Below are 57671 nucleotides of genomic sequence, written 5' to 3'. Positions count from 1 at the left end.
AGCTGAACCTAATGAAGACTGGATATTGTCACGCATACTATGGTTGAGCGGCTGCGAGCCAGGCTTCAACCGTCTAGGAGAGGTTGATAGCAAGAATCGTTATATTTATATCCACGGTACTCCTGATCAAGAGCCAATTGATCAGCCGTTGTCACATGGGTGCATTCGGATGCGTTGTGATGATGTAATTACATTGTTTGATCAGACTCCAATTTATACACAAGTACAGATACAGAATTAATACGACTATGAATCAGACCCCACTCGGCCCAGTGATGTTAGACATCGAAGGCTTGCAACTCTCCGATCGCGAAACTCAGTTGATACAAAATACGCAAGTAGGCGGATTAATTCTATTTACACGTAACTTTGATTCTAAGTCGCAGCTTGTCACGCTCGTTAACGAAATCCGTGACGCGCGCCCGAATATCTTAATTGCTGTGGATCATGAAGGTGGACGAGTACAGCGATTTCGTGATGGGTTTACGCATATACCGCCAATGGCGAGACTAGGTGAACTTTATTCTGTTGAACCAGAACGTGGACTTTCATATGCTCGTGAACTTGGCTGGTTAATGGCAAGCGAATTAATAGACATAGATATTGATATAAGTTTTGCGCCAGTACTAGATATCGACGATGGCATCTCGGCAGTCATAGGTGATCGTTCTTTTTCGTCAGATCCTCATGTTTTGTCTGTTCTTGCCAAAGCATTTATGGAGGGGATGCACGATGCAGGTATGGCTACGACGGGTAAACATTTTCCTGGGCATGGAGCGGTCGCTGCTGACTCCCATGTTGCAATACCAATCGATGAGCGTTCGAAAGATGATGTTTTTGCGCGTGACTTAAAAGTCTTTGCTGATCTAGCGCAGGACGGAATGGATGCAGTTATGCCTGCGCACGTAATTTATCCGTCAGTCTCCCCCGAACCAGCTGGTTTCTCAAAAACATGGATACAGCAAATTTTGAGACAGGAGCTACACTTTGATGGTGTTGTCTTTAGCGATGATCTTACGATGGAAGGCGCTAGTGTTGCAGGCTCATTTTTAGATCGTGCTAAGGCAGCTCTTCAGGCAGGGTGCGATATGATCTTAGTGTGTAATAACTCAGAAGCGGCTGAGCAGATTGTGTTAGAAGCTGATTTGTCAGATTACTCTGATGTTTCACGCACGCGTATTAATAAGATGCGTAAGCGTATTGTTGAAAATCGATCCACTCTAATAGGGTCTGTGCGTTGGCAGAATGCTCAAGAAATCGTCAAGAATATAAATAATAAGGTGTAAGCTAAATGGATTTTCTGGAGTCTAGTAATCAGTTTCTAGCCGACCTTGGATATACGAATTCCGGTGTGCGTAGTGTCATTGAAATTTTCGCTGTTGTCGTACTCACAGCATTAGCAAGTTATATTTCAAAACGGATATTCAAACGAGTCGAAATCCAGTTCACCAAGACGGAGAATTTATGGGACGATGCATTACTACACGCAGCAAGACGTCCTGTGTCCCTTGGTATCTGGATCGTCGGCCTTTCCATGGCGGCATATACTGCCGATCAATACTCAAACGTAGTTGTTTTCGATTTTGTTGAGCCAATTCAGCGTATCGGGGTTATCTTCTGTCTAACTTGGTTCGTAGTAGGGTTTATTGCGCAAACAGAAACCTTGCTTATCGATCCAGATAGAGTTGAGGAGCCTATCGATGAAACTACTGTGCACGCATTGGGTAAACTTCTTCGGGCTTCGATTATTATCACTGCAGTTCTCGTTGTTTTACAGACATTAGGTTTCAGTATTAGTGGTGTATTAGCCTTTGGTGGTATTGGCGGCATTGCTGTTGGTTTTGCGGCGAAAGACTTGCTAGCGAACTTCTTCGGCGGGCTGATGATCTATTTGGACAGACCGTTCAAAGTTGGCGAATGGATTCGCTCTCCTGATCAAGAAATTGAAGGTACCGTAGAGAAAATCGGTTGGCGTTTAACGACAATTCGAACCTTTGATAAGCGACCGCTATACGTACCAAACCAGGCATTCGCAAATATTTCAGTACAAAACCCATCACGTATGAGTCACCGTCGAATCTATGAAAAAATTGGCGTCCGTTATGACGACTCTGATCAGCTCGAGAACATTGTTGCTAAGGTTAAGGCGATGCTTAAGAAGCATCCTGATATCGATACTAAGCAAACATTAATTGTAAATTTTGACTCGTTTGGCGCGTCATCTCTCGACTTCTTTATCTATACGTTTACGAAGACGACTGACTGGATTGAGTATCATTCAGTGAAGCAAGATGTTCTTGTTCAAGTTATAAACATTATTGAAGGTGAGGGCGCCGAGTTCGCATTCCCTACATCGACAGTCCACCTTCCAGAACTTACTTCAAGCGGTTTGCAGTTGATGCCGTCTCAGCGTACAAACGAAGGTTAATATGCACGCAATTATTGGTGGAACCGGCTTAAACCAACTTGGTAACTTTGAGCTAAAAGAAGACTGCAATCTTGATACTCCATACGGTGCGCCGAGTGGAATATTTCAAAAAGGAACCCTCGCAGGAAAAGATATTGTTTTTTTAGCTCGTCACGGGCAACCACATAACATTCCTCCACATAAGATTAACTATCGTGCAAACATGCATGCTTTAATGCAGCTAGGCGTTAAAGATGTTATAGCCATCAACGCGGTTGGCGGGATACATAGTCATATGCCACCCAAGGCGCTGGCAGTGCCAGATCAAATTATTGATTACACATGGGGAAGGGAACATACGATATATGATGGTAGTGACGGTAAACTTGGTCATATCGACTTTACTGAACCTTACACACAGTCGATCAGAAAGGGTTTAATCACCGCTGCTCGCGATCAGAACATCGATATCTTACCTTGCGGGGTGTATGCCGCTACTAACGGCCCTCGTCTCGAAAGTGCAGCAGAGGTGATGCGAATCAAGCAAGATGGTGGTGACATGATCGGCATGACTGGTATGCCTGAAGCGTCGCTCGCGATTGAGCTTGAATTAAATTACGCCTGCCTTGCTGTGAGTGTAAATTGGGCTGCTGGGTTACATGGCTTAGAAGCCATAACGATGGAAGAAATCAGGGAGGCTTTAGAGTCAGGTATAAAATCTGTTGAGGCTATTTTAAGTCAGTACCTATCTACAACCTAATGCCTGTTTAATCGACTGTAGATGGCCGCTCCCTTACTTTGGGATCTTCGCTAGCCATCTATCTAAGACATTAGCGAAATCCTGTATTTCTCGAGGACATAGCGCTTTTGGACCTCCCGTTTGAACTCCGCTTGAACGCATCATCTCTAGAAAATCTCTCATATTTAAGCGCTGCTTAATATTTTCCTTGGTCAGGCTTTGTCCCCGAGTATTAATGACTTTTGCGCCCTTAGTAAGCACCGCGTCAGCCAATGGAATATCTTGAGTAATCACCAAATCATTAGGTTCAGATTGTTCTTCAATCAGATCGTCTGCCACGTCAAATCCAGTCGAAACTGTGACGCTTTTAACCTGCGGATAACCTGAGGGAATCGGGATATGATGATTTGCTACGAATGTAATCTCAATGCCGGTTCGCTTCGACGCACGAAGTAGAATTTCTTTTATTGCCTTTGGGCAGGCGTCGGCATCAACCCATATCATCGCCATTATGGATATTCCGGAAGCTTCAATTTTGAAATAGTGACGATCAGGCCTAAGTAGGGGTGATCTAAATAGTGAATCTCATTGTTTTTGATTCGCCTACTTTGATTGAAGTTAAAAGACTTAATAACAATTTCACCGTTATCTTCTTGCACGCCGCCACTAACTAGATCTTCATCTGAGATGAATAGCAATTGAAAAAATGAAGCCTTCGGGAAAGGATCTTGAAGGTAGTCGATTAATGAGTAGTAAGAGACTGGCCGCTTAAACATGTAATCTAGATCGATCTCGGCGTGCATATATCGCGATCGACGGATAGTAAGTTCGCCGTAAAATTCTTCAAATCCGAACATCTGTTTTGCATCGTTATTTCCAGACGAATCTGTTGTTTCTTCCAAGTCGATATTAGAGCCCGTCAAAATAATAGGAAGTGTTCTAGTGTCGTTATCGATCTCTTGTTGCCATGCGCCTCTAGCTAAAATATCAATGCCTTTCTCATCAAACTGGCGTGGAATATCAATAAGGCGTTGATCTTCTTTCTGAGGCTGTAGTAGTTGAGTTGCGGTTAGCGAAGAATCAAGATACTCGTACAAGAAATTATTAGAGCTGCTAGGTTCAATTGGCGTTCGCACTTTCTCAAAAACCAAAACCTCAAGATCAGGGTTTTGTTGCTTGAATAATACAAACTCAATTTGATATCTATCGATAGGTTTTTCGATAGCGTCGTGGTCTAGGGGAGCTTCTTCAGCGAACATGGGGCTGCTGAGGATAAAGGTCGTAGCGCATAACAGTGCTTTGAATGGTAACCCAATACGTAAACTCAAAATATATCCTTAGCGATTATGCGCCGGTTGCGCCAATGTCTTAAGCAGCGATTTGATTTCTTCAATCTTCTGGTCGGCTGTAGTTGCTTTAAGCTCAAATCGTAACTTACTCGCGCCTTCGAGGCGATATATATGCGGAGATTTTTGAACGAGCTGAACCAATGTTAATGGGTCAATGTCGGTTGTTTTGCCAAACTCTAACGACCCACTAGTTGCACCCGCATCGACCTTCACAATGCCAAGCTTCTCTGCTTGGAGTTTCAATTCTGTCTGACGTAATAAGTTTTTGCTCGGTTCGGGTAACAAACCAAAGCGATCGATCATTTCGATTTGCAAGTCTTTCAATTCGTCATTGTTTTTACAGCTAGAGATGCGTTTGTAGAGCACAAGTCGTGAATGCACGTCAGGCAAGTAATCATCTGGTATCAATGCAGGTATTCGAAGATTTACCTCTGTACCATGCATCGCTTCTTCTATATTAAGCTCTTTGCCATCTTGAAGTGATTGAACAGCCTGCTCTAGAAGCTCCATGTACAGAGAGAAGCCAACACTTTGAATTTGCCCGCTTTGCTCTTCGCCCAGCAATTCACCTGCGCCTCTTATCTCTAAGTCGTGCGTTGCTAGCATAAAGCCAGAGCCCAATTCTTGAGCTGCTGTAATCGCTTCTAAACGTTTTTCAGCATCGCGAGTCAGTCGTTTTTCTGCTGGCGTCAATAAATATGCATAAGCCTGATGATGAGATCGACCTACGCGCCCGCGCAATTGATGAAGTTGAGCTAGGCCAAACTTATCTGAGCGGTCGATGATTATGGTGTTTGCATTTGGAATATCGATGCCCGTTTCAATGATTGTTGAGGAAACGAGAACATTGAAGCGTTGGTGGTAGAAGTCTGACATTGCTTGCTCAAGCTCGCGCTCACGCATTTGCCCATGTGCGAAACCAACACGAGATTCAGGTATGAGTTTTTGCAAGAACTCGACTTCTTTTTCGATATTCTTGACATCATTGAATAAGTAATAGACTTGGCCGCCGCGCAGTATTTCACGCAGTACAGATTCACGTATCAAAGCATCTTGCTTTTGCCTTACGAAGGTCTTAACTGATAAACGTTTGGCTGGTGGTGTTGCGATAATCGATAAATCACGCACACCACCCATCGCCATATTCAATGTTCGCGGAATTGGGGTTGCCGTTAATGTGAGTATATCTACTTCGGCACGTAGAGCTTTGAGTTTCTCTTTTTGTTGCACCCCGAACCTGTGCTCTTCATCGATGATTAGTAAGCCCAAGTTCTTAAATTTAATGTTTCCTTGAATCAGCTTATGCGTGCCGACGAGGATATCGACTTCACCAGATTCAACACGCTCCAAAACTTTGCCTTGTTCTTTTGCAGTTTTAAAACGAGAAATCAGCTCTACATTTACTGCCGTATCTGCAAACCGATCTAGAAAACTTTGATAATGCTGTTGTGCGAGCAGAGTAGTAGGGACTAAAACAGCGACCTGCTTGCTAGAGTAACTCGCGATGAATGCAGCACGCATTGCGACCTCGGTTTTGCCAAAGCCGACATCCCCACAGACCAATCGATCCATAGGCTGATCTTTAGTCATATCCTGAACTACAGCGTTGATTGCAACTGCTTGGTCCGGAGTTTCTTCAAAAGGAAAGCCTGCGCAAAAGGCGCGATAGGCTTGTTTCGGGTGACTGTATTTGAAGCCTTTTTTTGCTGCGCGCTTTGCGTAGACTTCGAGTAACTCAGCTGCAGTGTCGCGTATTTTCTCTAGAGCTTTTTGCTTAGTCGTGCTCCAGCGATCTGTTCCAAGTTTGTGTAATGGTGCGAGTGACTCATCTGTACCACTATACCTAGAAATTAAATTTAATGACGCAATTGGTACGTAAAGCTTTGAGCCACTATCGTATTCGAGCGTAAGAAACTCATCTGTCATTCCGTCAACAGTGATTGTTTCGAGGCCCTTGTAACGCCCAACGCCGTGATCAATATGAACTACTGGCGCACCTAAGCGTAGCTCTGTAAGACTTTTCACAAAGTTATCTTGGGACTCTGCTGAGGTGCGCCGCTTATAGGTTTGGCGAACGAGTTGACCGAAAAGCTCGGTTTCCGTTACAACTGCCATCGAATCGTCACCAAGAATAAACCCTGACTCAATTGGACCTACGACGAGAGATAGGCCGCTAGAATCCGAATCACAGGTATCTTGCCATGTTTGCGAATGATCAAATTCAATTTGATGATCTTTAAACAAATCTTGTAATGACTCTCTGCGACCGGCGCTTTCCGAAATAACGATTAATTTCCCCGGAAAGTCTTTCTGAAATTCTTTTATTCGAAAAGCAGGAATGTCCAAACGATCATCAATCGTCAGATCAGGAAGATCTTTCGCGTTAGCAACAAACCCATGATCTGAACGGGTGTTGTTTGTATCGAGCTCAATACGTTGAAGCTTGTTGATTTCACTAAAACATTCATCCGCAGCAAGAAACAGCGTATGAGGCGCTAGGATAGGTTGCTGAACATCGTGGCGCCTATCTTCATAGCGTTCGTTAATCTCGGCCCACACAGCTTTTAAAGTATCGTCAAAGCCTGCGTTAAAGATTAGCTGTGTGCTATAAGGTAAATACTCAAATAGCGAAGCCATCGATTCAAAAAACAAAGGTGCATAGTACTCAATGCCGTGCGGTTTAATGCCTTCTTTGATGTCGCGTAGTATTGGCGCGCTGAAGCTTTTCTCATCGAACTGGTCTAGCCAACGATTACGAAATGCAAGCCTAGAAGCTCTGTCCCACGGAAATTCGTGCGCAGGCAGTAGTTCGATACTCTTTAGCTTTTCTTTGGATCTTTGCGTTTCTGGATCGAAACTTCGAAGGCTTTCAATTTCGTCGTCAAATAACTCTATACGAATTGGAAATTCGCTACCCATTGGGTAGACATCAAATATTGAACCACGAACTGCATACTCACCGTGCTCATAGACGGTATCGACATGGCGGTAGCCAACCTGCTCGAGCGAGCGTCGGTAATCATCGGGATTAAACCGACCATCTATTTGCAAAGACAGCGAATTAGCGGCAATGAAGTCAACGGGCGGCAAGCGCTGAAGCAGGGTCTGAACAGGCACTACCAATACGCCATTTTGCATACTGCGCAACGCCGCTAAGGTCGATAGACGCTGAGAAATAATGTCTTCGTGGGGAGAAAAATTGTCATAGGGTAAGGTCTCCCAGTCTGGAAGAATAAATGCCTTACCGCTTTCACTTTCGTCGCCTAAAAATTCCAAGGCCTTCACCAAGGCGTTTGCTTCTTGCATATCATTGGTAATGACTAAGGTCAGGCTTTTTTGCTTGTTTTGAATGATTTCGCTAATCAGATAGGGCTTGGCGTTTTGGTAGCAAGCGATACGATTAGCTTGTGACGTTGAGTCACTAAAAAGATCTGAGTTGACCAGAATGTTTTTCATTGATGCCTTGGAGCAATTAAAAAGTTAGAGCAATAAAAATAGAGTTACTTCGCGTATTGCTGATTTAAATAATCGACAATCTTTGCAGATTCAAAAAGGTTTGTATCTGTATTGGGGTCGACAAGAAATGGGACCTGAACGTTGCCCCATTTTTCTAAAAATGCCTCACGTTTTGATTCTGGAACAGGGCGGTATTCACCGCGATGAAAACGAAATTTAGCAGGGCCCATATCCTCTTTTTGCTGCTTACCAAGATTAATCAATTGATAAGGCAATTCTAGTTCGCACAGTCTTTCTCTGACTATGCGAGAAAATGGGCTCGATTCGAAACTATAAAGTGTTAACGGCTGTTGTGTGGACTTCGAGGGCTTAGCTTTAATTCCAGCATTTAGCCGTATTAAAGAAGAAAGCTTTGATCGACGCATTTGTTGAGGTGTGATTTGTGTGCGTGATGGTGCGTCTACACCTTTATATTGCTTAAAAAGGTACTGAATAATATCGGATGCACCTTTTCTACTTTCTTCGACATTTGTGTCGTACAGAACAGGTACTTGATCAGTGCCTGAATCTCGACGAAGCCGTTTGATGTTTTCTCCACCGATTGGACAGGGCATGATGGTGACATCAAGATTGAGCGCGGTAAGCGTTTCTCGAACAAGACGGCATTCCGGATCGCCTTCACGATCAAACAGGATAATCGGTTTTTCGGGCTGATAATGCTCTTTCGTACTAGATGTTCCTCGCCAAGAGCGAGCAATAGATGCAAATGTGGAGTTCAGAACATTAATCGTATGAAGCATGCATACACCCTTTTAATATTAAGCGGTTTTTTCTATAAACCGCAGCATTATAAGGCTTAAGATGCTTTAGTCGACCCCAGCGTACTCAATTGATTTAAACACTTGTTCTGCATAGTTTTGAACGTTAATCCTTGGGGCGTTCACTTCATAACGTCGTGATAATTCAACGTTGACCAAAATATTTGGCAAGCCACGATGCGGGCAGACCAAACCATATACATCAACGAGAGCAGGGCCTGCATTATTGCGACCACGCCAATCTTCTAATTGTTCTGCATAGGTGATACATTTATTACCGTATTCTTCAGCAGCCCAAGAATCTCGACCGTGAACAATCAGCCCTTCAACCGCGTCGTCATTCACATTTTCACGATAGGCTGAGAGATGCGCTTGCGCTGATTCAAACATTCCGAAAGCTGGCCCTCTATTCACCGCAACCTTCAACGAGTAACTGTCGTCATAGTTGAGTTGACTTAATTTGATTCGGTTTCCTGTACCGTAATCGACAGCAAACCAAGACTTTTCTGTGGGTACAACGACTGAAACCGCGGGGCCATATACCCGTTCACCAGGGCGAATATTGGTTCGATCAAAACTTGTTGCGCAGCCACTAATGATTAGCGTTAACGCTAGTAGCTTGATTATCGTATAGACGTTCGACATATCGGAATTTATTAGTATCGTTATTGTCAGCTTATTTAGTATGTCTTGAGCGAAGCTCAAGAATGCGCCTAAGCACTTAATTATTTGTTTTTATCGTGACATAAATAGATCGTCGCACCAAGCTCGCAGTGCGTGTTTTGACCTACTAGCATACGAATGATGAAGTTTATGTATCGTAAAAGCTTAATCCCACCTATACTTCGCGCGCATTCTTCCCCCACATACTGAGAACGAATACTTAATGTACTTTGAAGAGCTTGGCCTTAATCGAAATATCCTAAAAGCAATTGAGTTAAAAGGTTATAAGACACCATCCTCAATCCAGCAAGAGGCTATTCCTGCCGTATTAACAGGGCAAGATGTGATGGCTGCCGCGCAAACGGGTACAGGCAAAACTGCTAGCTTTACACTTCCTATTATTCAGTACCTTGAAGGAAAAGCTCGTGTAAAGGCCAATCAGGTCCGAGTACTCATTCTTACACCAACGCGAGAGCTTGCAGCTCAGGTGCACCAGAGTTTAGAAGATTACAGTCAATTCTCTGATACGCGCTCTGCAGTTGTGTTTGGAGGGGTGAAGATTAACCCTCAGATGTTGAAGTTAAGAAAGGGTATTGATGTATTAGTTGCAACGCCTGGACGCTTACTTGATTTATGTGAAAAGAATGCCGTAAAGCTCGATCAGATTGACGTATTTGTTCTAGACGAAGCCGACAGAATGCTGGATATGGGCTTCATTAATGATATTCGCCGCGTTATCGCGCTATTGCCCAAGCGCAGACAAAATCTGCTGTTCTCAGCGACATTTTCCGATGACATTCGTAATTTAGCGAAAGGCTTGATTCATGATCCCGTTGAGATCTCTGTATCGCCAAAAAATTCTGCCGCGAAAACTGTCGATCAATTAGTTATTCCAATTGATAAAGCTAACAAGTCACAAGCCTTAATTACCTTAATTAAACGCCATCAATGGTATCAAGTGCTCGTCTTTTGTCGGACAAAGCACGGCGCGAACAAGCTAAGCCAAAAACTGATTAAGTCTGGAATTAAAGCAGCCGCGATTCATGGTAATAAGAGTCAAGGAGCTAGAACAAGGGCGCTATCAGACTTTAAAAGCGGTGATTTACAAGCGCTTATTGCTACCGATATTGCCGCGCGAGGAATTGATATTGATCAGTTACCTCAAGTCGTGAACTTTGATTTACCGCATGTAGCTGAGGATTACGTGCATCGTATTGGTCGCACCGGGCGCGCTGGCATGGCAGGGAAAGCTGTCTCGTTAGTCACGGCAGAAGAATATAAAGAACTCGTCGGAATAGAGCGTTTGATTCAGCAGCATATTCCAAGAGAAGACATAAAAGGCTTCGAAGCTCAAAATGCATTGCCAGCATCTCCGCAGACTTTAAAACCAATTAAGGCGAAAAAACCGAAGAAAAATAAGACCAAAGTCGATGCTTTTAATCAGACCAGCTCAACGAATATGTCTGCCTCAGGCAAGCCGGATAAAAACAAGAAAAAAGCTAATAACAGCGACGGACACGGCAACAAGTCTCGCGACAAGGCTAAAAAGAGTCAGGCAAATAAAGATATTTGGGCTAGAGGCAAGCCAAAACAGAACAAGCCTAAGAAAAGTAGCAATAAACAGACTGGGAACAAAAATGCAGAATCTAAAAAAGGAGTAGGGCGCTCGCCACGCAAACGCCCTGTTCAAAATTAGGCGATTAACGCTTGGTTTCTAGTGCTAATTGGCGCGCAAGGTACTCTTCATAAGTGCCTTGGAAATCATTTAGCTTGTTGTCCTTGATTTCAATAATGCGTGTAGCCAAAGAAGAAACAAACTCTCTGTCATGGCTGACAAAAATCAGAGTGCCTGGATAATTTTCGAGCGCTAGGTTTAACGCTTCGATCGATTCCATGTCCAAGTGATTGGTTGGCTCATCCATAATTAGCACATTTGTTTCAGCGATAATCAGCTTACCAAACAACAGGCGGTTCTTTTCACCACCTGAACAAACAGAGACTTTCTTGTCGATGTCTTTCGACGAGAACAGCATGCGCCCCAGAATGCCGCGAATGAACTGATCATCTTGACCTGGCTTACGCCACTGGCCCATCCATTCGAACAAAGTCATATCTTCTGCAAAGTCGCGCGTACTGTCTTGTGGGCAATAACCAAGGCTTGCACTCTCAGCCCATTTAATAGTACCAACGCTAGCATCAAGCTCGTTCATCAAGCAGCGGAGTAGGGTTGTCTTACCTACGCCGTTTTCTCCAATCACCGCCAAACGTGTTCCAGCTTCGAGAATCATATCGCCGCCTTCAAATAAAGTTTCACCATCGAAGCCATGAGCTAAACCTTCAAGCACCAATGATTGGCGATGAAGTTTCTTTTCCTGATTGAAACGAATAAACGGGCTAACACGACTTGAAGGCTTAATTTCTTCTAACTCGATCTTTTCGAGACGCTTGGCGCGTGAGGTTGCTTGCTTTGCTTTTGACGCGTTGGCTGAGAAGCGGCTAACGAACTGTTGCAGCTCAGCGATCTCAGTTTTCTTTTTCGCATTCTCATGTTGTAAACGCTCACGGGCCGCAGTCGAAGCAATCATAAAGTCGTCGTAGTTGCCTGGGTAAACACGCAGCTCACCGTAATCGATATCGGCCATGTGCGTGCACACAGCATTTAAGAAGTGACGATCGTGAGAAATAATTATCATTGTGCTTGAACGTTGATTTAACAGTTCTTCTAACCAACGAATTGTATCGATATCCAAGTTGTTAGTCGGTTCGTCTAACAACAATATGTCTGGATCGGAGAAAAGTGCTTGAACTAGTAGGACGCGTAATTTCCAACCTGGTGCGATTTCGCTCATCAAGCCATAGAACATGGAAGGATCAAGGCCAGCATGAGTCAGCAATTCTTCAGCTTTAGATTCGGCAGAATAACCATCTAGTTCGGCGAAACGTGTTTCAAGATCAGCAACAAGCATTCCTTCTTCTTCGCTCATTTCTGGCAAGGAATAAATACGCTCGCGCTCAAGCTTAATATCCCAAAGTTCTTTGTGGCCCATAATGACCGCGTCAACAACGCTGTATTCTTCAAATGCGTATTGATCCTGACTTAATTTAGCGACACGTTCATTCGGAGAAATCGATACATTTCCTGATGTTGGCTCAAGTGAGCCGTCCAAGATTTTCATGAACGTTGATTTGCCGCAACCGTTTGCGCCAATAAGTCCGTAGCGATTACCTTCGCCAAATTTGACGGAAATGTTTTCAAAGAGAGGTTTCGCACCAAATTGCATGGTGACATTTGCTGTAGAAATCAATGAGTCGACCTTCGATCAGAATGTATGGAGACAAGCAAAAAGCCTGATTGCCTAAAATTTGCGCGCACTATAGAGCACAGCGCGCGCGAGGTCGATAAAAACTTTGAAATAGCTGCCGAGTTAGTATGACGAGCATATTTTCGTCACGATCAGGGGGCCATATTCTGTTTATATTTACGATAACTCACTACGATCTGAAATCATGTGTTTGAATCAACTTAGTCTCACTTAATTAAAACAGTCTCATGATAAGATTGATCATCTGTCTCCAAAAAACATCAATAAGGAAATCAAGTGTCGAGAATGAGAACGATAAAAGTCGCATCGAGCCTGATGGACGCAAACCCTTCACCAGTTGAAGCGCGATTAGAGCGGGCTGAAAAGCTAATATCTGAAGCGAGCCTTGATGGTGCCAATCTTTTTCTATTACCCGAAATGTTTAACTTCGGCTATGCCTATGACGTAAAACTCTTTGATCTTGCCGAATCACCGACTGGGAAAACCTATAAATTTCTTAAGGGCTGCGCTAAGAAGTATAACATGATGATCGGGGGCACCTTTTTAGTCAGAGAAAATTCTCACATCTACAACCGCTTTATGCTTATCAGTTCCTCTGGCGAGCAGTGGGAATATGACAAGAATTATCCATGGGGGTGGGAGCGTGGTTATTTCAGGGGTAAGCACCAAACAACCATTGCGGACACGCCATTGGGAAAAATAGGTATGCTTGTTTGTTGGGATATCGCGCATACTAATTTATGGGAGGCGTATGACGGAGAGGTCGACTTTATTCTCGCTAGTATGTCGCCACCGATTACAACAGATCCTACTTATCATCTATCAGATGGTCAGACTCTATCTAATAGTGAGCTAGGGTTCATTCCTAGACTTATCGAAAAGATCTCTAGCGCAGCTGATCTGTTTTCCGATATTCCAAAGCTGCTTGCTAGTGAACTCGAAGTGCCTGTGATCTCGTCTGCATCCACTGGACAGATTCAATGTCAGATGCCACATCCAAAAGCGCTTTGGCTAACATACTGTGCAGTCAATCCTTTGATGTGGCGTCACTGGAACTCTACAGACTCTATTCGTGCTGATTTTAAATGCGCCGATTTCGCTCAAATTATCGATAAGTCAGGCCAAACAGTAAAAGCATGTCAACGTGATTCAGGTGACGCGTGGGCTTCACAAGAAATCTCATTTTCATCGACTAAAACAAAAGTTAAGCACGCTCTACCTAAAAGAGTACTGCCAATCATGTCCTACATTTTTGCAGACAAGATTTTCAAATATCCGTCACTAATGACTTATATAAGGCGCCGTTAATCAAACTCACTGCTTAAAACAATAGTGAAGAGTTATTTGCTAAGTTGCCTTAATAGGTATGCTACTAAACATTAATTTTAAATTACTAATACTCTTTAGTATTGGACATAGGCTAATATGAAGATAGGCTAGTGTATAACCTCAATCAAAAAAATAACATGCTATGCCCGTATCAAAGCCGTTTCCTTTGTTTCCTACATACGATGAATTAAGAGATGTTCGTCTAGATGATTTTCCCGAACTCAATACCTATTTAGAAAAGTCAGATAAATGGAAACGCAATGCATGGCACTGGGGTCAAGAATTTTTGTCTTATATTGGTCGCAACAAATCTCAGCATACTTACACACGTTTTCGTTCAGAACTCGAAAAGTTTTTATTGTGGTCGTTTCTTGTATCCGATAAACCGATTGATGAGCTGCGGAAATCAGACATCCTTGCTTATGCAGATTTCTTTTGGCAACCGCCATTAAATTGGATTTGCTTTGTGAATCACGAGAAATATCGTTTCTCTAACGGTGTGTTTGAAATCAATCCCGAATGGGCTCCATTTCGATTAGTTCAAGCTAAAGGCGATCAGTCTAAGCCAGATAAAAAATTATATCGTCCGTCGCAGCAAACCTTGCACGCAATGTTTACGGCTTTAAATGCGTTCTATAAACATATGATGGATGAGGAAATTTGTTACGGAAATCCGGTTCAAGTTGCTAAAAAAGACTGCAAGTATTTTATAAAAGACGCACAAGTTAAAGACGTGAAACGTCTGAGTGAAGATCAATGGCAATATTTGCTTGATGTAGCTGAAAAAATGGCCAATGACGACTCAAAGTATGAGCGGAATTTATTTCTCATTGCGTCCTTAAAAACCTTATTTTTACGAATTTCAGAGTTCTCAGAACGCGCAGACTGGGTCCCAACAATGGGACATTTCTGGAAAGATAATGATGATAATTGGTGGTTAAAAGTATATGGAAAAGGTCGAAAGTTACGGGACGTCACCGTTCCACCAAGCTTTATTCCATATTTAAAGCGATATCGAGCGTCTAGAGGATTAAACAGTCTTCCTGTATTGGGAGAAACGCACCCTATTATTGCGAAAATTCGTGGCCGCAATGGTATGACGGCGCGCCAATTATCGAGGTTGGTACAAGAGGTTTTTGACCAGGCTTTTGAAGCGATGCGCTTAAGCCATGGCGAAGAGGCAGCGGCACGTTTTCAGCAGGTGTCTACGCACTGGTTACGTCACACAGGCGCCAGTCTTGAGATTGAACGAGGTCGAGCATTAAAAGATGTATCAGAAGATCTGGGGCACGCAAGTATGGCGACTACCGATACTATTTACGTTCAGAGTGAAAACAAAAAGCGTGCAGAAAGTGGTAAGTCACGCGATGTATAGCAGCGTGACTTAGTGGAGCATTCTAAGTGCTTTATCTATTGGATTCGATCAAGCGCAATCACGCGCACTTTCTCGGAGCTAGAAAACAATGAATCTCTCAATAGCTCAAGCTCGGTGACCTTTACTTCGTCGCTGTAAGCATCGTTTAGTAAAATCTCATCGCGTTGACTTGTGTAGCTCGTGTATCTTGAATCCCATTCCTTACGTTGGGAGTCTAGGCTCGTTAAACGTTCTGCAGCCTCTTCGCCAACAGCTTCAACGCGCGCATTATATAGCTCTTCACCAGTAAGCTCTTGATTGTCAGTGGTGCTCTCACGCAGAACTTGAACTGGATTTGCGCCGCTTCTACTTTCGATAAACTCTGCCGGCATTTGTGCATCAAGTGATTCTAAAGCCGCTGATTTTTGCTCACTATTCATTGCTTGATCAGCGTTGATTCTGAGTCGCTCAATCATATATGCATCATACTGTTCACGCTCAGAATAAAATGCCTCATGCATTTCTAAGCCTAGGTTTTCAGCTCGAATTGACTTAAGTAACTGCAAGCGTTCGTCGATCAAATCAAGGTAACTACCACTTAAGCTCGACATTGGCCAGTCTGTAGTAAAGCTTTCAATTCGGCTTGAAAATGTAAGTTCTAGGTCCATTACCGCGGTTTTGTATGCAACGTACGATTCTAAAGATTGAAGTGCTTGGCTTAAGGCTGGCTCTTCTAATTTGTAGTTGAGATATTCTTCTATCCGCGCCAAAACGGTTTCCAATGACTCTTCTTCAATAGCTGAAAAGAAGAAATCAAATATGTCTTTTAGGTCCGATGAAATACGAAGATCGCCGTTCTCATCGACGGCCAAATCTCGATCAAAGTAGATTCCGCGAAGTGATGATACAAGGTCGCCGTGCTCAGACTCATAAGGTAATTGCTGAGTTTCAGTGTTGATTGCTTCAGGAGAAGAATCGATAACTGATTTTTGATGGTCTTGGTTGGTCTTAGAGGTGTCTAAATCTTGAGCGTCCTGATCCAGCCCTTGGTATTGCCAAATTACAAATGAGGTCGCGACACATAAAGCAACAGCAACTAAGAATTTAATATACATAATGTGTTCACACTTAACTAAGTAGAATAAAAGAAGGGGCTACTGAGCCCCTTCCCTTTTTTCTATAAGCCTGCTGACTTAAGTCGACGTGCATGGTTTTCAAACAATACAACTGGATCGACTTCAAATAAGTTTGATAAGCCGAAGAACAAGTTAACGCCATCAAGGTGGTTAATGTTGTAGTTCACACGTAGAACATCACCCCAGCGCTGTTGACAACTACCTACTAGACCATCATTGCGACCAGAGATCGTTGCGCCGGTGAAAGCCAAGAATGGGTCAGAAATATCAAGAGCGTTCGTTAGCAAGAAGTCGCCGCCCCATGACCAATAACGTATACCATTTACTTCAGCTGCGCCTTCTCCACACGAAGATGTGGGACGACCCGCGGGAAATAAGTCATTGAATGCTTCCGCGCCAGGTGTTGTTAGGAACGTTACCGCACCTAAAGCGTCCTGCGTGTATTCAGAATTGCCGGCAAGAGCGTCAATAATGTCTCCAAGGAAGTTAAGTGCACCTTCGATCAGCGCCTCTGTACCACCACCTACAGGAACGATTCCTCTCGCTGCATCCGCAAAACCTGATCCACTGTTTGCACCGTTTACTGAGGTAACAGAAGCAACTAAGTCTGGACGGACACCTGCAACATAACGGCTAGTTGGTGAACCTAAGCTATGGCCGATCAAGTTGAACTTTTGTGCACCTGTGATCGCTTGCAACTCTTCTAAGTAAGCCAACAGCTGTTCGCCACGTACGTAGCCGTCTTCCCATGCTGTAACATTAGGAATGTAAACCGTTGCACCGCGTTCTTCCAATTCGCCTTTCACGCCATAGAAATAATCTATGCCTAAGATGCTGTCGAACCCAGACAGACCATGTACCAAAACAATTGGATGCTGAGTTTGATAAGCTTTGCAATCTTGCCACCACCAACAGATAGCGTTAGCTGCAGAGCTTTGAATGAGCATGCCAAAGAATATGGCGCTCGCTAAGAATACTTTCTTTAGTTTGAATTGCATCATCGATTCCTTTTGTTTTTATATTAAAACGACGTACAACATTCCTTAATTGTTATTACTTCCTATATATAACGTTGTTTGAATGACATCTTGTACTAGCGGCGTGAATGCTACCAACTGGCCATTTTTAGAGCAATGAGTCTAAAAGCCTATGCTTAGCATTTCAGGCCATCTGTAAAGTTATGTTAACTACGTCTTAGTTATAGGAAAATCTGATTGATCATTGAGCTTGCGTAAATTTTTATTACGCTTGTGTCACAATTTAGCTAACAAACACGTCAAATGACTAACATTACGATTAAACGCTCCATTTTCTTTTTCTCAGCGATTTTTTTCTGATTGGCGCTCTGAATGCCCTGCTCCTATATAAAAGTCACGACACTTCTACTACTAATGAGGCATGGGTTCTGCACACGGATGAAGTACTTCAGAAATCGACAGAACTAATGAGCTAAATAACAGATGCTGAAACTGGCCAACGAGGTTATCTGTTGACTGAAGCCGGTGATTATTTAAAGCCCTATTTTTTCGGAATCAAGGCATTGAAAGATGCCGCTAGTAATCTTCAAGTCTTAACGTCAGATAACCCCAATCAGCAAGTCCGCTTAGAAAAGTTGATGACACTGATCGATGTGAAGTTTGATGAGCTACAACAAACTATTGATTTGGTTGACGAGGGGAACGCTCGATCTAGTGAAGAGTGATCTAGGGCGTAAGACAAGGGTCGAGATTAGAGAACTTATCTCAGACTTTATAGCAGAAAAGCGCCACTTACTAATCGAGCGTGAAAAGTCATACAGGTGCGCGCAAGACCAAAGTACATTTACATCAATGTCAGCATTGTTCGTTCTCATCGGGTTTATGGGCGTATTTGTTGTATTGATGAACAAGCGTGTCATCCAACCTTTGATCGATCTTGCTACGTCAGCGAAGAACTTTCGCAAAGGCGTTGATACTAATTTTAAGGTTGTTGAGGCGCATGGAGAGATAAAAGATCTCGTCGTCGCTTTTGAAGACATGCGCACAAGTATTCAGGCATCACTTGATGAATTAGATGCGGCTCGCATTCAGGCAGAGAACGCGAATCAGGCTAAGAGTGAGTTCTTAGCAAATATGAGCCATGAAGTCAGAACATCGATCAATGGTATATACGGTATGTTCCAACTTCTACGTCTAAATAAGTTCTGAGATAGCCCTGTCTATTATGATTTGATCGATAAAGGCCGTACATCCTGTAACTCCCTACTTTCAATCGTGAATGACATTCTCGATTACTCGAAAATTGAGGCTGGTAAGATTGAGCTAGAGTGCATTCCGTTCGATATTGTTGATCTAATCGAAACTGCAGAGTTCATGTTTAAAGACGCGGCCTCAGAAAAAGGAATCGGATTAGAGTTTATTTTTCCTCGAGAGTTTAATCATTACTACAAGGGCGACCCTGTACGGATCAAGCAAATCTTACTCAACCTCTGTTCAAACGCGATTAAGTTTACAGAGGAAGGGAGTGTGACGATCCATGTTGATTGCGTTGGATCGCAAGCTGGGCAGCGCGTCCAAATCAAAATAGCAGATACCGGTATTGGCATGAGCCAAGATCAGGTAGAGAAAGTCTTTTCTCGATTTGAACAGGCCGACACAACTACAACTCTAGAATTTGGTGGGACAGGTTTAGGTGTCCCGATCACAAAAGCTGTGGTCGATTTAATGATTGGAGATCTGTCTGCAATAAGCGTGCAAGGCAAAGGCACAGAGTTTACTGTTTCCCTGCCTTTAGAGTTCGCTGAGGCAGCTGAGCTTAAAGAAGAAAAGGCAGATGTGCCTCCGCCAGATTTGTCAGGCAAACGCGCACTCATAGTTGAGGATAATCAAATTAACCAAGTGGTATGTGAAACCATGCTTTTGCCAACGAACGCAGACGTCATGATCGCTGAGAACGGTCAAGAGTGCTTAGATCTTTTAAAGCATTAAGTGTTTGACTTGATATTGGTGGATATTCAAATGCCGGTCATGGGTGGCAATACTGCGTGTGAGCATATCAGAAGCACTGACAAGCAGCAGAAAGTAATCGTGCTTACAGCAAACGTCATGGCTGATGATAGAAAATATATGAGGAAGCTGGTTTCGACGATTGCATCGCAAAACCAGTTGATGTCAACGTGCTTTATCAAGGGTTAATAAAGCACGTATTAGATAATTAAACTTTGCCCTAATTAGATTTCTCTAATTCCGAGAATTTTGTCAGCGCTGTTTCTGATTTCTCTATATTTATCTGCATCCTCAATGAGCACATCCACATCAGTTTCATCGAAGAGCGTTTTAAGGCGTTCTTGAGCTGCTTCTTTCTTGACGATTTTTGGAAACAACGTTTTAACACAGCGCAGCATAACTTCTGGGGAGACTGATGCTCCAGGCGAAGCGCCTAACAATGTTCCGTAGCTCAAATCTTCAGACGTCACAATTTCAGTACCCATTTGTAGATCGCCATCTTTAATGATCTGAACGCGCTGGCCTGCTTGAACTACCTTCCAATTGAATTTATTGCTAAGACCCGGCGCAAACTCATCAAGTGTTTTTAACATCGCGCTTTCGCCCTTGAATGTTTCTTTAAACAAGTAAGTGACGAGAGGGAAATGTTCACGGGCAACATTAAGAAGGTTAGGAATGTCGTGTAAATGGACCATTCGAATGAACTCCACGATTCCTCTACCCTTCTCTAAAATCGGCGAGAACGTCGCAAATGGGCCAAATAGTAGATAATATTTACCGTCAGCAACACGCAGATCTAAGTGCGGAACTGACATTGGCGGTGCGCCAACAGCGGCTTTACCATATGTTTTTGCGCCATATGATTGGGCGACTTCTTTATCTATCTCTGCTGCAAGAAAACGACCACCAACTGGGAAACCTGAGAAGCGCCGACCTGCTGGTAGATGGCTCGCTTTTAAAATAGGGAAAGCACCACCGCCGGCGCCAACAAATAGCTTGTCTGCGCGCACCTGTTTCGCCACGCCGTTTTGTTCGCATTCAATCAACCAGCTACCAGATGGGCTCTTGTGCACGCGTTTAACATGCGTATTGTATTGAATATCCGCACTCTGCTCATTTTCCATATGCTGAGCAAGTTGCTTAGTAATCGACTCGAAGTTGACATCGGTGCCATGGTCAACGCGTGTTGCAGCCATCTTCTGATGACGAGATCGACCTTCCATCGTTAGTGGAATCCAGCTTTGAATTTCATCGAAGTCTTCTGACAACTTCATCTCGTCAAAGAAATGGTGCGATGCCATCTCTTTATAGCGCATGTGTAGAAGATTAATACTGTCTTCGTTTACCAGCGTGCAGTGCTTCGTCGGGTGAATAAAGCTTTCGGGATCTTTAATGATTCCGTTCTTTACTAAGTTTGCCCAATATTGCTTAGCGACGTTGAATTGAGCGTGGATGTCTAAGGCTTTTTCAACACTGATAACTTCTTCATCGACAGGTGTGTAGTTTAATTCGCAATTCGCTTCGTGACCGGTACCTGCATTATTAAAAACACTTGAGTTGCTTCCAGCAGCCTGATCAAGGCGCTCTAGAATCGTTATATTCAGTTTAGGGTCAACGGTTTTGGCGATATGCGCGAAAGTAACGCCCATAATACCGGCACCAATAATTACTACGTCCATTTTGTGTACCTGTGTTGAAAGCTGCTTTAGGCCTTTTAAGCCATTAGACACAACGTTTTTTATAAAAACTTGCACTGCGTTCGATAAAACGCGCGAATATTAACATCAAACACTATTCAGCAGATAATTACTCCATATAAGCATCTCATTTGAAACGGTTAAATGTCCGATTTCATTGGAGGTTAGACCAGATTAATAAAATGTCAGACTTTAAGTGATTGATTTTATGTACTTATCTTTTAACTGTCCTCTGATAACAACTGATGCGTTAGCAAGGACATTAAATGCCATCCTCGGCCTGTATTAAGCTATTCGTTTGTACATTCATAAACGGATTAATCATGTCTTTTAAACGTAATCCATCAGTCATTGTCATCGGTGCTGGCATGACAGGTATTCTGATGGCGAAAAAGCTCAAAGATGCGGGTATTGAGAAAGTAATTGTTCTCGAAAAAAAAGAAAAAGTCGGCGGTACATGGCGTGAGAATACATATCCTGGCGTTGCGTGTGACATTCCCTCGCACATGTATACCTATTCGTTTGAGCCAAATCCTAATTGGAGTAATTTTTTCGCTCGTGGTAATGAAATCCAAGAATACTTCGAGAACGTGGTTGATAAATACGAGCTACGGCCAATGATTCGGTTTAATGAAACGGTTACTGAAGCCAAGTTTGATAACGGTGTATGGAAAGTTACGACCAGCACTGGTGATAACTATGAATGTGATTTCGTTATTTCCGCGACAGGTATACTGCATCATCCAAGCCTTCCCGACATTCCAGGTTTAGATTCCTTTGAAGGAAACATGTTCCATACCTCTAATTGGAATCATGATGTTCAACTCGATGCGACACAGTCTGTTGGTATTGTCGGAACGGGCTCTACAGCCGCTCAGTGTATTCCAGAACTAATTAACTCTGGGGCAAAGGTAAACGTATTCCAACGTACGCCTCAATGGATTCTTCCCTTGAAGGACTTTTCGATTCCTAATTTTGTAAAACGCTTATTAGGTAGGTTTCCGACTCTGAATCGTATCAGCCGCGCTAGTGGTAAGTTTTTCGTCGAGCATTTTTTCACTAAAGCTGTGACAGGCCATAAAATTCAGCGTTTTTTGATGGAGTTTTTCGTAAAGCTGAACCTGAAGCTAGCAATTAAAGATCCTGAACTTAGACGCAAATTGCGTCCCGACTATCAAGTTGGCTGTAAGCGTTTAATTATCAATACGACTTTCTATAAGGCGATTCAAAAGGACAATGCGGCACTTATTACTGAAGGAATAGATCATATCGAGCCCAAAGGCGTCGTGACTAAAGATGGTAAGTTGCATGAGTTAGATACGCTTGTTCTGTCTACAGGCTTTGATCCGCTAGCGTATATGCGCCCAATGAACTTAATTGGTAAAGATAACACCCATATCAATGATGCGTGGGCAGAAAACGTAGGCGTTTACCGCTCTATGTTAATACCCAAGTTTCCCAACTTCTTCTTAACTCTCGGACCTAACACGCCGATCGGTAATTTCTCAGTTATCGCGATGAGTGAAGTACAGTGTGATTACCTTATGAAGCTCATTAGCCAGTGGCGCAGTGGTAAGTTTGATGCCGTTGAGCCGACAAACATTGCGGTAGAAAACTTTAACGCCTATGTTAAGAACGGTCTCGATGCGACGGCGTGGGTTGGCGGGTGTACAAGTTGGTATCTTGATGCGCATGGTAACCCAATTTTATGGCCATATACTTGGGGGCGCTGGGTCAAGGAAATGCGTATTCCGAATGATGAAGACCTTCAATTCGCCTCGTATTCACAGCAATAATTTGAGCTCGTAATTTATAATTCTAAGAAAACGGTAAGTTTCCAAATAGAAACTTACCCGTTAGAGTTGTCCCGCTTTTATGAGAGCTATCGCAAAGCGATGGCCAAATAAAAATAGGATAAAGGTCTATGTACCTCGCAAAATGGACAATCTTGTTAGCGGTTTTTTGGCTGCTTCTTTCTGGCTTTATGCAACCTCTTTTACTAAGTTTTGGTGCTATATCTGTCGCTATCGTTCTACTTGTAATCAAACGAATGGATGTGATTGACGAGCAACCTAGAACAATCGGTTCACCTCTTGCTGCATTGATATATATACCTTGGCTTCTTTATCAGATTTTTCTTTCTAGTATTCAAGTGACCCGCCTTATTTGGACAGGTAAAACCAAGGTCTCGCCTTCCATTGCGAAATTGCCTGTTTCGTCCGTTCCGGAAAATAAGAAGGTCCTTTATGCAAATTCCATTACTTTGACCCCAGGGACTTTAAGCGTCGATTTGGATGAGGAAGAAGTGACCGTTCATGCACTCGAATCTTCTTCGATTGAAGAGCTCAAGCAAGGCGGTATGGCAGATAAGATTGCTAAAACATGGGGTAAGAAAAATGGATAGTGTACTTGCCGCATCCGGCCTAGGAATATTGATTGTAATGGCGATTGCTCTAGCCCGAGCAATGGTTGCCCCAACTGTTTATGACAGAATTCTCGGTGTGAATATGTTTGGCACCAAGACGGTTTTATTCATCGCAACGATTGGCTTCATTATGGGACGACCAGATTTTCTGGATATCGCCATCGTGTATGCGCTAATTAACTTTATAGGTATGGTCGCAGTACTCAGGTTTTTCGAGTACACGTCAGAATCTAACTAAAATTATAAGGACTATACGTGAGTGCTCTAGACTATCTTAGCGCGGCACTGCTTCTTTTAGGTTTTATATTTAGCCTGTCGGGAGCGATTGGTTTATTCCGTTTTCCAGATTTTTTTACGCGCATTCACGCGTCTTCCGTCACCGATTCTTCGGGTGCGGTTTGTATAATTCTTGGCTTAGCACTTCAAACGAATTTTGACTTAGTCACGGTTAAGTTACTGTTTATTTTATTCTTCTTGTTGCTGACTGGACCGACAGGTTCTCATGCCTTAGCGAAGTCGGCGCGCCATGGTGGTTTGCTAACTATTCCTGAGTGCCAAGAAAAGGCCAAGGACGGAGTGAGCTAATGACTATTTTAATAGACCTCATTCTTCTCGCGATGCTCGTGATCACCGCATTTCGCATCATCTATATTAAAGATTTGTTTTCTGTCGTGATGCTCTTTGGTATATACAGTTTTCTATGTGCGGCCTTGTTTGTAACTCTTGATGCCGTTGATGTTGCGTTTACTGAAGCGTCCGTTGGCGCGGGTATCTCTACCGTATTAATGCTAAGTACGATTGCTATTACGGGCCGTAAAGAAAAACTCAGTTTACATAGTCATACCTTTGCGACCTTAATCGTTCTTTTAACTGGTGGTGCGCTGATATACGGGACGTTTGATATGCCCCTCTTTGGTTTAGCAGATAACCCTGTGCATGAGCACGTTGCGCCGCGCTACATTGAGACATCACCGACAGAGATTGGTCTTCCTAATATGGTGACCTCGGTCCTAGCTAGTTATCGTGGCTTTGACACCTTTGGCGAGACAGTTGTTGTATTTGCAGCGGCGATTGGCGTATTCAGTTTATTAGGTGTGCGCGGGAAACCAACGGAACTCCTTGCGCAAGAACAAGGCCTTACCCAGCATAAAGTGCTACGCGTGGTTGCGAAAATCTCTATTCCCCTAATCATCTTGTTTGCCCTCTACGTTCAATTTCATGGTGACTTTGGTCCAGGCGGTGGATTTCAGGCAGGAGTTATCGCTGCTGCAGCATTTATTCTTTACGCCCTCACCTTTAGCTTAAGAAAAGCCGTTGGAGTTGTAAGTCCACGATTTGTTAAGTATCTAGCTCCAGTGGGCGTTTTGCTATACGCATCTGTTGGTCTTGTGAGCATGTTGAACGGTGCAAATTTTTTAGACTACAACGTGCTCGCAGCGGACCCAGTAGATGGTCAGCATTACGGCATAATCATTATCGAACTCGGTGTTGGTATTACTGTTTTCTCTGTCATGCTTGGGATTTTCTACGCCTTTGCAGGCCAAGTTGAAAAGGCAAATGTTCAATGAGCTTAATCTTCGAACACTTCAATCATTGGGTCGTTGTTATTTTGATGATGATCGGTCTGTATATCGTTATCACAGCTAATAACCTCGTTAAGAAAGTGGTTGGCCTGAATATTTTTCAGAGCGCTGTATTTTTAATGTACATCACCATGGGAAAGGTTGTTGGTGGCACGGCTCCAATCTTAGCGGAAGGTGTGACGCAATATTCCAATCCTCTCCCTCACGTATTGATCTTGACGGCAATTGTCGTAGGTGTAGCCACAACAGCCGTGGGTTTGTCATTAGTCCTTAGAATAAAAAGCGCTTACGGAACGATTGAAGAAAATGAGTTCCAGAACAAGGAAGATGTTATCTAATGTTTGAACAACACTTAGCGGTTCTACCTGTATTGTTGCCGTTAATCGCTGCGCCACTGGTCGTATTAATAAATAAACCGCGAGCGGCCTGGTTACTTTCTACTCTTTTCGTCGGTGCATGCGTTTATATCTCTTTCGGTCTAGTGTCCGCGACAATGGATGGAGGCGCGCTTCGATACGCACTCGGCGGTTGGGAGCCACCTTGGGGTATTGAAATGCGTGTTGATTCGGCCAACGCATTTGTATTGCTAACGGTTAGTGTGATCGCCACACTTGTATTACTCTTCGCAAAAGAGAGCATTGCTAGTGAAGTTGCTCACAAGCAATTACCTCTGTTTTACAGCGCTTATTTGTTGTGTCTTGCTGGACTCTCAGGAATCCTAATTACTGGCGATGCATTTAACTTATTCGTCTTTTTAGAAATTTCTTCTCTTGCTACCTACACCCTAGTTAGTTTGGCCGCCGACAGGCGTTGCTTAACGGCTGCATTCCGCTATTTAGTCATGGGCACAATCGGTGCAACCTTTATATTGATCGGTGTCGGAATGCTCTATATGAAGACCGGCACACTCAATATGCTTGACCTTGCCGAGAGGATTCAGGCGGTTGAAAGTCACCGAACAATCAATACGGGCCTTGCGTTCATCATGGTTGGCGTGAGTATTAAGCTCGCACTATTTCCTCTGCATATGTGGCTTCCTGCTGCGTATTCGTTTGCACCGTCAGCTGTAACGGCATTCTTGGCAGGCACGGCTACTAAAGTCGCGATTTATGTCATGTTGCGATTTGTCTTTACTATTTTTGGTGCGGGTTACGTATTTGAACAAATGAACATGGAGATCATTGTTTTGGTTCTTGCGTTAGCCGGTATTTTTCAATGTTCTTTCGTCGCGACCACACAAAGTAATATAAAAACATTGCTAGCATATAGTAGTGTTGCGCAAGTGGGCTACATTATTCTCGGCGTCTCGTTGGTTTCTCTGACAGGCTTGACCGCTTCCCTTCTTCATATCTTTAACCATGCATTAATGAAAGCAGCCTTGTTTATGGCGGTGGGTGCTGTCTTTTATCGCATGGGCTCTGTGCAGATCACAGCGTTCCAAGGTTTAGGTCGTCGCATGCCCTGGACTATGAGTGCATTTACGATCGCAGGCTTAAGTATTATTGGTGTACCTCTAACAGTAGGCTTCATTAGCAAGTGGTACTTAGTGACTGCTGCGCTTGAACAAGGCAATTGGCTTGTTGCATTCTTAGTGCTCGTTGCCTCTTTATTCGCAGTGGTATACATAGGTAAGGTAATCGAGGCGGCTTATTTTAAGGAGCCTAGTGAAGACGCTGACGCTACGAAGATCAAGGAAGTGCCTGTGAGCATGCTTATTCCGATGTGGCTACTTGTCTTGGCTAATATTTATTTTGGTATCGACACCTCTTTGACAGTCTCTGCTGCGACAGCTGGTGCTGAAGCTCTGTTGAACGGCAGTTCATTAGTTGGAGGTGTTCAATGAACCTTTGGGCAGGCATTAGCCAAGATCAACTAATCAATCTCGCGATATTCATACCATTCTTTGGCGCATTTTTAGTTGGGTTGCTAGGCAAATATCCAAACCTGAGGGAGGCAGCGAGTATTGCGACCTCGATTATCCTGTTTACCGTAGTGCTGGCGATCACCGATAACACATTCAACGGCACACTGATGAATATGCATTGGTTCGACCTATTCCCGGGTCTGAGCGTTTCATTTTTAGTTGAGCCACTAGGCGTTCTATTTGCCCTAGTTGCCAGCTTTCTTTGGATCGTGACTACGATCTATGCCATTGGGTATATGCGCGGCAATAATGAAAAAAATCAGACGCGCTTTTTTATATGTTTCGCCCTGGCAATCAGCTCGGTGATGGCCATTTGTTTTTCAGATAATTTGCTTACTCTATTCATCTTCTACGAGGTTCTAACACTCTCAACCTACCCTCTAGTTACCCATGCTGGAACTAAAGAAGCGAAAGAAGGCGGACGGATTTATCTTGGTATTTTACTTTCGACTTCCGTTGGTTTTTTATTGTTCGCAATACTTGGCACATATGCCATCACCGGCACGTTAGACTTTAAGCCTGGCGGCGTATTCGACGAGTCTTCTCCAGATTTAATGGTTGGCTTGTTACTTGTATTATTTTGTTTCGGGATCGGAAAGGCCGCTCTCATGCCTTTTCATCGTTGGCTTCCATCAGCGATGGTTGCGCCAACTCCTGTCAGTGCCTTACTGCATGCCGTCGCCGTTGTTAAAGCGGGTGTTTTCAGCATTTTGAAAGTTGCGGTATACATTTTCGGTCTTGATACGCTTTCTGACCTTGCTACAACCGACTTAATGCTTTATGTCGCCTCCGCCACGATGGTGATTGCATCGATAATCGCGATGACCAAAGACAATCTCAAAGCGAGGCTTGCTTACTCAACAATAGCTCAACTGAGTTACATCGTACTGGGTGCAATGCTTGCTACTGCCATGGGTGTTATCGGAAGCGCAATGCATATCGCTGCTCATGCCTTCGGTAAAATTACCCTGTTTTTCGTGGCCGGTGCGATATACACAACAGCGCACAAGAAGTTAGTGAGTGAGCTTGATGGAATTGGCAAACACATGCCTTTGACAATGGCTGCCTTTACGATTGGTGCGATATCGATGATCGGGTTGCCGCCAGCTGCTGGGTTTATTTCCAAATGGTATCTACTACTTGGTTCGCTAGAAACAAGTCAGTGGGTCGCTGTTATTGCCCTGATTCTCAGCACCTTATTAAACGCAGCGTATTTTATTCCAATCGTTTATGCGGCTTACTTCAAATCTGAGCCTAACGACCAGAAACATCAGAGTCATGGAGAAGCGCCACTAATGATTCTGATTCCTTTGTTAATTACAGCGGGCATGACTCTGTTTATGTTCTTTAACCCTGAATTACCACTTGCGCTTGCGAAACAAATGCTGGAGCTGTCTCTATGAATGAACCTGAAAAACATTGGTTAATGAGACCGGCATCGATCAGTTTGCTCTGGAAGGTATTTATCGCCATTTTGGTTCTGACCGTCTTATCTGAATTATTGATTCATAAGCATGAACACTTTGGTATTGATGGCACCTTTGGTTTTTCAGCATGGTATGGATTTGTTACATGTGCCGCTATGGTGGTCGGCGCAAAAGTGCTTGGCTACGTCTTGAAGCGTGGAGAGGATTATTATGATGATTGAATTTCCACCAGGCTGGATAATTATCATTGGGGCGCTATTGATCCCTATTACTCAGGGTTTGTTGAGACAAGCTGTACTTGTGGCTTTGCCTGTACTTGCATTGACACTTATCTGGACCTTGCCCGATAACGCGCTTTGGCAAACAAGTTTTCTTGAATACACGCTATCACCGCTTGATTTTTCAACCGTAGGCAAGTTGTTTGCGACTATCTTTTCTTTGATGGTCTTGGTTGGTGGCATCTATGCGATGCGTACCGCTTCCACCTTGGAGTTATCTGCAGCGTTTTTATACGCCGGTAGCGCAATCGGGGTGACTTCTTCTGGCGACTTGATCAGCGTATTTATTTATTGGGAGTTAATGGCAATTGGCTCTACCGCAGTGATCTGGGCTGGCGCAACAAACTCCGCATACAAAGCCAGTATGCGTTATTTGTTTATGCATTTATTTGGCGGCGTCATATTGATGGCAGGTATTCTGTGGCATATCCATGAAACAGGATCTACCGAATTTACCGCGCTTGAGTTAGCTGGACCTGCTCAATGGCTGATATTAATCGGTTTCTTGGTCAACGCCGGCGCGCCACCTTTCTCGGCGTGGATTGCAGATGCATATCCTGAAGCAAGCCCGAGTGGCTCGGTCTTTCTCTCTGCCTTCACAACCAAAACAGCGGTATTTACGCTGCTTATTGCGTTCCCTGGTACAAGTGTATTGATTCCAATCGGATGCTTTATGATTTTCTACGGCATCATTTATGCTCTGCTTGAAAATGATGCAAGACGAATTCTGTCATACAGTATCGTTAATCAGGTTGGTTTCATGATCACGGGTATCGGTATCGGTACTGAAATGGCGTTGAACGGAGCAGCAGCTCATGCCTTTGCTCATATCGTATACAAAGCCTTACTTCTCATGACGGCTGGCGCGGTGTTATACCGTACAGGCAAGCGTCGCTGTAGCGATTTGGGCGGGCTGTTCCATAGCATGCCGATTACGACACTGTATGGGATTATCGGTGCGTTAGCGATCTCGTCTTTCCCATTTACCTCGGGATTTGTCTCCAAATCAATGATCTCGTCCTCTGCAGCCTATGAGCACATCACATGGGTGTGGTTCTTACTCGCTGCGGCTTCTGCAGGTGTATTTTTACATGCCGGCGTCAAGTATCCTTGGTTTGTATTCTTCCAGAAAGATTCCGGTTTACGACCAGAAGAGTCACCGAAGAACATGCAGTTTGCGATGTTTATCTTTGCATTTTTATGTATCGCCTTAGGCGTATTCCCGCAGCCTTTATATGACCTTCTTCCTTATCCTGTGGATTACGAGCCTTACACGGCAGATCATTTAGTAACTCAGTTTCAGTTACTACTATTTGCTGGGCTAGCTTTCTTTCTTTTGCTACCCATGATGAAGCGTACCGAGACCATTAGCCTTGATTTTGACTGGTTCTATCGAAAACTCGGTACAAAACTTGTCACAGGTTTTGGTAGAAAAGTATATGCCGTGTATGCCAAGCAAGAGCAGGCGTTCGTAAATACGCTTAAGTCACTTGTGACTCATGTTTATGACACAGACAAAAATAAACCTAAGGGTTCAGTGGCGCGCATGTGGCCAATTGAAACGATGGTATTTTGGGTAGCTATTCTTCTTTGTGGCTATTTGATCGTTTATTACTTATAAGCGTTTAGCAGGTTGAAGTTCTCTAAGTTTCAACCTGCTCCATTCGCTATTTTCGTCCGTTTTTCGTAGTTCGATTAGTTCTATTTTGCTATTCTTCGCGACTAGATAAAGCTCGCTTCAACCAGAATACAAAAACCAATTTCCTATATGACAGTTAAAGATAAATCTCCTTCTAGTAAGGCTGCCCATACCCCTATGATGCAGCAGTACTTTCAAATCAAAGAACAACATGCTCACGAACTTGTTTTTTACCGAATGGGTGATTTTTACGAGCTGTTTTATGACGATGCCAAAACCGCAGCGCATTTACTTGATATTACCTTAACAGCGAGGGGCAAGTCTGGCGGAGAGCCAATTCCTATGGCCGGAGTTCCGTACCACGCTGCAGAGGGCTATATAGCGAAGCTAGTTAAGTGTGGTCTTTCAATTGCTGTTGCGGAGCAAATCGGCGATCCTGCAACAAGCAAAGGACCAGTTGAACGTAAAGTTGTGCGCGTGGTAACGCCAGGTACCCTTACCGATGAGGCGTTTCTTGATGAGCGCTCAGAAAATCTTTTAGGTGCGATCAGCCAAGTTCAGCAGGATATATTTGGTATCGCATGGCTAGAGCTATCATCTGGACGTTTTCACATCACGGAAGTTAAGGGGCTAAGTAATTTAGTTGCTGAAATACATCGCCTTAAACCTGCCGAGCTTCTTATTAGTGATGAGTTTCCTTTCGAGGATGCTCTTAACATCAAAACGTCTTTAAGACGACAAGGGCCATGGAATTTCGAGCTTGATTCCTGTGAACGGATACTAACCAAACATTTCAAGACCAAAGATTTAGGCGGTTTCGGGTGTGATGATTTAACCGCCGCTGTTGGAGCAGCCGGAGCGCTTCTCCAATACGTAAAAGATACCCAGCGTGATGAGTTGGCGCATATCAAAACAATGAGTCGTGAATCTTTCTCAGAAAGTATCGTGATTGATGCGGCTAGTCGTAAGAATCTAGAGATAGATGCTACAACTCAAGGCGAATCGACAAGTACGCTGTCTTGGGTATTAGATCATTGCAGTACTGCGATGGGTAGCCGTCTTCTGCGCCGTTGGTTGAACCAGCCTACACAACAGAAAATAGTAGCCGAACATCGTCATGATGCAGTTGGAGAGCTTCTTAATAACTATCACTTCGATCTTGTTATTGATCAGTTAAAGCATGTCAGCGATATTGAACGAATTCTGGCTCGGGTAGCACTTGGTTCCGCACGACCAAGGGATCTTACCCGCCTTAAAGATACGCTTCTTGTTTTACCCGCATTGCAGGTCGCTATTAAGAACCTAAACACCGGTTTACTTGATGACTTGAAATCTCGAATCTCAGAGCATCCGTCACTTGCTCAATTGCTCGATAGCGCCGTAATTGATAATCCTCCGGTTGTCATTCGTGATGGTGGGGTTATTAAAGAAGGTTTTGATTCTGAGCTAGATGAACTTCGAAACATGAGTGAAAATGCGGGTCAGTTTCTCATCGATCTAGAGGAACGCGAACGCGAAGAAACTGGCATATCAACACTTAAAGTCGGCTATAACCGTGTACATGGGTACTTTATAGAAATTTCAAAAGCCCAGAGTGAACAGGCGCCAGTACATTACGTTCGCAGACAAACACTTAAGAATGCAGAGCGCTTTATCACACCTGAATTGAAAGAGTTCGAAGACAAAGCCTTGAGCGCTAAGAGTCGCGCCCTAAGTCGTGAAAAAGCTCTTTATGAAGATCTGGTTTCTCAGCTCAATGATCATATCCATAAACTCCAATTGTGTGCCGGTGGGCTCTCGGAATTAGATGTACTGACAAATTTTGCTGAGCGCGCGAGTAACTTAAATTATTGTCGCCCTACTCTTGTTGATGAAAAGCATTTAGACATAGTTGCTGGACGTCACCCTGTTATCGAGCAACTCATTGATGAGTCTTTCGTGCCAAATGATGTTGTTATGAATAATAAGAGAGAGATGCTCGTGATAACTGGGCCTAATATGGGTGGTAAATCTACCTACATGCGCCAAGTAGCGATCATCGCTCTAATGGCTTATTCAGGCGCTTATGTACCAGCTAACTCGGCAACTTTTGGCCCTATCGATCAAATATTTACACGCATGGGAAGTGCCGATGACACCGCAGGTGGCCGTTCTACTTTCATGGTGGAGATGACGGAAACTGCGAACATCCTTAATAACGCGACTAGCAATAGTCTGGTTCTAATGGATGAGGTTGGTCGTGGAACGAGTACATTTGATGGATTGTCGCTAGCATGGTCTGCCGCAGAGTATCTCTCAAACAATACAAAAGCGTTTACTCTTTTTGCCACACACTATTTTGAAATGACGCAGCTAGCTGATCGCTTGAGTAACGTTACCAACGTTCATCTGAAAGCTACAGAGCATGACGATAAGATTATTTTCTTGCACAGCGTATTAGATGGCGCTGCGAATAAAAGCTACGGGTTACAAGTCGCGCAATTGGCAGGTGTACCAAGCTCTGTCGTCGCTAACGCGAAAGCCAAGTTGTCGGAACTTGAGTCCGATAAATCGTTAGAGTTCGCTCAGTCAGTTGATTCAGGCAAAGTTGGTGCATCTGCAAGCTGCAATAAAAATACTAAAGAAGACGATTTTTTTCAAGCAGAACTGTTTGGTTCGCCCAAATCTAAAGTTGAAGAACTACTGGAAGGAATTGATGTTGATAGCTTAAGCCCTCGTGAAGCGCTTAATGCCTTGTATCAACTAAAGGATGAACTAAGCTAATTCAAATTGGCATAAGCAAATTCGTTTTTGCTCTTGATCGATTATAAGGCTATCGCTAGAATTGCAAACCGCTCGAAAGCCGCGGGATTAATGGCTTTGAGAACAATTATCATTTAAATAAAGGTTAGTATTACCATGACATTTGTTGTTACCGACAACTGCGTTAAGTGCAAATACACTGACTGCGTCGAAGTATGCCCAGTAGATTGTTTTTATGAAGGTCCAAACTTTTTGGTAATCGACCCGGATGAATGTATCGACTGTGCACTATGTGAGCCGGAATGCCCTGCTAACGCGATTTTCTCGGAAGATGAGCTACCAGCAGATCAGGTTCAATATATTGAGTTGAATGCAGAGCTTTGCCAGACTTGGCCAAATATTACGGAACAAAAAGACCCTCTTCCTGATGCTAAAGAATGGGATGGCGTTCCAGACAAACTACAGTACCTAGAAAAGTAGTTAATCCCTATCTCTAGAAAGCCGCTTAAATTAGCGGCTTTTTTATGTCACTTTCTTGCTTCCACTTTATTCCTTTTAGAATTTAAATCACTTTTTATCCGCGTTTAATCCGAACATTTGGTTCGAATATAATGATCATTACAGTGCTACCGAACAAAAATCTCTGACTATCATTTAGCCTGTTCAGTTTTCGTTATAAGGAGCGCTAAATAACTCTAAAAAGATTGCCCTACGGATATCGTTGTTAATTTCGTGAGGAGAAGCAGATGTTGCTAGATAGAGTTAGACACCCAAATGAGCGTAGTGACAGAAGACCTAGCTCCTGATTCTGGAATCGCCGCAGATATCACTGCAAATATGCTGAACAAACAATTGATCGTGAGTGATTATCTAAAAACCGGTTTAGAGTAAAACATTAGTGACTTCAATCAATTGTCTGAGCGAACGATTCTTATTCTGAACCAAGCAAACGAACAAATCGAAGACCCAAACCGCGTTGCAATTCTCGAAAATATAAATGCTTTGTCACGCAATTATGATCAAGCGTTTATCGGAAGCGTAGTGTCCAATATGAGGGAGCGCAACCGTTTAGTGAATGAAGGAATGAACGTTGCTGGTTCTCAGATTAGAAAAGAGCTCACATATATTCGCGACTCGGCATATAAAGATAATGATATCGTTGCTGCATGATATGCAGGCGTCGTTCAAGAAAACCTTCTACTTGCTCGTCTTTATGCGTTTCGATTTTTAGATGACAATCAAGAAAGCTCCACTGATCGAGTTCTTAACGAACTAAGTGCAGCGTCGCGAGAACTAAATACCCTTATGCCCGAACTTCAGAACGCAAATCGTAGAGCAGCTGCTGAACGTGTAAGGGAAGGAATACGCAATCACGAAAACGCGTTTAAAGCTGTTTCATCATCGATCTATGATCGAAACACAGTTGTAGAAGCGCAGCTGGTTCCGTTTGGTGCGCAGATCTTTGATGCATCGGTCAACTTACAATCGAGTGTGTTTGACTCGCTTTTAAATGAAGGAGCGATGGCTTCGGCATCGATCAAAGATACTCAACTTAGGAATCAGATAATCGTCATCGCAAGTATCGTTCTTGGGCTAACCGTATCCTTATGGATAGCGAAGACGGTCCTGGGTAAAGTCCGAAGAATGAACGCGCTTGTCGACGATTTAGCTAAAGGTGAAGGCGACCTCACCGCTCGCCTTCCCGAAGATTCTCGCGATGAGATAGGAGCGATGTCGAAAAGCATGAATGAGTTTATTCGGGGCTTGCAAGATACGTTTTTTGCCATTGGGTAGCAAACCGTTTCAGTGTCTGAAAATTCTGGAATGCTTGCCGAACATTCAGCGTTAATGAAAAAAAATCCAAGGCCAAGCGCGTGAAACGGAACAAATAGCCACCGCTATGGTAGAAATGACGACTACCTCGGAAGAAGTATCTCGAAATGCTGAGGAAACCACTAATGCGGTAAATTCTGCACAATCCGAAGTTGCACGTGGAGTGGATACGATCAGAAGTAATGTAAGTACGATTGAACAGGTCTCTAACGAGATCGAAACAACGTCTGCATCTATGGAGCAACTTCATCAAGAGAGCAATAACATCAACAACATTCTTCAAGTTATTTTGGATATTGCAGAACAAACTAACCTGCTAGCGCTTAACGCTGCGATCGAAGCGGCACGCGCTGGCGAGCAAGGCCGAGGGTTCGCTGTCGTCGCAGATGAGGTACGAACACTTGCTAAACGAACACAGGATTCAATGTCTGAAATTGGGAGTGTCTTAAGCACCTTGCAAGACTCATCAAAAGCGTCGCTCGATGCGATGCTAGCGTGTCGAGAGCTCTCACAACAGACGGCTACTCAATCAAACGACACAAAAACTTCTCTTGATACAATCGAGCAAGCGATAGATCAGATCCTTAATATGGCTGGACAAATCGCAACGGCGTCGAGCGAACAACTTTCAGTTTCTGAAGAGATTAGTCGCAATGTGACAACAACTCAGGCATTGTCGGAAGAAACGGCAAACGGAAGTCTATTCATTGCTGAGTCTTAGCCAAAACCTAATCGTTGCGGTGGATGCTCTAAAAAATGAAATCGAGTGTTTCAAAGTGGCCTAAATTAATTGTCGCTTGGCAAAAGCGCTGTCTTACAAATCCTGCAGACGTACTTTGCGTTCTCGCGCCTTACTCGATTGTGCCTGATAGACGTCAATTCATGATACTTGTTTGGACAAGCGCAGTGGTAACGGTATCGTTTTATGGTTCTCGCTGGTTTAACTTCATATTGATGAGTCACTTCAGGGGCTTTTTTAAGAACGTCTATCATCACCGATTGCCATTCGCGCCCATGAGGTCTAACGCGACGTTCGACAACTTCGTGCACGATAAAATGCGCTACTTCGTGGCCTACCGTCTCATCTATGAATTGTTGACCATAAAGCGAAAGGAGTTCCTGGTTAAATCGTATCTCTTTTATAAGGCTCTGTTTACGACTCAGCGCTCGTGATTGCGCCTTTCTGATTCTAAATTGCCCTGCAGACTTCCCTCTCAAGTCAAACTTGACTGCATCTAAACAAAACTGTCGCCCAAAGTAGTCTTGGGCTAAAACTAAGCAGCGCTCTAATTCGTCTATGGTCTGTTGCTGAAGCTCTGATAAATTGTGTTCTGGTACTGCGGAATTCATACAGAATAGAAATGATGGAAACGTCGAATTGCGTTAGTATGCCCCACTATTTTAATTAGACGAAATAATAATATGTATGAGCTAAGTGTCCTTTCTGTCTCCTTACTTATTGCGATGGGCTTTTTGGCTGGCATTATTAACACGATGGCCGGTGGTGGTTCGAATCTTACAATACCCGCCTTGATGGTCATGGGTTTACCTGCAGATATTGCTAATGCGACTAATCGCGTCAGCGTTTTCTTCCAATCTTTGACTGCAGCCAACGGTTTTAAAAGCCATGGAAAGTTAGAGATACCTGATCTTAAGAAAATCGTCGGTGTTACTTTAATTGGCGGGCTTGCGGGAGCTTTGTTAGCCTCTTATATGCCAGCTGAATTACTTAAACCGACACTTCTAATATCTATGATTACCATGGCTGGAATCATTTTGTTTAAGCCTGGAGTCGTCGCTCCTCCAGAAGGCACACAAGCACATGGGATCTCTGAGTCCTCCAGTTCTATTCCTATGTTGTTGTTGGCAGGATTTTATGGCGGATTTGTGCAAGCTGGGGTTGGATTTATCTTAATTGCTGCTATTGCGGGGAGTTTACGCTACGACTTAGTGCGAACGAATGCATTGAAAATTGTCTGTACGCTGGGCTTTACCATCGTTGCGCTATTGATATTTATCGTTAATGATCAAATTTTATGGTTGCCTGGATTAATTTTAGCTGTTGGCTCTATTGTTGGCGCTCATATTGCTGTAAAAATAACCATCAATCTGAGTCAAAAAACACTTAAGTGGTTTCTGTTTTTAATGACAATATTTGCAAGCGCCGCCGCGTTGCTTACTTAAACTGAATTTTGTAACTCATAGCGTGTGCTATCCAGAGATAATTATAAATACCTTGGAGGTCCTTCATGACATCAAATCAAAATACAACTGTATGCGTGACTGGCGCATCGGGGTTTATTGCTGCACATCTTGTTAAACAACTTCTTGAGCAAGGTTATAAAGTGCGCGCAACAGTACGCGGCACTGCGGATAAATATCCCTATTTAACCGAATTAGAGGGAGCGTTTGAGCGCCTAGAGTTCGTGCAAGCGGATTTGTTGCAAGAAGGTGCTTATGACCAGGTTGTTCAGGGTTGCGATTACGTGATGCACACTGCTAGCCCATACATTGTGAACGTCAAAGATTCTCAAAAAGAACTTGTCGATCCAGCGGTTAATGGAACATTGAATGTTCTCAAGGCCTGTCAAAAAACAGATTCGGTTAAACGTGTTGTTTTAACCTCATCTCTTGCGGCAATAACCGATGAGCCGAGAAACGATAAAACCTTTAGCGAAGAAGACTGGAATGAAAAGTCTAACTTAAAGCGCAATCCTTACTTTTATTCTAAGGTTCAAGCCGAAAAAGCCGCTTGGGATTACGTAGAAAAGAATAAAGACCAGTGTGACTTCGACTTAGTAACGATTAATCCTTTCATGGTAATCGGCCCGTCTCTCGGCCCAACACTGAATGAATCAAACAAAGTCATCAGAGATTTAATGCATGGTTTGTATCCAGTATTGATGACACTTAATTGGGGGATTGTTGATGTGCGTGATGTAGCCCACTCACACATTTTAGCAATGCAAACTGAGAGTGCCTCGGGGCGTTATTTGATCGTGAACGAAAACTGGAAAATGCGAGAGATGGTTAGCTTCTTAAAGAACGATCTCGGGTGCACGGATTACAAATTGCCTAAGATTGATCTTGATAGTCCATTCGGCACAAAAATCATGCATTTGCTTTCGTATACTCAGCCAAGCGGTAATGGTACTTACATGCGCTCACATATCGGCCAGCAAATGAATTTTGACAACGCTAAGGCTATAAACGAATTGGGGATCAAATACATTTCTATAAAAGAGAGTGTCGAGGCTGCAGTCGAAGATATGCTGAAGTGGGGACACTTGAAACCGCGTAAAGCAAACAAAATGGCTACCGCTTAATACGGTTTATGCTCTTGGTCAGGGTTTCGTTCATCTTTGGCGTTAACGCTGACCAAGATTCTTATTGATTTAAAATTCTATTACCAGATTCCCTAAGAAGCATTACTGCTTTTCGATCCGCTCCCCATCGATATTGATTCAAAACGCCTGAGCTTCTAATAACTCTGTGACAGGGTATAAGACACGCAACAGGATTGTTTGCGATTGCTGAAGCTGCTGCTCTCGCAGCTTTGACGTTACCAGAAGCTTCCGCGATTTGTTGATATGTTCGCAGCTCACCTTCAGGAATCGTTAATAAAGCTTCCCAAACCTTAACCTGAAAGACGCTTGCTTTAACAAATAAGGTTACGTTTTGGTTCGATTCACGATTAGAAAAGACTTGTTGGTTTAGCGTTTTAGCGAGGTTGTCCTCGCGAATAAACTCTGCGTTATGCCATTCTGACTCCAGTTCATTGATCAAATCATCTCGACTCTGCGAAGATGACGTGAACGCGAGTTTCATAATCCCTCTTTGGGTCGAAGCAAAAAGAGCATCCCCATATGGAGTTGGAGCAAAACCAAATGTTATCTCAAGATTTTTACCTCGTGATTTATACTCGCCAGGTGTTATGGACTCGATACGAACAAAGTTGTCGTACAGCCTGCTTTCAGAAGAATAGCCGAGCATGTCTGCAGTCTCAGCTACAGAATGGTTAGGCAGAAGCTCTTTGGCTTTCGATCTTGATATGGTTTGCAAGAATTGCTTTGGTGAGAGGCCAACCCACTCGGTGAATACGCGCTGAGCATGGCTCTCGCTCATACAGGCCCTTTGAGCTATATCTCTCAGCGTTGGTTGCTTGTTGCTTTGCTCGCAAAGAAACTGAATAAGCTTTTCTGCGTTTGTATAGTGTCGTGACGTTTCTAGTTCGTTCATACAGAAAACTTAACACACCTAAGACCTGAGGTATCACCCGATTCTTGCTCAATGGTCGAGTTAAATCCCCTGATCAAGCGCTTTGAATTAGATGCTTCTCTAATTCAGCACGAATATCGTTAGGTATCGGCTCGGACTTTTTATCTTGATGATTAAAGTGCACCATTGTCGCTAGACCTTTAGCGCACAATCTTTCGTTCTGCCAAGCTTCTTGATAAACCTGCAGGGAGCTGTTTCCTAGTTTTTTCACTCCAGTCTTGATCGTTACATCACTCGCGTAAAACATCTCGCCGGTATATTCCACTTCGACTTTCGCAAGAATGAGATTCCATTGTTTTGGATTTAACGAAGGAACAAATATCTTGAATATTGGTGTGCGGCTTTGTTCGAACCAAACTGGTAACGTGGCATTGTTGATATGACCAAGAGCGTCTGTTTCTGCAAAGCGAGGCTGGATAATCTGGGTAAACATAGAGGAAAGCTTATTTTTCTTATTGAAGGCTACGCCTGACGACTTACGCCAGGCGTATGGAAGAATTAGCCGATTTTAGGATCTAATTCGCCTGACTGATAACGCTCGAACATAGTTTCGAGACTAACAGCTTTGATTTTAGATGCATTGCCAGCAGTGCCGAATGCTTCATAACGCGCAACAACAATCTCTTTCATTGCAGAAACTGTTTCTTTCAGATATTTGCGTGGATCAAACTCTGAAGGGTTTTGCGCCAAGAAGCGACGAACAGCACCGGTTGAAGCTAAGCGTAGGTCAGTATCGATGTTTACCTTACGAACACCGTATTTGATACCTTCAACAATTTGCTCTACTGGAACGCCGTACGTTTCAGGGATTTCGCCACCGTACTCGTTGATCACTGCAAGCCACTCTTGCGGTACAGATGATGAACCGTGCATAACAAGGTGGGTATCTGGAATGCGTTCATGGATCGCTTTGATGCGGTCAATCGCAAGAATATCGCCAGTTGGTGGGCGAGTAAATTTGTAAGCCCCATGGCTTGTGCCACATGCAATCGCCAGTGCATCTACTTGAGTTTGTTTTACGAAGTCAGCTGCTTCTTCCGGGTCGGTCAACATCTGATCGTGCGTCAAAGTGCCTTCAGCTCCAATCCCATCTTCTTCACCGGCTTGGCCCGTTTCAAGAGAACCTAAACAACCAAGCTCGCCCTCTACAGACACACCGCAAGCGTGGGCCATTTCGACTGTGCGACGGGTTACATCGACGTTGTATTCATAGTCTGTTGGCGTCTTACCATCTTCACCAAGTGAACCGTCCATCATGACTGATGAGAACCCAAGTTGGATCGAACGCTGACATACTGCCGGTGATGTACCATGGTCTTGGTGCATAACAACAGGAATGTGCGGAAACTCTTCTGTCGCAGCAAGAATCAGATGACGAAGGAAAGGCGCGCCTGCATATTTACGGGCACCTGCAGAAGCTTGAACGATTACTGGGCTGTCTGTTTGATCCGCAGCTTCCATAATTGCGCGCATTTGTTCTAAGTTGTTAACGTTAAATGCTGGCACGCCGTAACCAAATTCCGCCGCGTGGTCTAGCATTTGACGCATGCTAATTAAAGCCATTGTATGCTCCTATTAAAGTAATAAATTAGTTCGATGCGCGCTTGGTAAGCATCGCAACTGCAGGTAAGGTTTTGCCTTCTACAAACTCAAGAAAAGCGCCGCCACCAGTTGAAATATATGAAACCTGATCGGCTATTCCGTATTTATCTACGGCAGCTAATGTATCACCACCTCCGGCAATCGAAAATGCTTCGCTTTCAGCAATCGCCATTGATAAGGCTTTGGTTCCTTCTCCAAACTGGTCGAACTCGAAAACGCCAACCGGGCCATTCCAAATAATAGTCCCTGCGTTTTTAATGATTTCGGCTAGCTTTGCAGAGGTTTCTGGGCCAATGTCGAAAATCATATCATCATCAGCAACCGCCTGAGCGCTCTTTCCTTCAGCTACAGCCGTCTCAGAAAATTCTTTACCGGTCACGACATCAGTTGGTGTTGGGATATCCGTTTTTTCCGACAGAGCTTTCGCGTTAGAGATCAAATCTTCTTCATATAACGATTTACCAACTGGATTGCCCGCCGCAGCAAGGAAAGTATTTGCAATACCGCCCCCAACAATAAGCTGATCAACTTTGTCTGATAGAGATTCTAATACCGTCAACTTAGTAGATACTTTTGAGCCACCAACAATAGCGACGAGTGGACGCTTTGGTGTATCTAGTGCGTGAGCTAGTGCTTCAAGTTCAGCTGCGAGTAATGGGCCTGCACAGGCAATCGGCGCAAATTGTCCGACACCGTGTGTTGAAGCTTGCGCGCGATGCGCAGTTCCAAATGCGTCCATGACGTATACATCACAAAGCGTAGCGTATGCCTTTGACAATGTCTCTTCGTCTTTTTTCTCACCCTTGTTAAAGCGAACGTTTTCGAAAAGCACTACATCGCCATCTTGAATATCTGATGGGACTTCCAAAGTCTTAAGTAAAGGAACATCTTTGCCGAGTAATGAAGAAAGATGATTAGCCACTGGCTTCAACGAAAATTCTTCTGCATATTCGCCTTCGGTTGGTCGGCCTAGGTGCGACATCAACATAACTTTTGCGCCCGCTTCAATAGCGGCTTTAATTGTTGGCAATGACGCGCGAATACGTGCATCGCTTGTTACTTTGCCATCTTTGACCGGTACATTAAGGTCTTCGCGGATCAAAACGCGTTTACCTTTAAGTTCTAGATCGGTCATTTTCGTTACGTTCATCTATCGTAATCCTATAAATGTTTATCAAGTTTTATGTATTCAATGTTTCGCTATTCAAACTGCACCAGTAGTCGGCAAGTTCAAGCATTCTATTCGCAAAGCCCCATTCATTATCAAACCAAACTAATAACTTGACGAGCCGACCTTGTGTAACACGGGTTTGGCTTCCATCAACCGTAGAGGAATGCGGGTCTTGGATGAAATCACTTGACGCAATGGGCTCCTCAGTATAGGCCACTATTGGATGTTTGAAGTGGGTGCAAGCATCACGCAGGATCGTATTGATCTCTTTAGGGGTGGTGTCGCGCGCTACCAGAGCTGTTAAATCAATCGCTGAGACATTAATTGTCGGAACACGCATGGCATTCGTTGATAATTTGCCCCGGAAAGACGGAACAATTCGTTCGATACCTTTATCAAGAGCGGTCTCTACAGGCACCATATTCGCCATTGCGCTTCGCGTTCGACGTAAGTCTTTATTGTGATATGCGTCGATCATAGGTTGATCATTCATGGCTGAGTGGATGGTCGTCATTGATGCTGACTCAATCCCTATGTTCTGGTCCAGCTCACATAAGATCGGAACGATCGCGTTTGTGGTACATGAAGCAGCGGATACAATCTTATCGTTGATATCCATAGTGTGCTCGTTCACACCAAACACAATTGTTTTGTCGATATCTGCTGACGCAGGTTGTGAGAAAAGAACTTTCTTCGCCCCGGCATCAATATGTTTCTGTGCATCCTCTCGCGTGCTATGCACACCGGTGCATTCAAAAACAACATCTACATCGAGTTCTTTCCAAGGTAAGGATTCGATGCCCTCTAGATGAGTTAGTCGGATATGATCATCACCTACAATTAGGGTGTCGTCATTGCATCGAACTGACTCACTGAAACGACCATGGGTTGTGTCGTATTTAGTTAGATACGCAATCGTATCTGCGTCTGCGAGTTCGTTAATGGCAACGATCGTAAAACTCTTACGTAACTCAGAATTCTGATACAAGGCGCGTAATACGCCCTGACCAATTCGTCCAAATCCATTTATGGCAATACGCCAAGACATACAGCTTGCCTTATCGTTTATAGGAGCTCTTCGGCAACGTTTAATACGTTTTCGACAGTAAATCCGAACTCTTCGAACAATTGATTTGCTGGTGCAGACTCACCGAAGGTTTCCATACCAACAATACGTCCATCTAAACCAACGTACTTGTACCAATAATCTGCGATGCCAGCTTCAACTGCTACGCGAGCAGTAACTTCAAGTGGAAGAACGCTTTGCTTGTATTCAGCACTTTGACGGTCGAACACGTCAGTTGATGGCATTGAAACAACACGTACCCTTGTGCCCTTCTCGATAAGCTTTTCTGCCGCTTCTTGCACCAAAGCAATTTCAGAGCCTGTCGCAATAAAGATAAGCTCAGGCGTACCATCGCAATCACGTAGTACGTACGCACCTTTTTCGATGTTTTCTACTTGCGTAGCATCGCGAGTTTGGTGAGGTAAGTTTTGACGGGAGAATACAAGAGAGCTTGGGCCATCTGTGCGTTCTACTGCTGACTTCCATGCTGCTGCAGATTCAACAGCATCACATGGTCGCCATGTATCCATATTTGGCGTCGTTCTCAATGAAGCAATCTGCTCTACTGGTTGGTGCGTTGGACCATCTTCACCCAAGCCGATTGAGTCATGCGTAAATACGAAAATTGAACGTTGCTTCATCAATGCAGCCATACGCACTGCATTACGCGCATATTCCATGAAAATCAGGAAGGTCGCACCGTAAGGAATAAAACCACCGTGTAACGCAATGCCGTTCATTATTGCTGACATACCGAATTCTCGAACACCGTAGTGGAGATAATTACCCGAAGCATCTTCAGCTGTAACAGCTTTTGATTCGCTCCACATTGTAAGGTTCGATGGTGCGAGATCCGCAGAGCCCCCCATAAACTCGGGAAGAAGTGGGCCAAATGCGTTTAGTGTGTTCTGAGAAGCTTTGCGGCTAGCAACTGTATTTGCATCGACCTGGCACTGATCAATGTAAGCTTTCGCTTTCTCAGAGAAATCTTCCGGTAGGTCGCCAGATAAGCGGCGTGCCAATTCGAGCGCTAACTCAGGGTAAGCCTCAGCATAAGCCGAGAACTTCTCTTCCCATGCATCTTCGAGCTGCTGGCCTTTATCTTTTGCATCCCACTGTGCATAGACATCTTCAGGTACTTCAAATGCACCGAATTCCCAGCCTAACTTCGCACGCGTTGCAACGATCTCTTCTTCACCTAATGGTGCGCCGTGGCAATCTTCTTTACCTTCTTTATTTGGCGAACCAAAGCCAATGATTGTTTTGCAGCAAATCAATGTTGGTTGAGTGGTGTTCGCTTTCGCCTGTGCAATCGCTGCTTCAATTGCGTCTGCATCATGGCCATCTACTGCAGGAATTACTTGCCATCCGTATGATTCAAAACGCTTAGGCGTGTCGTCTGTAAACCAGCCTTCAACTTCGCCATCAATAGAAATGCCGTTGTCATCATAAAATACAACAAGTTTGCCGAGGCCTAGAGTACCCGCAAGAGAGCATACTTCGTGCGAAATACCTTCCATAAGGCAGCCGTCACCAGTAAAGGCGTAAGTGTAGTGATCAACGATGTCGTGACCATCTTGATTAAACTGGGCAGCCAAAGACTTTTCTGCGATCGCCATGCCTACTGCATTTGCAATACCTTGACCAAGAGGACCTGTAGTTGTCTCAACACCTGGCGCATAGCCATATTCAGGGTGACCAGCCGTTTTAGAATGTAATTGACGGAAGTTTTTCAGATCATCAATGCTTAAGTCATAACCAGTCAGGTGCAGCAGTGAATAGATAAGCATCGATCCGTGACCATTTGACAAAACAAAGCGGTCACGATTTACCCAATGTGGATTCGTTGGATTGTGATTTAAGTGGCCGTTCCATAGGACTTCGGCAATGTCGGCCATCCCCATTGGTGCTCCTGGATGTCCAGATTTTGCTTTCTGAACCGCATCCATACTCAATGCGCGGATTGCGTTAGCTAGATGACGTCGTGATGACATTCCAATTCTCCTAGGGGTAAATACATTAATAAGGCCAAAAACGGCGCAGTATTTTCGCTTAATTCAAGCGCACGAGCAACAGTCAGGAAGAGTAAATCGACTCACTCTGCCCTTGATTTATGTTATTTATTGAGAAACTTACTTAAACTGCATGTGTTGTGCTCTGAGCAAGATCTAATAGCTCTCTTAATGCCACGGAATACATCGCGTATTCAGCATCATCGCTCGCTTTAAGTTCAGTTAAAGTGGACTGCCATCGAAACACTAAATCTTCATGCTGCTCCATCCAAGTATTAATGCGTTTCGCGATGTCTTTAGGAGCGCCTTTCATAGCAAGAAGCCCGCTTGTAAGCGCGCGCTGTTGCCAGTCAAGATCTTCTCTAAATGCTTCCCTTGCAAGTGCCTGCCAGTGGGTTGAAGGGCTCAATCGATCGATCTGTTGGGCGAACCAATTAAGATCGAGGTAGTCGCCAATGCCGTAATACACTTCAGCCACGCGCTCTAAGCTTGCATTTGAGGCTTCATGCGCTTCAATAATCCCGAGAGCGGCATAACTCAACGAAGCTCCCGCAATTGTACTAGCTAACTCATCGGGAACACCCTGTTCAGTTAAGGATGTGAACCGAGCGTTCCAGCTTTCTTTCACTTCACCTCTCAAGTAATCAGGCAAATGCGCCGAAATCTGTGACACACCAGAGGCAAATCTTTCTATGTTTGCTAAGACGTGTAGCTCTGAGCGGCGATTGCGGATAAGCCAGCGAACTGATCGCCGTATCAAAGTCATTAAACTTAGCATCATGTCGATCTGCACGGTTGCAGGCACTTTATAATCAAGCGCCTCAATAGACTCCCAATAATGATCGAGTTTGAATACGTCTTTCGCAATCAAATATGCAAGCGCAATTGATGTCGCATTCGCGCCCGTAGAGGTATGAAGCCGCTCAACAAAAGAAATGCCCATGTGGTTGACCATATCATTGGCGACCTGCGTTGCGACAATCTCACTGTGTAACTGGTGCTGGCTAATCTGCTCGCCGAACTTCTTATTCAAGCGCGAGGGAAATACATTGAATACTTCTTTTGCAACGTAAGCATCTGATGTGAAACATGAATCGTTTAGCAGCTCTTTGAGATCACCTTTCACATACGAAATGAGCACTGCTAGCTCAGGGCGAGTCAAGCCGGAACCGATAGATTTTCTTTCCACCATTTCCTCTTCGAGGGGTAAGAACTCTAACTCTCGGTTCAACTTGCCTGCTAGCTCCATGGAATTCATTAAGCGGCGATATTCTTCAGTGCGAGCAATCGCTTCGTGCGAGGCGATACTAATAGCTTGTGTTTGTCGATAATTGTGGCGCAACACATGTTCAGCAACATCATCTGTCATGTCGTGCAGTAATTTATTGCGCTGTTTATCGGTCATATCTCCGTCAGCAACAACACCACCCAGCAAAATTTTGATGTTTACTTCGTTATCAGAACAATCCACGCCAGCGGCGTTATCAATAAAGTCAGTATTCAACAACCCGCCGTTTTGAGCATACTCAATGCGCGAGCGCTGGGTCATCCCTAAATTACCACCCTCGCCTATGACTTTGACGCGAAGCTCTTCGCCATTTACGCGCAAGCCGTCGTTTGCCTTGTCTCCGCAATCTGTATGTGCTTCGGTTTTAGCCTTAACATAAGTTCCAATCCCTCCAAACCACAACAGATCTGAATCTGCTTTCAGTAAGCGATTGATCAATATCATTGGCGCTAGACTGTCTTCTTCTGCATCGATCAGCTTTTTGATCTCAGGACTCAATGGGATAGATTTAGCATCTCGTCTGAACACACCCCCGCCACGAGATATCAAGTCTTTGTTGTAATCATCCCAAGACGATCTCGGCAATTCGAAAAGCCTTTTTCTTTCTTTAAAGGATCGCTCAACATCTGGATTAGGATCGATAAATATATGTAGATGGTTAAATGCTGCGACCAGTTCTGTCTTGTCGGACAAAAGCATTCCATTGCCGAACACATCGCCGGACATGTCACCGATGCCAACACAACTAAAAGTTTCTTTTTGGATATCTTTTCCAAGCTCTTTAAATAATCTTTGAACAGATACCCACGCACCTCTTGCGGTAATACCCATTTTTTTGTGGTCGTAGCCTTGGCTGCCACCAGATGCAAATGCATCGCCTAGCCAATGCCCCCGATCCAAAGATATTTGATTTGCGATATCTGAGAATGTCGCAGTACCTTTATCAGCGGCCACAACCAAGTAATAGTCATCTTCATCATGACAAACTGTATTTTTTGGATGAACCACCTTTTGCTTGACCAAATTGTCGGTGACATCGAGCAATGCTGAGATAAAGATTTTGTAGCATTCAACACCTTCTTTAAGAAACGCATCTCTGTCGTTCTGCGGAAGTTGTTTTGCGACAAAGCCGCCTTTCGCTCCAACCGGCACGATAACTGAATTTTTTACCTGTTGAGCTTTTACTAGACCCAAGACTTCCGTTCTATAGTCTTCATTTCGATCTGACCAACGTAAGCCACCACGAGCAACACGGCCACCCCGTAAGTGCACGCCTTCAATTCGGGGCGAATACACAAATATTTCAAACATCGGTACAGGCAGTGGCACATCAGGAATGAGGCGCGGTAATAATTTAAATGATAGGTAGGCCTTTGCTGCGCCTTGTTCAGCTTGGTAGAAATTGGTCCTAACGGTTGCCTTAATCAAAGACAGATACAGTCTTAAAATTTTATCTTCTGTAAGGTTTGGCACTGATTCTAGTGCGTCGTTGATGAGGTTTTCTAACTCACCGCCTCGCTCTTCTCGTTCAGCAACTTTTAAACCCTTCGGATTAAACCTCACATCAAACAATTCAAGTAAAAGCCTGACAATCGCTCCATTTGCAATCAGAGTGGATGAAATAAGCTCTTGAGAGTTACTGACTCGAATTTGACGCATATACCGTGCATAACTTCTAAGTACAGCGATTTGGCGCCAATCTAGATAGGCGCTTGCAAGCAACCTGTTGAATCGGTCGTTTTCGGCGCGTTGAGCCCATATTTCTTTAAATAATTCTTCAAACTGCGCGCTAATTGCAGATAATTCTACGTCAGTCTGGCCCTGACTTTCCAACAAGAAATCATGAATCCAGACACTGTTTGCATCGTCATTCTTAACGATAAACGGGCTTTCACCAATGACATTGAAGCCCATGTTTTCAAATATGGGCAGAACTTCTGATAAGGTGACGGGGGTATCCGAAAAGAACAGTTTGCAATGAAACTTCGACGCAGGTTCCGACATCGCCCGATAAAAGCTCATTTCAAAACCAGGTGAGCCGATAATTTTATCGATGTGCTGCAGATCTAAAGATGCTCTCCGTGCGGTGAACGCTTCGCGGTAACTGGCATTAAACCCTTGTCGGTATTGCTTCGCTAAATGAACGCCTTTTTCTTCGCCGTATTGATCATTTAATGCAGCCTCCAAATCATCAAACCACGAAACGACTGTGCTCATTATCTTCTTTCTAATGGAGTCGTAAACTTCTTTAGATGGTGGCGTTTCGCTGAGTTTTACGTTGAACTGCGTTCGTGCAAGAGGAGATTCCGAAAGATGCGTATTGAAGTCAATGTCTTCCGCGTTCAAATCTTTGGCCAGTATGTTCTGTAGTTTTAACCTGAGATCGGTATTGAACAAGTCGCGAGGTACGTATACTAAAACACTCACGAAGCTGCCAAAGGCATCTTCGCGCATATACACGTCTACCTTGCGACGCTCTTGCGCATACAAAGCAGCCTGCAACGCACTAGTAAGACGCTCGGTCGAAACCTGAAATAATTCGTCGCGCGGAAAGGTTTCTAACAGTTGTCTGAACTCTTTTCCGCTGTGATCTTTCTCGTTGTAGCCTGAAAGATCGATAGCTTCTTTCGCTTTCTCTCTTAAAAATGGAATACGAGAAACTTCTTCGTTAAACACGCGTGCTGTGTACAGTCCGATGAAACGTCTCTCACCGATGACTTCTCCATCGTCATTAAAACGCTTTACTACTATGTAATCCGGGTATGCAGGACGATGAACGCGGGCGCGTCGGGAGGACTTCGCAAACAAGAGTATGTCGGGTCGCAAAATATGCTCTGCAACTGATTCTGGTATTTCTGCCAAATCCAAATTTTCTTGCGTCCGATGCGCGTGCTTAAGAATGCCTAATGCAGAATCATCGTTTCGAACCAGTAGTGATTTAGTCTTAGTTTTTTTGAGGTCATACTCGATATACCCCAAAAAGCTAAAGCGGTTATCAGATAGCCAAGATAAAAAGGCAGTCGCTTCTAATAGTTCTTTCTCCGTAGCGCGGGAGTGACCTTTTTCTTTCCAGCTATCTGTTATGGCAGTGACTCGCCCAAGCATTTCGTCGTAGTCATCTACTGCATCGGCAACTTCACTCAAAACGGATTCAAGCTCCGCCTTTAAGCTAGTCAATTCTTCTTGACTGTTAACCCGATCAACCTCAATAACCATTAACGCTTCAACATTGCATTTAGGACTTGATGAGGCGTTATCAATCGCTTTTAAAGAGCCCTTGTCATCACGTGTTGTATGCAAAATGGTATGTTGAATGCCTTGCACTCGCAGATTCTTATCAGCAAGCGCCATTCTGATAGAGTCAACGATAAACGGAATGTTGCGCATGAGCACGCTTATAACGGTGTGCGGGCTTTGCCATCCGCTGACCTCAAGTCCAGGGTTGTCGATTTGCACAATCGCATCAGTCTTAAGTGACGAGTTGACTAGACGCCATTTGCTAACAAAATAGCCAAATACATCGACGATGGACTTACCAACAAACTCCTGGGTATAGGCTGATGCCAATACATATTCGATAAAATCGATAAGAGGTTTCTGCTCTTGTTTTGGCATTGTTGATGCCGCGTGCTTACTAAGAATTTCAAGTATTTCTTTTTGTTCCTGAGTTTCTATCAATTTCATGTTTAGCAAAAACCTCGAAAGTCGTTGTCAATCCCGCTAATTCACAATTTTATGAGACGTTTTAGAATGTCGATTAAGAATAGTTCATAGGGCTGAAATTGCGTATTAACGCGCCATGCAATAACGTGGCTACCTTGTAACAATCAATCAGTTGAGACTCATCCAACATGCAAGCCAATCAAGTATTTTCGTCTCTAAAGATGCAACTGTCGTCAACCATCATTGGACAGGAGCATTTGGTGGACTGTTTGCTGATCGCATTGCTAGCCGATGGCCACTTGCTTGTAGAGGGGGCGCCAGGGCTTGCAAAAACAAAGGCAATTAAGTCTTTGTCTGATCATATTGAAGGCGACTTCCAGCGTATTCAATTTACACCGGATTTGTTGCCTTCTGATATTACAGGCACCGAGATCTATCGAATGGAAACAAACTCGTTCGAATTTCAGCGCGGACCGATTTTTCACAACCTCGTACTTGCAGATGAAATTAATCGTGCCCCAGCTAAAGTACAAGCCGCTTTGCTTGAAGCAATGGCGGAGCATCAAGTGAGTGTAGGTAAACAGACATACCCGCTTGATGATTTATTTTTAGTGATGGCAACACAAAACCCAATTGAGCAAGAAGGCACTTACCCTCTCCCTGAAGCGCAGCTTGACCGTTTTCTCTTGCATGTAACGATCGATTATCCATCTGCGGAAGCAGAAAAGCTTATTTTGCGTTTAGTCCGAGATGAGCTCAAGAAAGCCGCCAGTGAAGCTGAGTCTGGAATCACATTAAGTAAAGCGGTTATCCAACAAGCACGACAAGAAGTTTTGGGTATTCACATGTCTGAAGCTGTTGAGGATTATATTATTTCCCTTACGACGGCGACGCGAGAGCCAAGAAGATTTAGCGAAGAGCTTGCACGTTGGGTCGAATTTGGTGTGAGCCCCAGAGGCACAATTTCACTCGATCGTTGTGCACGGGCCTACGCATGGATTAAAGGAAAAGACTTCGTCTCACCTCAAGATGTGAGTGCTGTGATCCATGATGTTTATCGCCACAGAATTCTGCTTAGCTTTGATGCCGAGGCAGAAGGCGTATCTATAAATGATGTTATCGACCATTTGTTGTCGTGCGTCCCCGTCGCATAAGCTTTCATCACGATCGTGCGCGTAATATCCGACAAATTGATCAACGCAGGTGTTTATGTCAGCGTTGAATCGCTCGTTAAACTGAGTTCGACAGCGCGTCGTTTGAGTTATTTTCGGGCGCGTGTTGTTAAGCAGCAACAAGCCGGCTCGCATCACTCCCGCTTCAAGGGGCGCGGGATGGAGTTCGCAGAAGTACGTCCCTATCAAGCGGGTGACGATGTGCGAAGCATCGATTGGCGTGTAACTGCGCGCAAACAATCTACGCATACAAAGCTATTCCAAGAAGAGCGAGAGCGTCCTGTTGTGGTTATCTGTGATCAGAGCGCTTCTATGTTTTTTGGTAGCCGCGGCTGTTTAAAATCTGTACTCGCAGCGCGATGTGCAGCACTATTGTCTTGGAGTGCGTATGCGCATAATGATCGCGTAGGCGGAATAATTTTTAACGATCAACAACTACTCACTATCAAACCCGGTCGTAACCGCAAGTCTATTCTTCAGTACATCAACCATGTCGTTGCGTTAAACAACGAACTAAGTGCAGAGACCTCGGCATCAGCGCCTCAACTTAATCGAAATCAACAGTTCACCCTAGCGCTCAAAGAAGCTTGCCAAGTCATAAAGCCGGGTACCTTGATATTTGTTATTAGTGATTATCACAAGCTTGATGCCACCGGCGAGCGCCATCTAAATACTTTGGCTAAGCATAATGAGCTTGTATTGCTACGCTGCACAGACCCCTTAGAAAAGAATTTGCCAACAGGGGGGGCACTTCCGGTGTCGGATGGCGATCATACCTTTTACATTCGCGGACAAGACGAGGGTGCTCGTAAGGTCTTATCTAATTGGGATGAAGCAATTACTAATCGCGTCGAACAGCTGTCGCGTAATAGGGATGTAAATGCTTGGGAGTTGAACACGAATCTCGACTTTGAGCATCAACTTGCTGAAATTTCTCGGCAAGTTTCGTTAGGAGCATCATCGCGATGAACGAGCTCCCTATTCACGACATTATTACTCAGCCTGCTATTTCATGGTGGCCGCCATCTATTGGTTGGTGGGTGCTTGCCGCTCTACTAATTACACTTATTTTTGTGACCGTTAGATTCATTTTTGTGCGTCATCGCAATAACCAATGGAAGCGTGTTGCGCTAGCTAAGTTCGAGACTCTTAAATCGCAGGAGTCTCAGACAGTTCAATTAAATCAAGATATTCAAATCTTGTTGAAACAAGTAATTAGTTATGTCGAGAAAGATTCTAGTATCAAATCGCGTCATGGCGCTGAATGGGAAAATTGCTTGTCTTCGCATATTCCTTTGCTCGACCAAGCCGCGTTAGATGCTCTTGGTGATGGAAATTACAGGGCATCGCCAAATCGTATCGATGAACAAGCATTAGAGGACATTGAACGCTGGCTTAGGAAGATAAAATGCTAGATTATCTCTCTCAGCTTGAATTGCTCTGGCCCTACGCTCTCCTGCTTGCTTTCGCACCGTTGCTGTTGCAGATACGGAAAGATAGGAATTCGGATGATGACAGCGTTTCAAATGCACCATATATTCACGCATACGTTAATGCGCACTCGGAATACGGTTTTACTCAGTCGCAAACCGGCAGACTTCATAAACGCAAAAAGTCTATTTTAATTTTGTTGTGGCTTTTGCTCGTTATAGCGCTAAGTCGTCCACAACTGCTAGGCCCCGCGGTCGAGCTCCCGCTTGAAGGGCGCGACCTAATGCTTGCCATAGATATCTCTCCGAGCATGAAAGAAGAAGATATGCCTTTGGACGGTTATCGTGCAACGCGCTTAGATGTCGTTAAATCTGTTGTCGGTGAGTTTACAAGTAAACGACAAGGCGACAGATTGGGTCTGATTCTGTTCGGCACAGAGCCTTATATTCAGTCTCCTTTATCCTTCGACACCAAGACGATCAACACCCTGCTTCAAGAGGCGTTTCTTGGAATGGCGGGTCAAGCTACTGCGATCGGTGACGCGATTGGTCTAGCGGTCAAACGTTTAAAAGATCGTCCTGAGCAAAGTCGCGTTTTAATTCTTTTAACTGATGGTGCAAATACTGCTGGAGAGATCCCTCCTGAAAAGGCCGCAGAGCTCGCAGGTAGTCTTGGCATTAAAATATACACTGTCGGCATTGGTGCAGATGAAATGCTGCAACGGAGTCTATTTGGAACGCGCCGAGTTAACCCCTCGGCCGATCTCGATGAGGACTTGTTAAAGCAAGTCGCTGCAACAACGAATGGCGAATACTTCAGAGCACGCAATGTAGAGGAATTAAAAGAGATCTATACCTTGATTGATCAGCTAGAACCTATTGAATCAGATGTAAGAATCTTTCAGCCGAAGCAAGCGATCTCACATTATTTTCTTGCTCTCGCACTACTGATTTTTAGTGCTTACAAGCTTGTCGTTTTACTCCAAAGAGCAAGCCGCCAGTCTAGTATGCGTGAGAAACAAGATGCTTGATCTAATTCTTCCTCATTTTCTCCGACCGGATTTTTTGTATTTATACCTAGCTTTACCCTTTGTTTGGTGGTTGCTAAAACGTGGCGCAACGCAAGACAATTCCTGGACGAAACATATCGACTCAACACTGCTAGAGGCAATTCAGGGCGGAACTCTTGAAGTCGGGAAAAAAACTAAGCAACCGTCTCGAGCCATCGGCGTCATAATTTTTGCTCTCTTGATTTTTGCCTTATCCGGCCCGAGCTGGAAGCAAACGAAAACACCTTCAGTCCAGCCGAGTGATAACGCTGTTGTAATTTTAGACTTGTCACTATCTATGATGGCGGAGGATACCGCGCCTTCGCGTCTCGTCCGTGCAAAGCAAAAAATAATAGATTTGTTGAAACTGCGATCTGGTGGATCAACTGCACTCATTGCCTTCTCGGGCGATAGTTTTGTCGTCACTCCGCTCACTGACGACACAAATACGATTGAAGCCAATCTAAAAGCACTAGCACCTCTAATAATGCCTGTTATTGGGAGTCGACCTGACTTAGCTGTTACGCAGGCAGTTTCTGTAATGGAAGATGCTGGATTCAACCAAGGTCGAATTTTTTTATTTACTGATGGCGTCGCAGAGCATCACTCGAAACGCATAACCGAAACATTAAATTCTAAGCTTTTTTCGCTAGATATTATTGGTGTCGGAACCGAATTAGGCGGCCCCATCAAGCTTCCGGATGGACGCGGATATCTTAAAGACAAAGGCAGTGTTGTCATTCCGAAGCTAGAGATGGCTCAATTAACATCGCTGGCTACATCTCATCGTGGCCAAGCAGAACGCTTGAGTCTGGATAGTAGTGATCTATTAAATCTCAGAGCCGACGATCTGAGCACGGAGCTTAATCCGGAGCTCAATGAACGGGAATTCGATCAATGGCAAGACATGGGATATATCTTTTTAGCGATTGCTCTGCCAATCATTCTATTAGCTTATCGCCAAGGTGCACTGCTGCTTGTTTTGATCTTTATACTTCCTGACGAAGCGTCTGCATTTAGTACAGATACATTATGGAAAAGCAATGACCAGCAGGCGCAAGAACTCTATGAGAGCGGCGACTTCGAAGGTGCCGCCGAACAATTTGAAAGCCCGCTACATAAAGCAGATGCGTATTATCGTGCAGAAAAGTATCAACAAGCTGCAGATATTTACCGGACTTATGAAGATGCGACAAGTCAATATAATTTAGGAAATTCCGCCCTACTCCAAGGCAATGTTGATGAGGCGATTAGTGCTTATGAGCAAGCGTTGAACCTTAAACCTCAGTTCACCGAAGCGGCAGAAAACAAAGCGATCGCTGAGCAGATTAAGCAACAGCAAGAACAGCAGAACCAAGATGAACAGCAGAACCAAGACGGTCAACAGAATCAAGACGGTCAACAGAATCAAGATGGTCAACAGAATCAAGACGGTCAACAGAATCAAGACGGTCAACACAATCAAGACGGTCAACAGAATCAAGACGGGCAACAGAATCAAGACGGTCAACAAAATCAAGACGGGCAACAAAACGCTGAGAAGAATGGCGATGATTCGGGAACTCTTCAAAACACTGATGATATTAAAGATCAGAACGAGGAACAATCTAATGCCGCCTCGCAACAGACTAGTAATGATGAGACGAACGAAAAACTTAGTGCACAACAATCACAAGCGCTCGATGAGCTTGATCAACAGCAAGCTGGCAGTGATGATAGTGGTGAGTTTGCTGCCTACAGTGATCAGTTGAGTGATGAAGAACGTCGCTCATATGAGCAATGGATGCGCAGAATACCTGACGACCCTTCTGGTTTGTTAAGGCGTAAATTTGAACAACAGTCTCGCGACAGAAATAACCAAAACAATCCTGAGGAGCCATTATGGTAAAGGCGCTCTTTCACTCATTTATGAACATCTCGTTCTTATACTTATTAGTAATGATGCCCAATGTGCATGCTGCAGATGAGACAACTCTCGATATCAGTATCGACAAAGATAAGTTGTATCAGAACGAAATTTTAAACCTCACCGTTACAGCGCGAGCCGAAATGGGCTTTGTTGGTGGCTTGATGAGTTTAGGAGGTATGCAAATAGATGCACCTGACTTCCCTAATCTCGAAGAAACCTGGACGATATTAGACCGTCGCCAAAGCTATAACATGCAATCGATTAACGGTAAAACTGAGAGCCTTATTACCTGGCGTTATGCACTAAGCCCAAAAAGCTCCGGAAGCTTAACAATCCCAGAAGCCAGCTTTAAGGACGCAAAGAGCGCGCCGGTTAGCATTGAAGTAATTGCAGGGAATCGTCCGCATAGTGATGCTCAGCCACCATCTGTATTTTTAAAAGCGAGTATCGATAAACCAAGCCCCTACCTGCAAGAACAAATTATTTATACTCTCGAGCTCTACACGCTCGGCGAAGCTCGTGGCGATATGTCTGAACCACAAAATTCAGATTTTATTATCGAGCCATTTGGAGAAACGTCCAAGACTTACAAAATGGCATACAACCAGCGCTACGAAGTATACGAACGACGTTATTTGCTGTTCCCGCAAAAAAGTGGCGCACTAAGTCTTGCGGGCCCTGAATTCACCGGAACCGTCGTTGATTCTAGGACTCGTCGAAGAGCTCGTGCTCGCGAGTTAGCAAACTCAGTCGAGTTCGACGTAAAACCGCCTCCCGCAGAATTTTCAGGCAAAACGTGGCTTCCAGCATCAAGCCTGGCGCTCACTCAATCGTTCGACCCTGAGATCTCAACGCTTGAAGTGGGCGGATCGGTAACGCGAACGGTGACATTATCTGCATTAGGTTTGCTTGGCTCTGCGCTACCCGAACTAGCGCCTCCGTCGTCTAATGCGCTCAAGGTATATCCTGATACGCCAGAACTCGACACGATTGAACACTCAGCTGGAGCACAAAGTCAGCGCAAGGAACGACATGCGCTGGTTGCCGTTTCGCCAGCGCAAGCGATCCTACCTGCACTCGAAATAAAATGGTGGGATACGGTAAATGATGTAGAGCGTGTTGCACGTCTACCAGAACAGTCTATCGACGTTGTCGCGGCTTCTAGACTTGGCACTGAGCAAGACCTTAACACGCCAGACTCGTCGGCTCTTGATCAAAACTCTGAGGATTCAAGCTCTAGCTCTGAGCTTTCGGCGCTAAATTCTGAGGCAGAGACTACACAAAGCACCTCAGAACAGGTTGTGTCTAGTTCCTCGTATCTATGGCCTATCGCAATAGTTTTAGTACTAATTTCTTGGGGTGCTCACGCTACTTGGTTATATAGGAAACTTCGACGAGATAATACTCAACAAGAACGCAAGCCCAATAGAGAACAAGATATTTATGATGAGTTGATCCATTTGATTGAGCGTTCCGACATGCGGTATTTGAGTCTATTTCACACATGGTCCAGACAACTCGATCGCATCTCGTCATTAGATCAAAATGATGCAAAACAAATTATCGCTCGGCTAGAAGCGGCAAAGTATTCCGCACAACATGATAATGAATCATATAAGCAGGATGAAAAACAATTGTTAGCAGCGGTGAAAGCTCTGCATAAGTTGAGCATGTCTGGCTCACGTTCTGGTAAATCTGATCGGTACGGACTAAAACCATTCTACCCTGTTTAACATCTTAATAAGGCAGCTAAAGATGAAGTGCCATGATCCTTGCGGAGCATGTTGTATCGCGCCAGAGATAACAAGTGCTTTACCAAATATGCCAGACGGAAAGCCAGCCGGAGTCCGGTGCGTTAATTTGGATTCCGAAAATCGCTGTATGGAATATGAAAAAAGACCTAAGGTGTGCCGCGAATTTAACCC

Annotated in this window: 52 protein-coding genes (1 of these 52 running past the window's edge); 35 read left to right on the top strand and 17 right to left on the bottom strand. The window is 44.1% G+C overall.

Annotated features, from left to right (window positions below):
- The 4 genes in view from A3738_RS00250 to A3738_RS00235 are tightly spaced (at most 7 nt apart) and all read left to right on the top strand, a layout consistent with a single transcriptional unit that may run on beyond the window.
- Positions 1–241, top strand: the 3' end of a protein-coding gene (locus A3738_RS00250) for a L,D-transpeptidase (RefSeq protein WP_068481826.1). 242 nt of this gene lie to the left of the window's left edge; 241 of the gene's 483 nt are visible here — the last part of the coding sequence; its start codon lies off the left edge, out of view; it ends in the stop codon at positions 239–241.
- A gap of 7 nt (positions 242–248) precedes the next feature.
- Positions 249–1286, top strand: coding sequence for a beta-N-acetylhexosaminidase (gene nagZ, locus A3738_RS00245; protein ID WP_068481829.1), 1038 nt, complete (start codon positions 249–251; stop codon positions 1284–1286).
- 5 nt (positions 1287–1291) lie between these two features.
- Positions 1292–2428, top strand: coding sequence for a mechanosensitive ion channel family protein (locus tag A3738_RS00240; protein WP_068481833.1), 1137 nt, complete (start codon positions 1292–1294; stop codon positions 2426–2428).
- A gap of 1 nt (position 2429) precedes the next feature.
- Positions 2430–3167 carry an S-methyl-5'-thioinosine phosphorylase gene (locus tag A3738_RS00235; protein ID WP_068481836.1) on the top strand — a complete coding sequence of 246 codons (738 nt, stop codon included), beginning with the start codon at positions 2430–2432 and terminating at the stop codon, positions 3165–3167.
- Between the two features lie 33 nt (positions 3168–3200).
- On the opposite strand, the gene A3738_RS00230 is transcribed toward A3738_RS00235, so the two are convergent.
- The 5 genes from A3738_RS00230 to A3738_RS00210 form a co-directional block, all read right to left on the bottom strand.
- Positions 3201–3656, bottom strand: coding sequence for a YaiI/YqxD family protein (locus A3738_RS00230; protein ID WP_068503483.1), 456 nt, complete (start codon positions 3654–3656; stop codon positions 3201–3203).
- Positions 3656–4474, bottom strand: a complete 819-nt coding sequence (locus A3738_RS00225) for a CsiV family protein (protein ID WP_156502894.1) — start codon at positions 4472–4474, stop codon at positions 3656–3658. The genes A3738_RS00230 and A3738_RS00225 overlap by 1 nt, the downstream gene beginning before the upstream one ends.
- Positions 4475–4483: 9 nt before the next feature.
- Positions 4484–7951, bottom strand: a complete 3468-nt coding sequence (gene mfd, locus A3738_RS00220) for a transcription-repair coupling factor (RefSeq protein WP_082878643.1) — start codon at positions 7949–7951, stop codon at positions 4484–4486.
- A 44-nt stretch (positions 7952–7995) separates the two neighbouring features.
- Positions 7996–8751, bottom strand: a complete 756-nt coding sequence (locus A3738_RS00215) for a glutathione S-transferase N-terminal domain-containing protein (RefSeq protein ID WP_068503489.1) — start codon at positions 8749–8751, stop codon at positions 7996–7998.
- A 66-nt stretch (positions 8752–8817) separates the two neighbouring features.
- A complete protein-coding gene (locus tag A3738_RS00210; protein WP_068501347.1) occupies positions 8818–9414 on the bottom strand; it encodes a hypothetical protein in 597 nt (198 codons plus the stop codon).
- Positions 9415–9655: 241 nt separating this feature from the next.
- On the opposite strand from A3738_RS00210, the gene A3738_RS00205 reads away from it, so the two are divergent.
- A complete protein-coding gene (locus A3738_RS00205; RefSeq protein ID WP_068763256.1) occupies positions 9656–11128 on the top strand; it encodes a DEAD/DEAH box helicase in 1473 nt (490 codons plus the stop codon).
- 4 nt (positions 11129–11132) lie between these two features.
- Here A3738_RS00205 and A3738_RS00200 read toward each other — a convergent pair whose 3' ends face one another.
- A complete protein-coding gene (locus A3738_RS00200; RefSeq protein ID WP_068481850.1) occupies positions 11133–12737 on the bottom strand; it encodes an ABC-F family ATPase in 1605 nt (534 codons plus the stop codon).
- A gap of 303 nt (positions 12738–13040) precedes the next feature.
- Here A3738_RS00200 and A3738_RS00195 point away from each other — a divergent pair, with 303 nt between their 5' ends.
- Entirely contained in the window at positions 13041–14063 is a 1023-nt protein-coding gene (locus A3738_RS00195) for a carbon-nitrogen hydrolase family protein (RefSeq protein ID WP_068501292.1), read from the top strand.
- A 187-nt stretch (positions 14064–14250) separates the two neighbouring features.
- Positions 14251–15459 (top strand): site-specific integrase, encoded by a 1209-nt coding sequence (locus A3738_RS00190; protein WP_197472394.1) that lies wholly within the window; start codon positions 14251–14253, stop codon positions 15457–15459.
- A gap of 35 nt (positions 15460–15494) precedes the next feature.
- Here A3738_RS00190 and A3738_RS00185 read toward each other — a convergent pair whose 3' ends face one another.
- Positions 15495–16553 (bottom strand): lipase secretion chaperone, encoded by a 1059-nt coding sequence (locus A3738_RS00185; protein ID WP_068502194.1) that lies wholly within the window; start codon positions 16551–16553, stop codon positions 15495–15497.
- A 62-nt stretch (positions 16554–16615) separates the two neighbouring features.
- Positions 16616–17572, bottom strand: a complete 957-nt coding sequence (locus A3738_RS00180; RefSeq protein WP_068481860.1) for a triacylglycerol lipase — start codon at positions 17570–17572, stop codon at positions 16616–16618.
- A gap of 455 nt (positions 17573–18027) precedes the next feature.
- Between A3738_RS00180 and A3738_RS00175 the strand changes: the two genes are divergently transcribed.
- From A3738_RS00175 to A3738_RS28995, 4 genes are all read left to right on the top strand, one after another.
- Entirely contained in the window at positions 18028–18276 is a 249-nt protein-coding gene (locus A3738_RS00175; RefSeq protein WP_082878466.1) for a CHASE3 domain-containing protein, read from the top strand.
- Positions 18277–18403: 127 nt separating this feature from the next.
- Positions 18404–18760: a histidine kinase dimerization/phospho-acceptor domain-containing protein gene (locus tag A3738_RS00170; protein ID WP_197472393.1), complete on the top strand. Its 357-nt coding sequence runs from the start codon at positions 18404–18406 to the stop codon at positions 18758–18760.
- Between the two features lie 66 nt (positions 18761–18826).
- A complete protein-coding gene (locus A3738_RS29000; RefSeq protein ID WP_068474984.1) occupies positions 18827–19540 on the top strand; it encodes an ATP-binding protein in 714 nt (237 codons plus the stop codon).
- Complete coding sequence (locus A3738_RS28995; RefSeq protein WP_068474989.1) at positions 19541–19747, top strand: response regulator; 207 nt, start codon at positions 19541–19543, stop codon at positions 19745–19747. It begins immediately after the preceding gene.
- Positions 19748–19782: 35 nt separating this feature from the next.
- Here the strand turns inward: A3738_RS28995 and A3738_RS00160 are convergent, their stop codons facing one another.
- A complete protein-coding gene (locus A3738_RS00160; RefSeq protein ID WP_068481870.1) occupies positions 19783–21237 on the bottom strand; it encodes a malate:quinone oxidoreductase in 1455 nt (484 codons plus the stop codon).
- A 341-nt stretch (positions 21238–21578) separates the two neighbouring features.
- Between A3738_RS00160 and A3738_RS00155 the strand changes: the two genes are divergently transcribed.
- From A3738_RS00155 to A3738_RS00085, 15 genes are all read left to right on the top strand, one after another.
- Entirely contained in the window at positions 21579–23051 is a 1473-nt protein-coding gene (locus tag A3738_RS00155; RefSeq protein ID WP_068502191.1) for an NAD(P)/FAD-dependent oxidoreductase, read from the top strand.
- A 152-nt stretch (positions 23052–23203) separates the two neighbouring features.
- Entirely contained in the window at positions 23204–23659 is a 456-nt protein-coding gene (locus A3738_RS00150) for a Na+/H+ antiporter subunit E (protein ID WP_197472392.1), read from the top strand.
- Positions 23652–23918 (top strand): monovalent cation/H+ antiporter complex subunit F, encoded by a 267-nt coding sequence (locus A3738_RS00145; RefSeq protein WP_068477652.1) that lies wholly within the window; start codon positions 23652–23654, stop codon positions 23916–23918. The genes A3738_RS00150 and A3738_RS00145 overlap by 8 nt, the downstream gene beginning before the upstream one ends.
- Positions 23919–23935: 17 nt before the next feature.
- Positions 23936–24265 carry a monovalent cation/H(+) antiporter subunit G gene (mnhG, locus tag A3738_RS00140; RefSeq protein ID WP_068477654.1) on the top strand — a complete coding sequence of 110 codons (330 nt, stop codon included), beginning with the start codon at positions 23936–23938 and terminating at the stop codon, positions 24263–24265.
- Entirely contained in the window at positions 24265–25248 is a 984-nt protein-coding gene (locus A3738_RS00135) for a DUF4040 domain-containing protein (RefSeq protein WP_082878464.1), read from the top strand. The genes mnhG and A3738_RS00135 overlap by 1 nt, the downstream gene beginning before the upstream one ends.
- On the top strand, positions 25245–25601 hold the full coding sequence (locus A3738_RS00130; RefSeq protein ID WP_068473104.1) for a cation:proton antiporter subunit C: 357 nt from the start codon (positions 25245–25247) through the stop codon (positions 25599–25601). Before A3738_RS00135 ends, A3738_RS00130 begins: the two co-directional genes overlap by 4 nt.
- Positions 25601–27106 (top strand): monovalent cation/H+ antiporter subunit D family protein, encoded by a 1506-nt coding sequence (locus A3738_RS00125; RefSeq protein ID WP_068481875.1) that lies wholly within the window; start codon positions 25601–25603, stop codon positions 27104–27106. The genes A3738_RS00130 and A3738_RS00125 overlap by 1 nt, the downstream gene beginning before the upstream one ends.
- Entirely contained in the window at positions 27103–28590 is a 1488-nt protein-coding gene (locus A3738_RS00120) for a monovalent cation/H+ antiporter subunit D family protein (protein WP_068481877.1), read from the top strand. The genes A3738_RS00125 and A3738_RS00120 overlap by 4 nt, the downstream gene beginning before the upstream one ends.
- Positions 28587–28835: a hypothetical protein gene (locus A3738_RS00115; protein ID WP_068481880.1), complete on the top strand. Its 249-nt coding sequence runs from the start codon at positions 28587–28589 to the stop codon at positions 28833–28835. The genes A3738_RS00120 and A3738_RS00115 overlap by 4 nt, the downstream gene beginning before the upstream one ends.
- Positions 28825–30513, top strand: coding sequence for a Na(+)/H(+) antiporter subunit D (locus A3738_RS00110; protein WP_068481883.1), 1689 nt, complete (start codon positions 28825–28827; stop codon positions 30511–30513). Before A3738_RS00115 ends, A3738_RS00110 begins: the two co-directional genes overlap by 11 nt.
- Before the next feature lie 147 nt (positions 30514–30660).
- Positions 30661–33294 carry a DNA mismatch repair protein MutS gene (mutS, locus tag A3738_RS00105; protein ID WP_068502189.1) on the top strand — a complete coding sequence of 878 codons (2634 nt, stop codon included), beginning with the start codon at positions 30661–30663 and terminating at the stop codon, positions 33292–33294.
- 135 nt (positions 33295–33429) lie between these two features.
- Positions 33430–33753, top strand: a complete 324-nt coding sequence (gene fdxA, locus A3738_RS00100) for a ferredoxin FdxA (protein ID WP_068481890.1) — start codon at positions 33430–33432, stop codon at positions 33751–33753.
- A gap of 432 nt (positions 33754–34185) precedes the next feature.
- Positions 34186–34443, top strand: a complete 258-nt coding sequence (locus A3738_RS00095) for a hypothetical protein (RefSeq protein WP_068481891.1) — start codon at positions 34186–34188, stop codon at positions 34441–34443.
- Between the two features lie 135 nt (positions 34444–34578).
- A complete protein-coding gene (locus tag A3738_RS00090; protein WP_068481894.1) occupies positions 34579–35067 on the top strand; it encodes a HAMP domain-containing protein in 489 nt (162 codons plus the stop codon).
- A gap of 106 nt (positions 35068–35173) precedes the next feature.
- Positions 35174–35827: a methyl-accepting chemotaxis protein gene (locus tag A3738_RS00085; RefSeq protein WP_068481895.1), complete on the top strand. Its 654-nt coding sequence runs from the start codon at positions 35174–35176 to the stop codon at positions 35825–35827.
- A gap of 65 nt (positions 35828–35892) precedes the next feature.
- Here A3738_RS00085 and A3738_RS32470 read toward each other — a convergent pair whose 3' ends face one another.
- Positions 35893–36456, bottom strand: a complete 564-nt coding sequence (locus A3738_RS32470) for a SprT-like domain-containing protein (RefSeq protein WP_068481896.1) — start codon at positions 36454–36456, stop codon at positions 35893–35895.
- 72 nt (positions 36457–36528) lie between these two features.
- Here A3738_RS32470 and A3738_RS00075 point away from each other — a divergent pair, with 72 nt between their 5' ends.
- Together A3738_RS00075 and A3738_RS00070 are read left to right on the top strand one after the other, a co-directional pair.
- Positions 36529–37290 (top strand): sulfite exporter TauE/SafE family protein, encoded by a 762-nt coding sequence (locus A3738_RS00075; protein ID WP_068481898.1) that lies wholly within the window; start codon positions 36529–36531, stop codon positions 37288–37290.
- Between the two features lie 65 nt (positions 37291–37355).
- Positions 37356–38432, top strand: coding sequence for an aldehyde reductase (locus A3738_RS00070; protein ID WP_068502187.1), 1077 nt, complete (start codon positions 37356–37358; stop codon positions 38430–38432).
- Positions 38433–38493: 61 nt separating this feature from the next.
- On the opposite strand, the gene A3738_RS00065 is transcribed toward A3738_RS00070, so the two are convergent.
- The 7 genes from A3738_RS00065 to A3738_RS00035 all read right to left on the bottom strand — a co-directional run bounded on the left by A3738_RS00065 (position 38494) and on the right by A3738_RS00035 (position 50207).
- Positions 38494–39345 (bottom strand): methylated-DNA--[protein]-cysteine S-methyltransferase, encoded by an 852-nt coding sequence (locus tag A3738_RS00065; RefSeq protein ID WP_068481902.1) that lies wholly within the window; start codon positions 39343–39345, stop codon positions 38494–38496.
- A gap of 73 nt (positions 39346–39418) precedes the next feature.
- Positions 39419–39817, bottom strand: coding sequence for a thioesterase family protein (locus tag A3738_RS00060; RefSeq protein ID WP_068481904.1), 399 nt, complete (start codon positions 39815–39817; stop codon positions 39419–39421).
- A gap of 65 nt (positions 39818–39882) precedes the next feature.
- The gene (gene fba / locus A3738_RS00055; RefSeq protein ID WP_068481905.1) at positions 39883–40947 is read right to left on the bottom strand and encodes a class II fructose-bisphosphate aldolase; all 1065 of its coding nucleotides are present in this window, start codon (positions 40945–40947) and stop codon (positions 39883–39885) included.
- A 25-nt stretch (positions 40948–40972) separates the two neighbouring features.
- A complete protein-coding gene (locus A3738_RS00050) occupies positions 40973–42136 on the bottom strand; it encodes a phosphoglycerate kinase (protein ID WP_068481906.1) in 1164 nt (387 codons plus the stop codon).
- Positions 42137–42167: 31 nt separating this feature from the next.
- Entirely contained in the window at positions 42168–43205 is a 1038-nt protein-coding gene (gene gap, locus A3738_RS00045) for a type I glyceraldehyde-3-phosphate dehydrogenase (RefSeq protein WP_068476196.1), read from the bottom strand.
- A 17-nt stretch (positions 43206–43222) separates the two neighbouring features.
- Positions 43223–45217, bottom strand: a complete 1995-nt coding sequence (tkt, locus tag A3738_RS00040) for a transketolase (protein WP_068481909.1) — start codon at positions 45215–45217, stop codon at positions 43223–43225.
- A gap of 142 nt (positions 45218–45359) precedes the next feature.
- Positions 45360–50207, bottom strand: coding sequence for an NAD-glutamate dehydrogenase (locus A3738_RS00035; protein ID WP_068502184.1), 4848 nt, complete (start codon positions 50205–50207; stop codon positions 45360–45362).
- 167 nt (positions 50208–50374) lie between these two features.
- Between A3738_RS00035 and A3738_RS00030 the strand changes: the two genes are divergently transcribed.
- From A3738_RS00030 to A3738_RS28990, 7 genes are all read left to right on the top strand, one after another.
- Positions 50375–51340 carry a MoxR family ATPase gene (locus A3738_RS00030; protein WP_068475748.1) on the top strand — a complete coding sequence of 322 codons (966 nt, stop codon included), beginning with the start codon at positions 50375–50377 and terminating at the stop codon, positions 51338–51340.
- Positions 51341–51355: 15 nt separating this feature from the next.
- Positions 51356–52327, top strand: a complete 972-nt coding sequence (locus A3738_RS00025; RefSeq protein ID WP_068502181.1) for a DUF58 domain-containing protein — start codon at positions 51356–51358, stop codon at positions 52325–52327.
- Positions 52324–52773, top strand: a complete 450-nt coding sequence (locus A3738_RS00020) for a DUF4381 domain-containing protein (RefSeq protein WP_068475751.1) — start codon at positions 52324–52326, stop codon at positions 52771–52773. Before A3738_RS00025 ends, A3738_RS00020 begins: the two co-directional genes overlap by 4 nt.
- Positions 52767–53819, top strand: a complete 1053-nt coding sequence (locus A3738_RS00015) for a VWA domain-containing protein (protein ID WP_068475753.1) — start codon at positions 52767–52769, stop codon at positions 53817–53819. The genes A3738_RS00020 and A3738_RS00015 overlap by 7 nt, the downstream gene beginning before the upstream one ends.
- Positions 53812–55725 (top strand): VWA domain-containing protein, encoded by a 1914-nt coding sequence (locus tag A3738_RS00010; protein ID WP_068502179.1) that lies wholly within the window; start codon positions 53812–53814, stop codon positions 55723–55725. The genes A3738_RS00015 and A3738_RS00010 overlap by 8 nt, the downstream gene beginning before the upstream one ends.
- On the top strand, positions 55719–57479 hold the full coding sequence (locus A3738_RS00005) for a BatD family protein (protein ID WP_068475757.1): 1761 nt from the start codon (positions 55719–55721) through the stop codon (positions 57477–57479). The genes A3738_RS00010 and A3738_RS00005 overlap by 7 nt, the downstream gene beginning before the upstream one ends.
- Positions 57480–57501: 22 nt before the next feature.
- On the top strand, positions 57502–57671 hold a 170-nt coding region (locus tag A3738_RS28990), incomplete at its 3' end, for a YkgJ family cysteine cluster protein (RefSeq protein WP_082889911.1).

It is taken from the genome of Oleiphilus sp. HI0066 (genome assembly GCF_001635725.1).
The sequence above is the reverse complement of the archived record's forward strand: the minus strand, read 5'-3'. Positions and strand labels throughout refer to the sequence as shown.

Bases quoted from the DNA above. Each gene is read 5' to 3' on its own strand.
- nagZ (WP_068481829.1), top strand. From the start codon at position 249: ATGAATCAGACCCCACTCGGCCCAGTGATGTTAGACATCGAAGGCTTG.
- A3738_RS00240 (WP_068481833.1), top strand. From the start codon at position 1,292: ATGGATTTTCTGGAGTCTAGTAATCAGTTTCTAGCCGACCTTGGATAT.
- A3738_RS00235 (WP_068481836.1), top strand. From the start codon at position 2,430: ATGCACGCAATTATTGGTGGAACCGGCTTAAACCAACTTGGTAACTTT.
- A3738_RS00230 (WP_068503483.1), bottom strand. From the start codon at position 3,656: ATGGCGATGATATGGGTTGATGCCGACGCCTGCCCAAAGGCAATAAAA.
- mfd (WP_082878643.1), bottom strand. From the start codon at position 7,951: ATGAAAAACATTCTGGTCAACTCAGATCTTTTTAGTGACTCAACGTCA.
- A3738_RS00215 (WP_068503489.1), bottom strand. From the start codon at position 8,751: ATGCTTCATACGATTAATGTTCTGAACTCCACATTTGCATCTATTGCT.
- A3738_RS00210 (WP_068501347.1), bottom strand. From the start codon at position 9,414: ATGTCGAACGTCTATACGATAATCAAGCTACTAGCGTTAACGCTAATC.
- A3738_RS00205 (WP_068763256.1), top strand. From the start codon at position 9,656: ATGTACTTTGAAGAGCTTGGCCTTAATCGAAATATCCTAAAAGCAATT.
- A3738_RS00195 (WP_068501292.1), top strand. From the start codon at position 13,041: ATGAGAACGATAAAAGTCGCATCGAGCCTGATGGACGCAAACCCTTCA.
- A3738_RS00185 (WP_068502194.1), bottom strand. From the start codon at position 16,553: ATGTATATTAAATTCTTAGTTGCTGTTGCTTTATGTGTCGCGACCTCA.
- A3738_RS00180 (WP_068481860.1), bottom strand. From the start codon at position 17,572: ATGCAATTCAAACTAAAGAAAGTATTCTTAGCGAGCGCCATATTCTTT.
- A3738_RS00170 (WP_197472393.1), top strand. From the start codon at position 18,404: ATGTCAGCATTGTTCGTTCTCATCGGGTTTATGGGCGTATTTGTTGTA.
- A3738_RS00160 (WP_068481870.1), bottom strand. From the start codon at position 21,237: ATGGACGTAGTAATTATTGGTGCCGGTATTATGGGCGTTACTTTCGCG.
- A3738_RS00155 (WP_068502191.1), top strand. From the start codon at position 21,579: ATGTCTTTTAAACGTAATCCATCAGTCATTGTCATCGGTGCTGGCATG.
- A3738_RS00145 (WP_068477652.1), top strand. From the start codon at position 23,652: ATGGATAGTGTACTTGCCGCATCCGGCCTAGGAATATTGATTGTAATG.
- A3738_RS00135 (WP_082878464.1), top strand. From the start codon at position 24,265: ATGACTATTTTAATAGACCTCATTCTTCTCGCGATGCTCGTGATCACC.
- A3738_RS00130 (WP_068473104.1), top strand. From the start codon at position 25,245: ATGAGCTTAATCTTCGAACACTTCAATCATTGGGTCGTTGTTATTTTG.
- A3738_RS00125 (WP_068481875.1), top strand. From the start codon at position 25,601: ATGTTTGAACAACACTTAGCGGTTCTACCTGTATTGTTGCCGTTAATC.
- A3738_RS00120 (WP_068481877.1), top strand. From the start codon at position 27,103: ATGAACCTTTGGGCAGGCATTAGCCAAGATCAACTAATCAATCTCGCG.
- A3738_RS00115 (WP_068481880.1), top strand. From the start codon at position 28,587: ATGAATGAACCTGAAAAACATTGGTTAATGAGACCGGCATCGATCAGT.
- A3738_RS00110 (WP_068481883.1), top strand. From the start codon at position 28,825: ATGATGATTGAATTTCCACCAGGCTGGATAATTATCATTGGGGCGCTA.
- mutS (WP_068502189.1), top strand. From the start codon at position 30,661: ATGACAGTTAAAGATAAATCTCCTTCTAGTAAGGCTGCCCATACCCCT.
- fdxA (WP_068481890.1), top strand. From the start codon at position 33,430: ATGACATTTGTTGTTACCGACAACTGCGTTAAGTGCAAATACACTGAC.
- A3738_RS00090 (WP_068481894.1), top strand. From the start codon at position 34,579: ATGCCCGAACTTCAGAACGCAAATCGTAGAGCAGCTGCTGAACGTGTA.
- A3738_RS00085 (WP_068481895.1), top strand. From the start codon at position 35,174: ATGGTAGAAATGACGACTACCTCGGAAGAAGTATCTCGAAATGCTGAG.
- A3738_RS32470 (WP_068481896.1), bottom strand. From the start codon at position 36,456: ATGAATTCCGCAGTACCAGAACACAATTTATCAGAGCTTCAGCAACAG.
- A3738_RS00075 (WP_068481898.1), top strand. From the start codon at position 36,529: ATGTATGAGCTAAGTGTCCTTTCTGTCTCCTTACTTATTGCGATGGGC.
- A3738_RS00070 (WP_068502187.1), top strand. From the start codon at position 37,356: ATGACATCAAATCAAAATACAACTGTATGCGTGACTGGCGCATCGGGG.
- A3738_RS00065 (WP_068481902.1), bottom strand. From the start codon at position 39,345: ATGAACGAACTAGAAACGTCACGACACTATACAAACGCAGAAAAGCTT.
- A3738_RS00060 (WP_068481904.1), bottom strand. From the start codon at position 39,817: ATGTTTACCCAGATTATCCAGCCTCGCTTTGCAGAAACAGACGCTCTT.
- fba (WP_068481905.1), bottom strand. From the start codon at position 40,947: ATGGCTTTAATTAGCATGCGTCAAATGCTAGACCACGCGGCGGAATTT.
- A3738_RS00050 (WP_068481906.1), bottom strand. From the start codon at position 42,136: ATGAACGTAACGAAAATGACCGATCTAGAACTTAAAGGTAAACGCGTT.
- gap (WP_068476196.1), bottom strand. From the start codon at position 43,205: ATGTCTTGGCGTATTGCCATAAATGGATTTGGACGAATTGGTCAGGGC.
- tkt (WP_068481909.1), bottom strand. From the start codon at position 45,217: ATGTCATCACGACGTCATCTAGCTAACGCAATCCGCGCATTGAGTATG.
- A3738_RS00035 (WP_068502184.1), bottom strand. From the start codon at position 50,207: ATGAAATTGATAGAAACTCAGGAACAAAAAGAAATACTTGAAATTCTT.
- A3738_RS00030 (WP_068475748.1), top strand. From the start codon at position 50,375: ATGCAAGCCAATCAAGTATTTTCGTCTCTAAAGATGCAACTGTCGTCA.
- A3738_RS00020 (WP_068475751.1), top strand. From the start codon at position 52,324: ATGAACGAGCTCCCTATTCACGACATTATTACTCAGCCTGCTATTTCA.
- A3738_RS00015 (WP_068475753.1), top strand. From the start codon at position 52,767: ATGCTAGATTATCTCTCTCAGCTTGAATTGCTCTGGCCCTACGCTCTC.
- A3738_RS00010 (WP_068502179.1), top strand. From the start codon at position 53,812: ATGCTTGATCTAATTCTTCCTCATTTTCTCCGACCGGATTTTTTGTAT.
- A3738_RS00005 (WP_068475757.1), top strand. From the start codon at position 55,719: ATGGTAAAGGCGCTCTTTCACTCATTTATGAACATCTCGTTCTTATAC.